This window comes from Enterobacter sp. UPMP701, assembly GCF_053709515.1.
Genome location: NZ_JBSKJN010000015.1, coordinates 1 through 57,671 on the forward strand (window position 1 = coordinate 1; position 57,671 = coordinate 57,671).

General features: G+C 55.2%; 52 protein-coding genes (1 of these 52 running past the window's edge). 16 read left to right on the plus strand and 36 right to left on the minus strand.

Features of this window, described 5'->3' with window-relative positions; all coding sequences use genetic code 11:
* Positions 1–219: 219 nt before the first annotated feature.
* Positions 220–786, minus strand: a complete 567-nt coding sequence (gmhB, locus tag ACWKXT_RS21250) for a D-glycero-beta-D-manno-heptose 1,7-bisphosphate 7-phosphatase (protein WP_028015601.1) — start codon at positions 784–786, stop codon at positions 220–222.
* A 188-nt stretch (positions 787–974) separates the two neighbouring features.
* Between gmhB and metN the strand changes: the two genes are divergently transcribed.
* The 6 genes from metN (at position 975) to proS (ending at position 6,554) form a co-directional block, all read left to right on the plus strand.
* A complete protein-coding gene (gene metN, locus ACWKXT_RS21255) occupies positions 975–2,006 on the plus strand; it encodes a methionine ABC transporter ATP-binding protein MetN (RefSeq protein WP_023334590.1) in 1,032 nt (343 codons plus the stop codon).
* Positions 1,999–2,652, plus strand: a complete 654-nt coding sequence (locus tag ACWKXT_RS21260) for a methionine ABC transporter permease MetI (RefSeq protein WP_003856130.1) — start codon at positions 1,999–2,001, stop codon at positions 2,650–2,652. Before metN ends, ACWKXT_RS21260 begins: the two co-directional genes overlap by 8 nt.
* A gap of 40 nt (positions 2,653–2,692) precedes the next feature.
* On the plus strand, positions 2,693–3,508 hold the full coding sequence (metQ, locus tag ACWKXT_RS21265; protein WP_014168729.1) for a methionine ABC transporter substrate-binding lipoprotein MetQ: 816 nt from the start codon (positions 2,693–2,695) through the stop codon (positions 3,506–3,508).
* Between the two features lie 106 nt (positions 3,509–3,614).
* Positions 3,615–4,019, plus strand: coding sequence for an Rcs stress response system protein RcsF (gene rcsF / locus ACWKXT_RS21270; RefSeq protein ID WP_080328767.1), 405 nt, complete (start codon positions 3,615–3,617; stop codon positions 4,017–4,019).
* Positions 4,016–4,723 (plus strand): tRNA (N6-threonylcarbamoyladenosine(37)-N6)-methyltransferase TrmO, encoded by a 708-nt coding sequence (gene tsaA, locus ACWKXT_RS21275; protein WP_454533352.1) that lies wholly within the window; start codon positions 4,016–4,018, stop codon positions 4,721–4,723. The genes rcsF and tsaA overlap by 4 nt, the downstream gene beginning before the upstream one ends.
* Positions 4,724–4,835: 112 nt before the next feature.
* Positions 4,836–6,554 (plus strand): proline--tRNA ligase, encoded by a 1,719-nt coding sequence (gene proS, locus ACWKXT_RS21280; RefSeq protein WP_080328765.1) that lies wholly within the window; start codon positions 4,836–4,838, stop codon positions 6,552–6,554.
* Positions 6,555–6,603: 49 nt separating this feature from the next.
* On the opposite strand, the gene nlpE is transcribed toward proS, so the two are convergent.
* Genes nlpE through ACWKXT_RS21295 form a run of 3 tightly spaced genes read right to left on the minus strand, consistent with a single transcriptional unit; the run spans position 6,604 to position 8,300 of the window.
* Positions 6,604–7,302 (minus strand): envelope stress response activation lipoprotein NlpE, encoded by a 699-nt coding sequence (nlpE, locus tag ACWKXT_RS21285; protein WP_454533353.1) that lies wholly within the window; start codon positions 7,300–7,302, stop codon positions 6,604–6,606.
* 39 nt (positions 7,303–7,341) lie between these two features.
* A complete protein-coding gene (arfB, locus tag ACWKXT_RS21290) occupies positions 7,342–7,758 on the minus strand; it encodes an alternative ribosome rescue aminoacyl-tRNA hydrolase ArfB (protein WP_080328763.1) in 417 nt (138 codons plus the stop codon).
* The gene (locus tag ACWKXT_RS21295; protein WP_454528289.1) at positions 7,755–8,300 is read right to left on the minus strand and encodes a YaeQ family protein; all 546 of its coding nucleotides are present in this window, start codon (positions 8,298–8,300) and stop codon (positions 7,755–7,757) included. Before ACWKXT_RS21295 ends, arfB begins: the two co-directional genes overlap by 4 nt.
* A gap of 196 nt (positions 8,301–8,496) precedes the next feature.
* Here ACWKXT_RS21295 and ACWKXT_RS21300 point away from each other — a divergent pair, with 196 nt between their 5' ends.
* Entirely contained in the window at positions 8,497–8,697 is a 201-nt protein-coding gene (locus tag ACWKXT_RS21300) for a YaeP family protein (protein ID WP_032667327.1), read from the plus strand.
* Positions 8,684–8,944 carry a Rho-binding antiterminator gene (gene rof / locus ACWKXT_RS21305; RefSeq protein WP_454528290.1) on the plus strand — a complete coding sequence of 87 codons (261 nt, stop codon included), beginning with the start codon at positions 8,684–8,686 and terminating at the stop codon, positions 8,942–8,944. The genes ACWKXT_RS21300 and rof overlap by 14 nt, the downstream gene beginning before the upstream one ends.
* A 28-nt stretch (positions 8,945–8,972) precedes the next feature.
* Here rof and tilS read toward each other — a convergent pair whose 3' ends face one another.
* The 20 genes from tilS to rpsB all read right to left on the minus strand — a co-directional run bounded on the left by tilS (position 8,973) and on the right by rpsB (position 32,455).
* Complete coding sequence (gene tilS / locus ACWKXT_RS21310; RefSeq protein WP_454533354.1) at positions 8,973–10,262, minus strand: tRNA lysidine(34) synthetase TilS; 1,290 nt, start codon at positions 10,260–10,262, stop codon at positions 8,973–8,975.
* A 58-nt stretch (positions 10,263–10,320) separates the two neighbouring features.
* The gene (locus tag ACWKXT_RS21315) at positions 10,321–10,710 is read right to left on the minus strand and encodes a VOC family protein (protein WP_119915983.1); all 390 of its coding nucleotides are present in this window, start codon (positions 10,708–10,710) and stop codon (positions 10,321–10,323) included.
* Positions 10,711–10,776: 66 nt separating this feature from the next.
* Positions 10,777–12,909 carry a lysine decarboxylase LdcC gene (locus ACWKXT_RS21320; RefSeq protein WP_454528292.1) on the minus strand — a complete coding sequence of 711 codons (2,133 nt, stop codon included), beginning with the start codon at positions 12,907–12,909 and terminating at the stop codon, positions 10,777–10,779.
* 100 nt (positions 12,910–13,009) lie between these two features.
* Complete coding sequence (accA, locus tag ACWKXT_RS21325) at positions 13,010–13,969, minus strand: acetyl-CoA carboxylase carboxyl transferase subunit alpha (protein ID WP_454533355.1); 960 nt, start codon at positions 13,967–13,969, stop codon at positions 13,010–13,012.
* A 12-nt stretch (positions 13,970–13,981) separates the two neighbouring features.
* A complete protein-coding gene (gene dnaE / locus ACWKXT_RS21330) occupies positions 13,982–17,464 on the minus strand; it encodes a DNA polymerase III subunit alpha (RefSeq protein ID WP_454528293.1) in 3,483 nt (1,160 codons plus the stop codon).
* A 38-nt stretch (positions 17,465–17,502) separates the two neighbouring features.
* The gene (rnhB, locus tag ACWKXT_RS21335) at positions 17,503–18,099 is read right to left on the minus strand and encodes a ribonuclease HII (RefSeq protein WP_454533356.1); all 597 of its coding nucleotides are present in this window, start codon (positions 18,097–18,099) and stop codon (positions 17,503–17,505) included.
* Positions 18,096–19,244: a lipid-A-disaccharide synthase gene (gene lpxB / locus ACWKXT_RS21340; protein WP_454528295.1), complete on the minus strand. Its 1,149-nt coding sequence runs from the start codon at positions 19,242–19,244 to the stop codon at positions 18,096–18,098. Before lpxB ends, rnhB begins: the two co-directional genes overlap by 4 nt.
* Positions 19,244–20,032: an acyl-ACP--UDP-N-acetylglucosamine O-acyltransferase gene (lpxA, locus tag ACWKXT_RS21345; RefSeq protein ID WP_454533357.1), complete on the minus strand. Its 789-nt coding sequence runs from the start codon at positions 20,030–20,032 to the stop codon at positions 19,244–19,246. Before lpxA ends, lpxB begins: the two co-directional genes overlap by 1 nt.
* Positions 20,033–20,035: 3 nt before the next feature.
* Positions 20,036–20,491: a 3-hydroxyacyl-ACP dehydratase FabZ gene (fabZ, locus tag ACWKXT_RS21350; RefSeq protein WP_010426706.1), complete on the minus strand. Its 456-nt coding sequence runs from the start codon at positions 20,489–20,491 to the stop codon at positions 20,036–20,038.
* A gap of 102 nt (positions 20,492–20,593) precedes the next feature.
* Positions 20,594–21,619, minus strand: a complete 1,026-nt coding sequence (gene lpxD, locus ACWKXT_RS21355) for a UDP-3-O-(3-hydroxymyristoyl)glucosamine N-acyltransferase (RefSeq protein WP_041911190.1) — start codon at positions 21,617–21,619, stop codon at positions 20,594–20,596.
* Between the two features lie 3 nt (positions 21,620–21,622).
* Positions 21,623–22,117 carry a molecular chaperone Skp gene (gene skp / locus ACWKXT_RS21360; RefSeq protein ID WP_014882635.1) on the minus strand — a complete coding sequence of 165 codons (495 nt, stop codon included), beginning with the start codon at positions 22,115–22,117 and terminating at the stop codon, positions 21,623–21,625.
* A 122-nt stretch (positions 22,118–22,239) separates the two neighbouring features.
* Complete coding sequence (bamA, locus tag ACWKXT_RS21365; protein WP_454528298.1) at positions 22,240–24,657, minus strand: outer membrane protein assembly factor BamA; 2,418 nt, start codon at positions 24,655–24,657, stop codon at positions 22,240–22,242.
* Positions 24,658–24,686: 29 nt separating this feature from the next.
* Positions 24,687–26,039: a sigma E protease regulator RseP gene (gene rseP, locus ACWKXT_RS21370; protein ID WP_061099167.1), complete on the minus strand. Its 1,353-nt coding sequence runs from the start codon at positions 26,037–26,039 to the stop codon at positions 24,687–24,689.
* Positions 26,040–26,050: 11 nt separating this feature from the next.
* On the minus strand, positions 26,051–26,908 hold the full coding sequence (cdsA, locus tag ACWKXT_RS21375) for a phosphatidate cytidylyltransferase (protein WP_454528299.1): 858 nt from the start codon (positions 26,906–26,908) through the stop codon (positions 26,051–26,053).
* A 12-nt stretch (positions 26,909–26,920) separates the two neighbouring features.
* The gene (gene ispU / locus ACWKXT_RS21380; RefSeq protein WP_028015581.1) at positions 26,921–27,679 is read right to left on the minus strand and encodes a (2E,6E)-farnesyl-diphosphate-specific ditrans,polycis-undecaprenyl-diphosphate synthase; all 759 of its coding nucleotides are present in this window, start codon (positions 27,677–27,679) and stop codon (positions 26,921–26,923) included.
* Between the two features lie 186 nt (positions 27,680–27,865).
* Positions 27,866–29,065 (minus strand): 1-deoxy-D-xylulose-5-phosphate reductoisomerase, encoded by a 1,200-nt coding sequence (gene ispC, locus ACWKXT_RS21385; RefSeq protein WP_454528300.1) that lies wholly within the window; start codon positions 29,063–29,065, stop codon positions 27,866–27,868.
* 95 nt (positions 29,066–29,160) lie between these two features.
* On the minus strand, positions 29,161–29,718 hold the full coding sequence (frr, locus tag ACWKXT_RS21390) for a ribosome recycling factor (RefSeq protein WP_003856180.1): 558 nt from the start codon (positions 29,716–29,718) through the stop codon (positions 29,161–29,163).
* A gap of 167 nt (positions 29,719–29,885) precedes the next feature.
* Positions 29,886–30,611: a UMP kinase gene (pyrH, locus tag ACWKXT_RS21395; protein WP_008501910.1), complete on the minus strand. Its 726-nt coding sequence runs from the start codon at positions 30,609–30,611 to the stop codon at positions 29,886–29,888.
* A gap of 149 nt (positions 30,612–30,760) precedes the next feature.
* The gene (gene tsf, locus ACWKXT_RS21400; RefSeq protein WP_028015579.1) at positions 30,761–31,612 is read right to left on the minus strand and encodes a translation elongation factor Ts; all 852 of its coding nucleotides are present in this window, start codon (positions 31,610–31,612) and stop codon (positions 30,761–30,763) included.
* A gap of 117 nt (positions 31,613–31,729) precedes the next feature.
* A complete protein-coding gene (gene rpsB, locus ACWKXT_RS21405; protein ID WP_003856207.1) occupies positions 31,730–32,455 on the minus strand; it encodes a 30S ribosomal protein S2 in 726 nt (241 codons plus the stop codon).
* Positions 32,456–32,777: 322 nt separating this feature from the next.
* On the opposite strand from rpsB, the gene map reads away from it, so the two are divergent.
* The 3 genes from map (at position 32,778) to dapD (ending at position 37,167) form a co-directional block, all read left to right on the plus strand.
* Positions 32,778–33,572: a type I methionyl aminopeptidase gene (map, locus tag ACWKXT_RS21410; RefSeq protein WP_028015578.1), complete on the plus strand. Its 795-nt coding sequence runs from the start codon at positions 32,778–32,780 to the stop codon at positions 33,570–33,572.
* A 62-nt stretch (positions 33,573–33,634) separates the two neighbouring features.
* Positions 33,635–36,310 carry a bifunctional uridylyltransferase/uridylyl-removing protein GlnD gene (gene glnD, locus ACWKXT_RS21415; RefSeq protein ID WP_454528301.1) on the plus strand — a complete coding sequence of 892 codons (2,676 nt, stop codon included), beginning with the start codon at positions 33,635–33,637 and terminating at the stop codon, positions 36,308–36,310.
* Between the two features lie 32 nt (positions 36,311–36,342).
* On the plus strand, positions 36,343–37,167 hold the full coding sequence (gene dapD, locus ACWKXT_RS21420) for a 2,3,4,5-tetrahydropyridine-2,6-dicarboxylate N-succinyltransferase (protein ID WP_008501915.1): 825 nt from the start codon (positions 36,343–36,345) through the stop codon (positions 37,165–37,167).
* Here dapD and ACWKXT_RS21425 read toward each other — a convergent pair.
* Positions 37,164–37,796, minus strand: a complete 633-nt coding sequence (locus ACWKXT_RS21425; RefSeq protein ID WP_080328750.1) for an ECs1377 family protein — start codon at positions 37,794–37,796, stop codon at positions 37,164–37,166. The genes dapD and ACWKXT_RS21425 overlap by 4 nt on opposite strands.
* Before the next feature lie 322 nt (positions 37,797–38,118).
* Between ACWKXT_RS21425 and ACWKXT_RS21430 the strand changes: the two genes are divergently transcribed.
* Positions 38,119–38,505 (plus strand): DUF3461 family protein, encoded by a 387-nt coding sequence (locus ACWKXT_RS21430; RefSeq protein ID WP_014168696.1) that lies wholly within the window; start codon positions 38,119–38,121, stop codon positions 38,503–38,505.
* A 92-nt stretch (positions 38,506–38,597) separates the two neighbouring features.
* Here ACWKXT_RS21430 and cdaR read toward each other — a convergent pair whose 3' ends face one another.
* The 3 genes from cdaR to dgt all read right to left on the minus strand — a co-directional run bounded on the left by cdaR (position 38,598) and on the right by dgt (position 42,984).
* A complete protein-coding gene (gene cdaR / locus ACWKXT_RS21435; RefSeq protein ID WP_454533358.1) occupies positions 38,598–39,755 on the minus strand; it encodes a DNA-binding transcriptional regulator CdaR in 1,158 nt (385 codons plus the stop codon).
* 146 nt (positions 39,756–39,901) lie between these two features.
* Positions 39,902–41,338 carry a serine endoprotease DegP gene (degP, locus tag ACWKXT_RS21440; protein WP_454528304.1) on the minus strand — a complete coding sequence of 479 codons (1,437 nt, stop codon included), beginning with the start codon at positions 41,336–41,338 and terminating at the stop codon, positions 39,902–39,904.
* Positions 41,339–41,469: 131 nt separating this feature from the next.
* Positions 41,470–42,984, minus strand: a complete 1,515-nt coding sequence (gene dgt / locus ACWKXT_RS21445) for a dGTPase (RefSeq protein ID WP_454528305.1) — start codon at positions 42,982–42,984, stop codon at positions 41,470–41,472.
* A gap of 82 nt (positions 42,985–43,066) precedes the next feature.
* On the opposite strand from dgt, the gene mtnN reads away from it, so the two are divergent.
* The 3 genes from mtnN to ACWKXT_RS21460 are packed head-to-tail and all read left to right on the plus strand — an operon-like array spanning position 43,067 to position 45,203.
* Positions 43,067–43,765 carry a 5'-methylthioadenosine/S-adenosylhomocysteine nucleosidase gene (mtnN, locus tag ACWKXT_RS21450; RefSeq protein WP_454528306.1) on the plus strand — a complete coding sequence of 233 codons (699 nt, stop codon included), beginning with the start codon at positions 43,067–43,069 and terminating at the stop codon, positions 43,763–43,765.
* Complete coding sequence (btuF, locus tag ACWKXT_RS21455; RefSeq protein ID WP_454533359.1) at positions 43,758–44,558, plus strand: vitamin B12 ABC transporter substrate-binding protein BtuF; 801 nt, start codon at positions 43,758–43,760, stop codon at positions 44,556–44,558. The genes mtnN and btuF overlap by 8 nt, the downstream gene beginning before the upstream one ends.
* Before the next feature lie 21 nt (positions 44,559–44,579).
* On the plus strand, positions 44,580–45,203 hold the full coding sequence (locus ACWKXT_RS21460; RefSeq protein ID WP_080328745.1) for a TRIC cation channel family protein: 624 nt from the start codon (positions 44,580–44,582) through the stop codon (positions 45,201–45,203).
* Positions 45,204–45,274: 71 nt separating this feature from the next.
* Here ACWKXT_RS21460 and erpA read toward each other — a convergent pair whose 3' ends face one another.
* The gene (erpA, locus tag ACWKXT_RS21465) at positions 45,275–45,619 is read right to left on the minus strand and encodes an iron-sulfur cluster insertion protein ErpA (RefSeq protein WP_008501923.1); all 345 of its coding nucleotides are present in this window, start codon (positions 45,617–45,619) and stop codon (positions 45,275–45,277) included.
* Between the two features lie 79 nt (positions 45,620–45,698).
* On the minus strand, positions 45,699–47,099 hold the full coding sequence (clcA, locus tag ACWKXT_RS21470; RefSeq protein WP_454533360.1) for a H(+)/Cl(-) exchange transporter ClcA: 1,401 nt from the start codon (positions 47,097–47,099) through the stop codon (positions 45,699–45,701).
* Between the two features lie 177 nt (positions 47,100–47,276).
* On the opposite strand from clcA, the gene hemL reads away from it, so the two are divergent.
* Complete coding sequence (hemL, locus tag ACWKXT_RS21475) at positions 47,277–48,557, plus strand: glutamate-1-semialdehyde 2,1-aminomutase (protein WP_454528309.1); 1,281 nt, start codon at positions 47,277–47,279, stop codon at positions 48,555–48,557.
* An 81-nt stretch (positions 48,558–48,638) separates the two neighbouring features.
* Here the strand turns inward: hemL and fhuB are convergent, their stop codons facing one another.
* From fhuB to ACWKXT_RS21505, 6 genes are all read right to left on the minus strand, one after another.
* Positions 48,639–50,621: a Fe(3+)-hydroxamate ABC transporter permease FhuB gene (fhuB, locus tag ACWKXT_RS21480; RefSeq protein WP_454528310.1), complete on the minus strand. Its 1,983-nt coding sequence runs from the start codon at positions 50,619–50,621 to the stop codon at positions 48,639–48,641.
* On the minus strand, positions 50,618–51,508 hold the full coding sequence (fhuD, locus tag ACWKXT_RS21485) for a Fe(3+)-hydroxamate ABC transporter substrate-binding protein FhuD (RefSeq protein ID WP_454533361.1): 891 nt from the start codon (positions 51,506–51,508) through the stop codon (positions 50,618–50,620). The genes fhuB and fhuD overlap by 4 nt, the downstream gene beginning before the upstream one ends.
* Positions 51,508–52,305: a Fe3+-hydroxamate ABC transporter ATP-binding protein FhuC gene (gene fhuC / locus ACWKXT_RS21490; protein WP_217479546.1), complete on the minus strand. Its 798-nt coding sequence runs from the start codon at positions 52,303–52,305 to the stop codon at positions 51,508–51,510. Before fhuC ends, fhuD begins: the two co-directional genes overlap by 1 nt.
* 50 nt (positions 52,306–52,355) lie before the next feature.
* Complete coding sequence (gene fhuA, locus ACWKXT_RS21495) at positions 52,356–54,605, minus strand: ferrichrome porin FhuA (RefSeq protein ID WP_454533362.1); 2,250 nt, start codon at positions 54,603–54,605, stop codon at positions 52,356–52,358.
* Between the two features lie 205 nt (positions 54,606–54,810).
* Complete coding sequence (locus ACWKXT_RS21500; RefSeq protein ID WP_454533363.1) at positions 54,811–55,815, minus strand: fimbrial protein; 1,005 nt, start codon at positions 55,813–55,815, stop codon at positions 54,811–54,813.
* A gap of 12 nt (positions 55,816–55,827) precedes the next feature.
* Positions 55,828–57,671: the 3' portion of a fimbria/pilus outer membrane usher protein gene (locus ACWKXT_RS21505; protein WP_454533364.1), read on the minus strand. 634 nt of this gene lie beyond the right edge of the window; 1,844 of the gene's 2,478 nt are visible here — the last part of the coding sequence; the start codon falls outside the window, past its right edge; its stop codon occupies positions 55,828–55,830.

Here is a 57,671-nt window from a genome sequence, read left to right on the forward strand (position 1 = left end):
ACGTGGCTTTCGCTCACCGTTGCGAGGTGGCGTATATTACGCTTTCCTCTTTCAGAGTCAACCCGTTATTTCAGGATTTTTTCTCTTCAACCGACCGGGTTATCTGTGAAGTGATTCACATCCGCCGTGTCGATGGAGGCGCATTATAGGGAGCTGCCGAGGAATGACAAGCGGAAATATGCATTTTTATTTCGACCGCTCACCTTTTCGCCAAAAAGGCTATTTCTGATGCTTTTTTATCTCTTTTGGCAGCTCTGCCAGGCTATTAATCACCCAATCCGCTGCACTTTCTGCTTCTGGCGTTACGGGTTTACCGGTACGCACTAAAATTTTGGTACCCACTCCCGCCGCTGCGGCCGCCTGCATATCTTCCAGCTTATCGCCCACCATATAAGAAGCTGCCATATCAATGTGCAAGAACTCCTGCGCCGAGTTAAACATGCCCGGATGCGGTTTACGACAGTCACAGGTCTGACGATATTCTTCTACCGTTCCCTGCGGGTGGTGCGGGCAATAGTAAATACCATCAAGATCAACCCCGCGATCGGCCAGCGACCAGTCCATCCACTCCGTCAGCGTCTCAAACTGCGCTTCGGTGAACTTACCACGCGCGATACCGGACTGATTCGTTACGACCACCAGCGCATAGCCCATCTCTTTTAGCTGGCGCATTGCCTCTATAACGCCATCGATAAATTCGAACTCATCTATCTCATGCACATAACCGTGATCCACATTAATAGTGCCATCACGGTCGAGAAAAATTGCGGGTACTGATTTTGCCACCGGTTTGCTCCTGAAAAAGGCCTGTTGAGCTAGTATCTCATGAATCGCAGCGCAATAAAGTGCTCATCGTACAGAGTTGGATTGATTTAGACGTCTGGATGCCTTAACATCCGTTTTGTTTACGGTCATCACCCGTATCTGGCAGAAGAAAATGCCACGGCTAACTTACATACGATAAAAATAATCTAATGATTAAACTTTCCAATATCACCAAAGTGTTCCAGCAGGGGAACCGAACCATTCAGGCGCTGAACAACGTCAGCCTGCATGTTCCTGCTGGTCAAATTTATGGCGTCATTGGCGCATCGGGTGCAGGTAAAAGTACGCTGATCCGTTGTGTTAACCTGCTTGAGCGCCCAACCCAGGGCAGCGTAGAAGTTGGCGGCCAGGAACTTACCGCCCTCTCTGAGAAAGAACTCACCAAAGCGCGTCGTCAGATTGGCATGATTTTCCAGCACTTTAACCTGCTGGCCTCCCGCACCGTGTTCGGCAACGTTGCCTTGCCGCTTGAGCTGGATAACACGCCGAAAGAAGAAGTGAAGCGTCGCGTCACCGAGCTGCTTGACCTCGTGGGTCTGGGCGACAAACATGATAGCTACCCGGCAAATCTGTCCGGTGGGCAAAAACAGCGCGTGGCCATCGCCCGTGCGCTGGCAAGCAATCCTAAGGTGCTGCTGTGTGATGAAGCCACCAGCGCACTGGATCCGGCAACCACGCGTTCTATTCTGGAACTGCTGAAAGACATTAACCGTCGCCTGGGCCTGACAATTCTCCTTATTACGCACGAAATGGACGTGGTGAAACGCATCTGCGACTGCGTGGCGGTGATAAGCAACGGCGAGCTGATTGAGCAGGACACGGTAAGTGAAGTGTTCTCGCATCCGAAAACCCCGCTGGCACAGCAGTTCATCCAGTCCACGTTACATCTGGATATTCCGGAAGATTACCTGGAACGTTTGAAAACTGAACCTACGGCAGACAGCGTCCCGATGCTGCGTATGGAGTTTACCGGTCAGTCCGTAGATGCTCCCCTGCTTTCCGAAACGGCACGTCGCTTTAACGTGAACAACAACATTATTAGCGCGCAGATGGATTACGCCGGTGGCGTGAAGTTCGGCATCATGCTGACGGAAATGCACGGCACACAAGAAGAAACCCAGGCAGCAATCGCCTGGCTGCAAGAACATCATGTAAAAGTAGAGGTACTGGGTTATGTCTGAGCCGATGATGTGGCTGCTGGTTCGCGGCGTTTGGGAAACGCTGGCAATGACCTTCGTATCGGGTTTCTTTGGTTTTGTGATTGGTCTTCCGGTCGGCGTGCTGCTGTACGTGACGCGTCCTGGTCAAATCATTGAGAACGCGAAGCTCTACCGCACGCTCTCTGCGCTGGTGAATATCTTCCGCTCTATCCCGTTTATTATTCTGCTGGTGTGGATGATTCCGTTTACCCGCGTGATCGTCGGTACGTCGATTGGCCTACAAGCGGCCATCGTTCCGCTGACCGTAGGCGCTGCGCCGTTTATCGCCCGTATGGTGGAAAACGCCCTGCTGGAGATCCCAACCGGTTTGATTGAAGCTTCTCGTGCAATGGGTGCAACACCTATGCAGATCGTCCGCAAGGTTCTGCTGCCTGAAGCGCTGCCGGGTCTGGTGAATGCGGCAACCATCACGCTCATCACGCTCGTCGGTTATTCCGCAATGGGTGGCGCAGTTGGCGCTGGCGGTTTAGGGCAGATTGGTTACCAGTACGGCTATATTGGATATAACGCTACCGTGATGAATACCGTTCTGGTATTGCTGGTTGTGCTGGTTTACTTAATCCAGTTCTCTGGCGATCGCATCGTCCGGGCTGTTACTCACAAATAACGTTACACACAACACAAACTCGACGAGTTAAGGATAAAACATGGCGTTTAAATTAAAGACCTTTGCTGCAGTAGGCGCGCTGATTGGCTCTCTGGCACTGGTGGGTTGCGGTCAGGACGAAAAAGATCCAAACCATATTAAAGTGGGCGTTATCGTAGGTGCAGAACAGCAGGTTGCTGAAGTTGCTCAGAAAGTGGCGAAAGAAAAATATGGACTGGACGTTGAGCTGGTAACTTTCAACGATTACGTTCTGCCGAACGAAGCGCTGAGCAAAGGCGATATCGACGCCAACGCCTTCCAACATAAGCCATACCTGGATCAGCAGATCAAAGATCGCGGCTATAAGCTGGTTGGTGTGGGTAACACCTTCGTCTACCCAATTGCCGGCTACTCCAAGAAAATTAAATCGCTGGACGAACTACAGCCGGGCTCTCAGGTTGCCGTCCCTAACGACCCAACTAACCTTGGCCGCTCCCTGCTACTGCTGCAGAAAGTGGGCCTAATCAAACTGAAAGACGGTGTTGGCCTGCTGCCGACCGTTCTGGATGTCACCGAGAACCCGAAAAATCTGAAAATTGTAGAACTGGAAGCGCCACAGCTGCCGCGTTCTCTGGACGATGCGCAGATTGCCCTGGCGGTGATCAACACCACCTACGCTAGTCAGATTGGTCTGACGCCAGCGAAAGACGGTATCTTCGTTGAAGATAAAGACTCCCCGTACGTTAACCTGATCGTGACTCGCGAAGACAACAAAGACGCGGAAAACGTGAAGAAATTCGTTCAGGCCTACCAGTCCGACGAAGTTTACCAGGAAGCCAACAAAGTGTTTAACGGCGGCGCGGTTAAAGGCTGGTAATCTCACCTCAGTGTAATATCATCAGGACGGGCTTATGCCCGTCTTGTCATTTGTGCAGTCACCTGATTCAATATCTGACGTTTTGATTATCCATTGAGGAAATATTATGCGTGCTTTACCGATCTGTCTTTTAGCACTCATGCTGAGCGGCTGTTCTATGCTAAGCAGATCTCCTGTTGAACCCGTTCAAAGCACGGCAACCCCGCCAAAAACAGAGCCTGCAAAACCGAAAGTGACACGCCCTGCGCCGGTTCGCATTATCACGAAAGCGGACGAACTCGTTGGAAAACCGTTCCGTGAACTGGGTGAAGTCAGCGGCGAATCCTGTCAGGCAACCAATCAGGACTCTCCACCGAATATCCCGACAGCGCGCAAACGCATGCAGATTAACGCCGCAAAAATGAAAGCTAACGCGGTGCTGCTGCACAGTTGCGAAGTCACCAGCGGCACGCCGGGCTGCTACCGTCAGGCGGTTTGCATCGGTTCTGCGCTGAATATTACGGCGAAATGAGTGCATTTCAGTTTGAGCAGATAGGCGTTATCCACTCTCCGTATAAAGAGAAGTTCGCCGTGCCCCGCCAGCCCGGTCTGGTCACCAGCGGCAGCGGCGAACTTCATCTTATCGCGCCTTACAATCAGGCGGATGCGGTACGCGGACTCGAGTCTTTCAGTCACTTATGGGTGGTATTTGTCTTTCATCAGACAATGGAAGGCGGCTGGCGTCCAACCGTGCGCCCTCCCCGCCTTGGCGGGAATGCACGGATGGGCGTGTTTGCGACTCGCTCAACCTTCCGTCCAAACCCGATCGGGATGTCGCTGGTTGAACTGAAAGGCATACGTTGCCAGAAGGAACAGGTCATACTCGAACTGGGCAGCCTGGATCTGGTCGACGGCACGCCGGTCATCGACATCAAACCCTATTTGCCCTTCGCTGAAGCCCTTCCGGACGCGCGCGCAAGCTACGCTCAGGACGCACCACGGGCGGACATGCCTGTTTCGTTTACGCCTGAGATCGCCTCGCAGCTCATTCAGCTGGAGAAACGCTATCCTCGCTTACGGAATTTCATCACCGAAGTGCTGGCACAGGACCCCCGTCCTGCCTACCGTAAAGAAGAGGAAGCAGGAAAAACGTATGCCGTCTGGCTGCTGGATTTTAACGTTCGCTGGCGCGTCACCGGGGCAGGTTTTGAAGTGTTTGCCCTTGAACCCAGGTAATTTTGTTCTCCTCTCTTTTGGCATCTTTGCCACACTGGTAAACTAAACCACTTTTTTTGTGTCAGGCTGGCGTTTCAGCCTGTTCCAATCGTCGAAATGGAACCGTAACAACATGCGTACTAGCCAATATCTGCTCTCCACTCTGAAGGAGACGCCTGCCGACGCCGAAGTGATCAGCCATCAGCTGATGCTGCGCGCCGGGATGATCCGCAAGCTGGCCTCCGGGTTATATACCTGGCTGCCGACCGGCGTGCGCGTCCTGAAAAAAGTCGAAAACATCGTGCGTGAAGAGATGAACAACGCCGGTGCTATCGAGGTGTCCATGCCTGTGGTTCAGCCCGCTGACCTGTGGCAGGAGAGCGGCCGTTGGGAACAATATGGTCCTGAACTGCTGCGCTTCGTCGATCGCGGCGAGCGTCCGTTCGTTCTCGGCCCAACGCATGAAGAAGTCATTACCGACCTGATTCGTAATGAGCTGAGCTCTTACAAACAGCTGCCGCTGAACTTCTTCCAGATCCAGACCAAGTTCCGCGATGAAGTTCGCCCACGTTTCGGCGTGATGCGTTCCCGCGAATTCCTGATGAAAGATGCTTACTCTTTCCATACGTCACAGGAATCGCTGCAAGAGACCTACGACAAAATGTACGAGGCTTACAGCAAAATCTTCTCCCGCATGGGTCTGGATTTCCGCGCTGTGCAGGCTGATACCGGCTCCATCGGCGGTAGCGCCTCCCATGAGTTCCAGGTACTGGCGCAGAGCGGTGAAGACGATGTGATCTTCTCTGACTCATCAGACTACGCGGCGAACATCGAATTTGCAGAAGCGCTGGCACCAAAAGAACCACGCGGCGCGGCAACGCAAGAGATGACGCTGGTTGATACGCCAAACGCGAAAACCATCGCCGAGCTGGTTGAGCAGTTCAACCTGCCAGTCGAAAAAACCGTGAAAACGCTGCTGGTGAAATCCACCGAAGGTAGCGCTTACCCGCTGGTTGCCCTGCTGGTGCGTGGCGATCACGAGCTGAACGAAGTGAAAGCCGAGAAGCTGCCGCAGGTCGCCAGCCCGCTGACGTTCGCCACGGAAGCGGAAATCCGCGCCGTAGTAAATGCAGGCCCAGGCTCGCTGGGTCCGGTCAATATGCCGGTGCCTGTTGTTATTGACCGCACGGTTGCTGCAATGAGCGACTTCTCTGCGGGCGCTAACATCGACGGTAAACATTACTTCGGCATCAACTGGGATCGCGACGTGGCGACGCCAGAAGTGGCTGACATCCGTAACGTGGTTGCAGGCGATCCAAGCCCGGACGGCCAGGGTACCCTGATGATTAAGCGCGGTATCGAAGTCGGTCACATCTTCCAGCTGGGTGATAAATACTCTCGCGCGCTGAACGCCGCCGTTCAGGGTGAAGATGGCCGTAACCAGATCCTGACCATGGGCTGCTACGGTATCGGGGTGACGCGCGTGGTGGCTGCAGCCATTGAGCAGAACTACGACGAACGCGGTATCGTCTGGCCGGACAACATCGCGCCGTTCCAGGTAGCTATTCTGCCAATGAACATGCACAAGTCTTACCGCGTGCAGGAGCTGGCTGAGAAGCTGTACGCTGAGCTGCGCGCTCAGGGTATCGAAGTGCTAATGGATGACCGTAAAGAGCGTCCGGGCGTGATGTTTGCCGATATGGAACTGATCGGTATTCCACACACCGTCGTCATCGGCGACCGCAACCTCGACAGCGATGAGATTGAATACAAATACCGTCGCAGCGGCGAAAAACAGATGATCAAGACCGGCGACATTCTTGATTACCTGGTGAAAGCCATCAAAGGCTAAAAACAAAAAACCCCGCTCCGGCGGGGTTTTTTAATGGCTCAACGTCAGCTTATTTACTGTTACAGTCTTTACCCGCGACAAACTTCGCGTCTTTGTCTGCCACCAGCGTTTTCATCATCTCGCCGCTATCCGGGTTTGGCTCCAGCGTAAAGTGACCATCAACCGTCAGCAATACCGGCTTGCTGTCATTGCCGCGTGCCACAGCGTAATCGCGCTCAAGCTGCGCATTGTTTGCCACGCTGACCTTTCTGCCGGTGGCGCAATCGGTAAAGATCGCCGCATCCGCCATATAGAAGTACATCCCCCGCATTGCCATCGGCGTTGCAGGCAGGGCCGCTTTCACCGGGGCCAGCGTGTAGTTGAGCTGGGATTGAATTGGGTTACCGTCGCGGTCGAGCATCTCCATGTTCTCGCCTTTAGGGCGGAACCAGGTTTTCTCACCGGTGGTATCCGTCAGGACCAGCTTCTCCGCCGTACGCGCCCATGTCCCGTAAGTCGCAAATGAAGAAGGTTCTTTCCCCCCCAGGTAACGCTGGTTCATCACCCAGGTACCGTCTTTTTGCAGGAACAGAGACGTTTCAATACCTTCGCAGTCCGCGCAAGGCAATACGCCGCGCCAGCTCTGCTGCATTGGCTTTAATTCTTCGTTCTGCGCTGGCTGCATAACCTGCGTTTCAGAACGGTTGTTACACCCGAAAAGCGCAAACAGTGTACTGACTGCCAGCGCTGATAATAATGCTTTTTTCACAATACATTCCTTATGAAAAAGTGTGTCCCTTTCGTCACGCTACGGATGACGGACTTTGCCACGCAGCGCCTTAACGGTGGATTTTTGCGCCTTCGATGACAAACGACGTTCTTTTGATGCTCGCGTCGGACGCGTTGCTCGCCGGCTTTTTTGCACTGCAGTTAATTCTTTTATGACCGCCACCAGCCTGGAAAGTGCCGCTTCCCGGTTTAACTCCTGGCTGCGGTACTCCTGCGCTTTAATCACAATGACGCCATCGCTGGTGATCAGATGATGGCTGGCGGCAAGGAGGCTCTCTTTATAATACTCTGGCAGGCTTGATGCCCGAATGTCAAAACGCAAATGGATAGCGGTGGAGGCTTTATTAACGTGCTGCCCACCTGCCCCCTGAGCACGGATGGCGGTGATCTCCAGCTCGTTATCAGGAATGCTGACGTTTCGGGACAAAACAATCATGATGCGGGCTGCCAGGCCGTAAGATGGATTTCCAGATTATTCTGAGAATCAGAAAGCCAGATCGCACCGTCCTGAATCGTTGCCTGTAGCACCATCGTCCGGCTGGCGAACTCGCTTAGCTGAGCCAGCTGTTCATCATCCAGATACCAGACGGTGAGATTTTTAAACTGTACGCATTTATTCTTGTTTTGCTGCCACCAGATCTCCGCCGCGCGCTGGTTATAGGCGAATAACGCCACTTCAGCGGACTGGGTGCAGGCCTTCTTAATTCTGCGCTCGTCCGGCAGACCGAGTTCGATCCACAAATCGATACCCAGATGATCGTTGCGCAGCCAGGCTTCAGGCTCGTCTTCTGCGCTTAACCCACGGGTAAACTGCAGACGCTCGTCGGCATACTTAATCCACGCCAGCAGGCGCAGCATCATGCGTTCCTGGGTTTCAGAGGGGTGACGTGCCAGCGTAAGCGACGCATCCAGGAACTGGTTGCGATCAAGATCGGCCACATTGACCACTGCTTTATAGATTGTCGCTTTCAGCGCCATGAGAGAACTCCATTCGAATCAGGCGCCCATTGTAGCGAAAACCGCGGCAAAAGGCTGTTACGGGGTGTTAAATACACCGCTATCAAGGCGCTGATATTGCTTAAATGAGTATGGTATAGTCACCTTGCTAAACCGAGTTTATCTTCGTAGGCTTAATGATATCTCACAGTAAGTCAGTGCGCTGGCGGGAGGGGATGTGAATAATTATTGTGAGTTAATTCGCAAACGGTATGCGGAAATCGCCAGCGGAGATCTGGGGTATGTCCCGGACGCGTTGGGCTGTGTATTGAAAGTGCTTAATGAAGTGGCCTCTGATGAGGGCCTTTCAGAGTCGGTCAGGGAAAAAGCAGCATATGCTGCGGCGAATTTACTGGTGAGCGATTATGTCGATGAATGATACTTATCAACCCATCAATTGTGATGACTATGACAACCTCGAACTCGCCTGCCAGCATCACTTAATACTGACGCTGGAGCTAAAAGATGGCGAAGTGTTGAAGGGGAAAGCCAGCGATCTGGTTTCACGTAAGAATGTGGAATATCTGATAGTGGAAGATGCCGGTGCAACGCGTGAGTTGCGTCTGGATAAAATTGCCAGCTTTAGCCACCCGCAAATCGGCACCGTCGTGGTGAGCGAATCCTGATGACACTAACGGGCAGCCTGGCTGCCCGTTACGCTTTCTGCCACTCAAAACAGACACCCTCTTCTGTCCATCCCTCTTCCGTGATGAAAACGCCTGCCGCAGCGATAAGCGTTTCACCGTAGAAAAGCAGTGGCGTGGTGTCGCGCAGCCACGGCGGCACGTTACACTCCTGCCAAATTTTCTTCAGCTTCCGTCCCCCGTTGCGCCCGGCGATATGCAGCATGCCGCCAGCCTTAAAGCGTACGGTAACCGGTTCACCAGGCTCCGGCAATCGCACATGACCAGATGGTGTCAGACAAACACGCCCTGCCTCACCGGGCAAAACCAGCGGCGCCTCGGGAGAAAGCCAGTCGAGCACAGCATCAGTCAGTGAGGGCGTGGATTTTATCCACCACAGTTCGCCTTTATAGCGTCTAACCTCAAAACCATTCAGGTATACACAGGGGGAAGCGTCTGCCCGCGCCTGCGCCACTTCGTCCCAGATACGGCTCAGCATCGCCCGCGACGGCATCGCCGCGTGATGAGAGGCCAGCCAGCGTCGTAACAGCGCAGCGCGACGTACCGGGCTCATCGCCTCCAGCGGCGCGATCGCCAGCGCCCCGTCTTCAGAAATCAGTTCAGCCAGCTCTTCACTGAGCAACTCATCCAGCAAAGTTTCCTGTTCAGCACACAACATGGCGCTTCTTGCTGTCGCATCGGCAAAATGCGGCCAGCGCTCGCTCAACAGCGGGAGGACGCGCAGACGCAGGAAGTTACGGTCGTAGCTGTCATCCTGGTTGCTCTCATCTTCGATCCAGCTCAGCTGATGTTCTCGCGCCCAGGCTTCCAGTGAGACACGCGTCTCGCCAAGTAGAGGACGCAGTAGCGTTGTGCCGGCAAACTCAGAACGCTCAGCCATAGCGGAAAGCCCCGCAGGCCCGCTGCCCCGCTTAAGGGCGAGCAAAAATGTTTCGCATTGATCGTCAAGATGCTGCGCCGTGACCAGCGCTTCCCCAGGCCGTAGTGCAGCGGTAAAAGCAGCATAGCGGGCTTTACGCGCCTGCGCCTCGATGCCCAGCCCTTCCTCCGCAAGCGTCACGCGTTCAACGATGAGCGGGATAGCCAACGCCGCACATAAGGCTTCGCAATGCGCTACCCACTCCTCTGCGTGAGGGCTTAATCCATGGTGAATATGCATAGCCCGAAGCTGGACGTCAGGGTCCTGGTCGCGCCAGAGTTTTAGACGATGGAGCAGAACGGTGGAATCCAGGCCACCGCTAAACCCCACCAGCAGCTGGCGGTACGGTGAAACGGCTTGTGCGATAGCGGGTAAGGTCATAGGAAATTACACATAAAAAATGCCCGAACTGAGCGGGCATTATCACACAGGACAAACATTACTGCTGGTAAAGCTCCAGCGGCAGGCCGTCCGGGTCGTTGAAAAAGGTAAAACGCTTGTCAGTGAACGGGTCGATACGAATGGGTTCGCACGTCACGCCGTGAGTTTCCAGATGTTTTACTGCGCTGTCCAGGTCATCAACGCTGAAGGCAAGGTGGCGCAGTCCGCAGGCTTCCGGGCGTGACGGGCGCGCAGGCGGGAAGGGAAAGGAGAACAGTTCAATTACATATTGTCCGTTTAGCGCAAGGTCACCTTTCCAGGAGTCGCGCTCCTCGCGGTAGGCCTCGCTCAAGAGCGTGAAGCCAAGGATGTCGCAGTAGAAGGCCTTACTTTTCGCGTAATCGGTGGCAATGATCGCAATATGATGAACAGCTTTTAAACCCAGCATAGCTTCTCCTTTTTATGATGCCTGAAACGTTACAACCGAAAACCCGCACCTGGCAAGCGGTCACCTTTATTTTAGGACTCGCACCCAGTACACGCCGTTTTCATCTCGCTTCGCACCGTGGATATCCGTTTCAAAGCCAGGATAGTGACGTCCTACCGAACAGAGCATCAGCAGGAAATCGAGCACCGCCCGACTCTCCTCGGTGATCATCTCCCCCGGCATCAGCAGCGGCACGCCTGGCGGATACGGCAGGATCATGTTGGCCGATACGCGTCCGACCAGATTTTCCAGTTCAACGGTTTCAACGTCACCTTTCACCTGCCGCTGCCAGGCCTTGTGCGGCGTCAGCTTCATTTCAGGCAGAACATCAAACGCCTGAAGCATCAGGCGCGGCAGATCGTGCTGGCGGATCAGCCTGTGGATCCCCTGCGCCAGATCCTGAATACGCATGTTGCGATAGAAGTCAGGATCTTCCGCGTAGAGATCCGGCAGCATGTTCTTCACCCGCAGGTTCAGATCGTAGGCACGCTTAAACTCCATCAGCCCGCGCAGCAGCCCCATTGCCCGGGTTTTGTCGATCCCGATACTGAACAGGAACAGCAAATTATAAGGGCCGGTCTTCTCCACCACCACGCCGCGTTCGTCCAGGAACTTCGCTACCAGCGCGGCGGGGATCCCTTCCTCACCCATCACGCCCTGCTCGTCCATGCCCGGCGTCAGGATCGTCACCTTAACCGGATCGAGGAACATGTGGTCCGCATCGGCATCCCGAAAACCGTGCCAGCTCTCCCCCGGCGCGACAGGCCAGCATTCTGCTTCATCAATCTCTTCCGGCTGCCAGATATCAAAGAACCAGCCGTCTGCCTCATCCTTCAGGCGCTGGACTTCTTTACGAAAATGCAGCGCGCGTTCCACCGAGCGGTTGATCAGGCGTTTACCCGGATTGCCACGGAGCATCGCCGCCGCCGTCTCGATGGAGGCCACCAGCGGATAGCTCGGGGAGGTGGTGGTATGCATCATAAAGGCTTCATTAAACGTATCCTCGTCGTACTCGCCTTTAATATGGATTAACGAAGCCTGCGAAAACGCAGCCAGCATTTTGTGCGTCGACTGCGTTTCGAAGAACACTTTGCCCGGCACGCGCTCGCCGCTCATCCCACTTTTTCCCGAATAAATCGGGTGGAAGTTGGTATAAGGCACCCAAGCGGAATCGAAGTGAATCGACGGTACGTCCAGCGTCTGCTTGATCCAGTTCGTGTTATACAGCAGACCGTCATAGGTGGAGTTGGTGATCACCGCGTGAACAGGCCAGCTTGCATCGGGGATCGCCGCAACCTTACTTTCAATGGCCTGATGCGTGAACTCCCGGCGCGGAATGCCGCCGAGGATACCGAGCGCGTTACGCGTGGGTGATAGCCAAATCGGGACGACGTCGCTCATCATCAGCAGGTGCGCCAGCGATTTATGACAGTTACGGTCGATCAGCAATGTGCTTCCGGCAGGTGTGGCATACATCCCGACGATTTTGTTCGACGTCGAAGTGCCGTTGGTCACCATATAGCTCTGCTCGGCACCAAAGGTGCGGGCGATGTACTCTTCAGCCTCCAGATGCGGGCCGGTGTGGTCGAGCAGAGAACCTAACTCAGTGACCGAAATCGAGACGTCCGCCTTCAGCGTGTTGCCGCCGAAGAAATCATAGAACAGGCAGCCCACCGGGCTTTTTTGATAGGCCGTCCCGGCCATATGCCCGGGCGTACAGAAGGTGTATTTTCCCTCTTTCACATAGGTGAACAGCGCGCGGGTGAAGGGCGGCGTGATGTTATCCAGATATTCGCGCGTGTACTGCTGGATCCGGGTCGCAATATCTTCCGCCACGCCAAGAGAGTACTCAAAGAACCACAGCGCCATACGCATATCATGGGCGCTGACGTCCATGGTCGAGTGGGTATTGATAAACGCGTACAGCGGGAGATATTCATTCAGCTTGTTGATGTCGCTGCACAGTTCGAGATCATACTCGTCCCAGTCGAAGATCACGCCGCAGATACGCGGGTTGTGCTCGATAAACTTCAGCAGGTCGGCACTGTTGTGCGGCCAGATCAGCTGATATCCGCGCGACTGCAGGGCTTGCTCCAGCTCCTTAATCGGCTCATCTTTATAAAAGACGCCGTGTGGCCCCATAATGGCAATGATATTCATGGGCTTCCTCCTTAAAAAACATTAGCTAAGCATAGCCAGGCTAAACCGCAGGTATAAAAAAAGCCGCAACAGTGTGCGGCTTTTCAGATAATTGTGAAGCTTATGCGTAACCGTAGGTCATCAGACGCTGGTAACGACGGTTGAGCAGGTCTTCTTTGCTCAGGACGTCCAGGTCCGCCAGGTCTGCCAGCAGCTGCGCCTTCAGGGACACGGCCATCACTTCCGGTTTACGATGCGCGCCACCCAGAGGTTCCGGGATCACGGTGTCGATCAGCTTCAGCTCTTTCAGACGCGGGGCAATGATGCCCATCGCTTCTGCAGCGAGCGGCGCTTTGTCGGCGCTTTTCCACAGAATGGAGGCACAGCCTTCCGGAGAGATAACGGAATAGGTGCTGTACTGTAGCATATTCACTTTATCGCCCACGCCAATTGCCAGCGCACCGCCGGATCCACCTTCACCAATAACGGTACAGATGACCGGCACTTTCAGACGAGACATCTCACGCAGGTTGCGCGCGATGGCTTCAGACTGACCGCGCTCTTCCGCGCCCACGCCAGGGTAAGCACCCGGGGTGTCAATGAAGGTGATGATTGGCATGTTGAAACGCTCAGCCATCTCCATCAGACGCAGGGCTTTACGGTAGCCTTCTGGGGCTGGCATACCAAAGTTACGACGGATCTTCTCTTTGGTTTCACGGCCTTTCTGATGACCAATGATCATCACCGGGCGTCCGTCCAGACGCGCGATGCCGCCAACGATAGCTTTGTCGTCAGCGTATGCGCGATCGCCTGCCAGTTCGTCGAATTCATCAAACGCCAGGCGGACATAATCCAGGGTGTACGGACGCTGTGGATGACGCGCCAGCTGGGCGATCTGCCATGCGCCGAGATCGGCAAAGATTTTGCGCGTCAGCTCTACGCTTTTTTCGCGCAGACGATGCACTTCTTCGTCGATGTTAATATCCAGTTTTTCATCCTGACGGCTTACCGCTGTCAGAGAATCGATTTTCGCTTCCAGCTCAGCAATCGGCTGTTCGAAATCAAGGAAATTCAGACTCATAGTATTCCTGTATTAGTCAAACTCCAGTTCCACCTGCTCCGAACCAATGAGGCCACGGAGATCGTTCAGTAAACGATCGCTCGGAGAGACACGCCACGTTGCACCAAAGCGCAACCGCGCACGTGCATCCGCCCTCTGATAGTAGAGATGTACTGGAATGGTCCCCGAGCGGTGGGGTTCCAGAGACTGACGGAGTCGGTTTAAAAGCTGGTCATCAATTTGCCTGTCCGTCAGCGAGATAGCAAGCCCGCGAGCATATTTTTCCCGGGCTTCGTCAATGTCCATCACTTCGCGGGCGGTCATTTTAAGCCCCCCGCTGAAGTCATCAAAGCTGACCTGTCCGCTGACGATAAGTATGCGGTCTTTTTCCAGCAATTGCTGGTATTTATCCAGCGCGTCGGTGAACAACATCACCTCCAGACGCCCGGAACGGTCATCCAGGGTACAGATGCCGATACGATTGCCGCGCTTGGTGACCATAACCCTTGCAGCAATCACGAGCCCCGCAGCCGTGGTGATTTTACCACGATCTGTCGGATGCATGTCTTTTAGCCTGTTGCCTCCGACATAGCGCTCAATTTCTTTGATGTACTGGTTGATCGGGTGACCCGTCAGGTACAAGCCTAACGTCTCACGTTCACCATCCAGCACCACCTGTTCTGGCCACGGCTGGCAGTTGGAATAAGACTGCTCGATCTGCTCTGGCTCTTCTGCCAGCACCCCGAACATATCCGCCTGACCAATGGCTTCCGCTTTCGCGTGCTGATCGGCCGCTTTTAGCGCGTCGCCGAGGGAATTCATCAGCGCGGCGCGGTGCGGCCCCAGCCGGTCAAACGCGCCGGACATGATCAGTTTTTCCAGCACGCGGCGGTTGAGTTTTTTGGTATCGGTGCGGGCGCACAGATCGAACAGCTCGCGGAAATAGCCGCCGTTGTTACGCGCTTCGATGATCGCTTCGATCGGACCTTCACCTACGCCTTTGATCGCGCCGATCCCGTAAACGATCTCTCCGTCGTCGTTAACGTGGAAATGGTAGAGACCTGAGTTAATATCCGGCGGCAGGATCTTCAGCCCCATACGCCAGCACTCGTCCACCAGGCCAACCACCTTCTCGGTGTTGTCCATATCGGCGGTCATAACCGCCGCCATAAACTCAGCGGGATAGTGCGCTTTCAGCCACAGCGTTTGATACGACACCAAAGCATAGGCGGCGGAGTGGGATTTGTTAAATCCGTACCCGGCGAATTTCTCCACCAGGTCGAAGATTTTCATCGCCAGCTCGCCGTCTACGCCGTTTTTCTTCGCCCCGTCTTCAAAAATGGAGCGCTGCTTGGCCATCTCTTCCGGCTTTTTCTTACCCATCGCACGACGCAGCATGTCCGCGCCGCCAAGGGTGTAACCCGAAAGCACCTGGGCGATCTGCATGACCTGTTCCTGATACAGGATGATGCCGTAGGTTGGCTCCAGTACCGGTTTCAGGCTTTCATGCTGCCATTGCACGTCCGGATAGGAAATCTCTTCGCGCCCGTGCTTACGGTCGATAAAGTTATCTACCATCCCTGACTGCAGCGGCCCCGGACGGAACAGGGCCACCAGCGCGATCATATCTTCGAAGCAGTCGGGTTGCAGACGCTTAATCAAATCTTTCATGCCGCGGGATTCAAGCTGGAAGACGGCTGTCGTCTCCGAGCGTTGCAGCATGTCAAAACTTTTCTTGTCATCCAGAGGGATAGCGGCAATGTCCAGCGGCGGCTCGCCGTTCTTCTCACGGCGGGCGTTGATCATCTCCAGCGCCCAGTTGATGATGGTCAGCGTACGCAGGCCGAGGAAGTCGAACTTCACCAACCCGGCGTATTCCACGTCGTTCTTGTCAAACTGTGTAACCGGGTGCTGGCCCGCTTCGTCGCAGTACAGCGGTGCAAAGTCGGTGATTTTGGTCGGGGCGATAACCACGCCCCCCGCATGCTTACCGGCGTTACGCGTGACGCCTTCCAGCTTGCGCGCCATGTCGATCAGCGCTTTCACCTCTTCGTCGGCTTCGTAGATTTCCGGCAGCTGAGGTTCGGCTTCAAACGCTTTTGCCAGGGTCATGCCCGGATCGGGCGGCACCAGCTTAGAGATTCGATCGACGAAACCGTACGGGTGGCCCAGTACGCGCCCTACGTCGCGGATAACCGCTTTCGCCGCCATCGTACCGAAGGTAATGATCTGCGAAACCGCATCACGACCGTACATATCGGCCACGTGCTCGATCACCTGGTCGCGTTTCTCCATGCAGAAGTCGACGTCAAAGTCGGGCATGGAAACACGTTCCGGGTTAAGGAAACGTTCGAACAGCAGGTCAAATTCCAGCGGATCGAGGTCAGTGATTTTCAGCGCATAGGCCACCAGCGAACCGGCACCGGAGCCGCGCCCCGGTCCGACCGGTACGCCGTTATCCTTCGACCACTGGATAAACTCCATTACGATCAGGAAGTAGCCCGGGAAACCCATCTGGTTGATCACCTGGAGTTCAATATCCAGGCGCTCGTCATACTCAGGACGCTTCTCTTTGCGGACCGCTTCATCCGGGAAGAGGAATTCCAGACGCTCTTCCAGACCCTCTTTCGATTTCATGACCAGGAAATCTTCCGTGGTCATGTCGCCCGTCGGGAACTGCGGCAGGAAGTATTCGCCCAGGCGCACGGTCACGTTACAGCGCTTGGCAATCTCTACGCTATTTTCCAGCGCTTCCGGGATGTCCGAGAAAAGCTCACACATCTCCTCTTCGCTGCGCATGTACTGCTGCGATGAATAGTTGCGCGGACGTTTCGGATCGTCGAGGGTGAAGCCGTCGTGGATAGCGACGCGAATTTCATGGGCGTCAAAATCGCCCGCCTCAAGGAAGCGCACATCGTTGGTGGCCACCACGGGCAAGCCGCGCTCTTCTGCCAGCGCGACAGCGGCGTGCAGATAACTCTCTTCATCCTGACGGCCGGTGCGAATCAGCTCCAGATAGTAACGATTGGGGAAGTACTCTTCATAGAACGAGACGCACTGATCCACCAGCGCGCTGTTACCGCGCAGCAGTGATTTGCCGACATCGCCCATGCGGCCACCGGAGATCAGCAGCAATCCTTCGTTAAGCTCAGCCAGCCAGTCCCGGTCAATCCACGGGCCCAGCGCACCGTAACCGCGCTGATAGGCTTTCGAGATAAGCAGGGTAAGGTTTTGATAACCCGTGTTGTTCATGGCTAACACGGAGATTTGCGTCAGTTCATCGCCGATGAGGTCGCTCTGCACGTGAAAATCCGCGCCGACGATAGGCTTCATTCCCGCGCCATGCGCCGTTCCGTAGAACTTCACCAGGCCACACAGGTTGGTAAAATCGGTGATCGCCAGTGCAGGCATACCAAGCGCGGCCGCCTTTTTTACCAGCGGTCCGGTCTTCGCCAGCCCATCGATCATGGAGTAGTCGCTATGCACCCGCAGGTGTACGAAACGTGGTTCAGCCATCTTCAGATTCCGCGTTACTTAATTGCTTGCGTATTGATTCAGGACACCAGTCCCAGCGCGCGTTTCACCGGGCCAAAGCTGCGTCGGTGATGTTCAGTTGCGCCATGTTCAGCCAGCTTTTCCAGATGGAAAGCCGTTGGATACCCTTTATGCTGGGCGAAACCATACTGAGGGTAAGTGAGGTCCAGCGCGGCCATTTCGGCATCGCGTGTCACTTTGGCAATAATAGAAGCTGCACTGATCTCTGCGACCCGGCTATCACCTTTGACAACCGCCGTTGAAGGCATAGGCAACGCCGGACAGCGGTTGCCGTCAATCAGCACATATTCCGGGGCAATTTTCAGGCCCGCTACCGCACGCTGCATCGCCAGCATCGTGGCATGCAAAATATTCAGTTCGTCTATTTCATGCGGTTCAGCACGCCCCAGGCTCCAGGCCAGCGCCTTTTCCTGAATCTCACTGAACAGCGCCAGCCGGCGCTTTTCGGACAATTTTTTAGAGTCGTTCAGCCCGACGATCGGACGAGCCGGATCGAGGATCACCGCGGCAGTCACTACTGCCCCCACTAACGGGCCACGACCCACTTCATCCACCCCCGCCACAAGGCGAGTGTGAGGATAAACAAATTCCATCATTTTGCTAACTCCAGCACTGCATCAGCCGCCTGCTCATCAGCATTACAGCGGATCAGTTGATGCAGTTCACGGAAGGTATCGTGCATCTGGTGGCTGGTTTTGCCGTTGGCGAGCAGCGGCAGCAGGGCATCCGCCAGTGCCTGCGGCTGGCACTCATCCTGCAAAAGCTCTTTTACCAGCTCGCGCCCGGCAAGCAGGTTTGGCAGGGAGACATAATCCGTTTTCACCAGACGCTTTGCCAGCCAGAAGGTAAACGGCTTCATGCGATAACCGACCACCATTGGGCATTTCGCCAGCATACATTCCAGCGCAGCCGTGCCGGAAGCCAGCAGTGCGGCATCGCTCGCATACATGGCTTCCCGCCCTTTCCCGTCCAGAAGACGGACATGAAGATCCGGGGCAACGTCGGCTTTGATGCGCTCAAACTGCTCGCGTCGTTTGGCATTCACCAGCGGCACAACCACTTCAAGATCGGGCCAGGTCTGGCGAAGGATCTGCGCGGTTTTCAGGAAATCGGCACTGAGCATTTCAACTTCTGCGCCACGGCTGCCCGGCAGCAATGCCAGACAGTGCACATCATGCGGGATGCCCAACACGTCGCGTGCCGCATTTTTATCCGGATCCAGAGGCATGGCATCCGCCATGGTGTGACCGATAAAACGGCACGGAACATTAAATCTGTCGTAAAACGCCTTTTCGAAAGGCAGAAAAGCCAGCACCAGGTTGGTGGACCGTCCAATTTTGAAAACGCGTTTCTGTCGCCACGCCCAGACGGACGGACTGACGTAATGAATGGTTTTGATGCCCTGCTTTTTCAGATTACCTTCGAGGGTAATGTTGAAATCAGGTGCGTCGATACCGACAAACACATCGGGTTTAAGCTCGGTAAAGCGGCGGGTGAGATCGGCACGAATATGCAGCAAACGGCGCAGGCGCCCCAGCACCTCGACAATGCCCATCACGGCCAGCTCTTCCATTTCATACCAGGCTTCACAGCCTTCGGCCTGCATCAGCGGGCCAGCAACGCCCACAAAGCGAGCATTGGGTACGCGCGCCTTAAGCGCCCGGATGAGACCTGCTCCAAGAATATCGCCGGAGGTTTCTCCGGCGACCAGGGCTATCGTAAGCGGACGACTGTCGACCATTAACGAATCAGACCCCTCGTGGAACGGTCAAAGAACTCCATGAACGCGTTCACTTCAGGATGCTTATTCACCAGCTCGGCAATTTCCGGCTTCGCCTCTTCCAGCGTTTTACCGCTACGGTACAGCAGTTTGTACGCGTTGCGGATAGCAGTAATCGCTTCGCGGCTAAACCCACGACGCTTGAGGCCTTCGATGTTCACGCCAAACGGCGTGGCATGGTTGCCCTGCGCAATCACATACGGTGGGACGTCCTGCGCCACACCGGAGCATCCGCCGACCATCACGTGTGCACCAATGATGCAGAACTGATGGACTGCGGTCATGCCGCCAATAATTGCGAAGTCATCAACCGATACGTGTCCTGCCAGCGTTGCGTTGTTGGCAAGAATGCAGCGATCGCCCACGGTACAGTCGTGCGCAATGTGCGCATTCACCATAAACAGGTTGTCGCTGCCCACCTTCGTCAATCCACCACCCTGTACTGTACCACGATGAATGGTGACGCTTTCGCGAATACGGTTACGATCGCCAATTTCCAGACGGGTCGTCTCACCAGCATATTTCAGATCCTGGTTAACTTCACCGATGGAAGCGAACTGATAGATCTCGTTATTGCAGCCAATGGTCGTATGACCATTCACGACAACGTGAGATTTCAGTACTGTACCCTCACCAATTTCGACATGGGGTCCAACAATACAGAACGGGCCAATGTGGACGTTAGCACCAATAATGGCACCGGTTTCCACAATAGCGGTAGGATGAATAAAGGCGGATTTATCAATCACGTATCAGGACTCCCGGCTACGAGCACACATCATCGTCGCTTCGCAAACAACTTTGCCGTCAACCAGCGCTACGCCTTTGAAGCGAGTCAGGCCACGACGCGTTTTTTCAAAAGTGACTTCCATGATCATCTGATCACCAGGCACGACAGGACGCTTAAAGCGCGCTTCATCAATACCTGCGAAGTAATACAGCTCACCTGGCTCCAGTTTACCAACGCTTTTAAACGCCAGAATACCGGTAGCCTGAGCCATCGCTTCCAGAATCAACACACCCGGGAAGATAGGTTTTCCCGGGAAGTGCCCCTGGAAGAACGGCTCGTTCACGGAAACATTTTTCACTGCGCGCAGAAAACGACCTTCTTCAAAATCCAGCACACGGTCTACCAGCAAAAACGGGTAGCGGTGCGGCAGAAGTTCTAAAATCTCTTCAATATGCAGAGTATGAGTGTCAGTAGTCAAAATACTCTTCCTGTCAAAATGTACTGATAACAATAATAACACGGCCTGCCGGTTTATTAGAAAGCCGACAGGCCGGGAAAGATAGCGTTAAACGGGTGACGTTTAGTCTTGTTGATCGATCTTACGCTCAAGAGACTTGAGTCGCTTGCTCATATCATCAATGTTCATCACCAGAGCTGCTGTTTTACGCCATACCTTGTTGGGTTGCAGCGGAATGCCGGAGGAATAGACGCCGGGTTCAGTGATAGGACGCATTACCATGCCCATGCCCGTCACCGTCACCTTGTCGCATATTTCCATGTGGCCATTAATCACGCTCGCGCCGCCAATCATGCAGTAACGACCAATTTTCAGGCTGCCCGCCATGATGACGCCCCCCGCAACTGCGGTATTGTCGCCAATCACAACGTTATGCGCAATCTGGCACTGGTTATCGATGATAACACCATTGCCAATGATCGTGTCGTCAAGTGCCCCACGGTCAATGGTGGTACAGGCGCCAATCTCCACGCGATCGCCAATAATAACGCGACCAAGCTGCGGGATCTTAACCCAATTACCACGATCGTTCGCGTAACCAAAGCCATCAGAACCAATGACGGTACTGGACTGGACGAGGCAATTTTCGCCGATTTCAACTTCATGATAAACGGACACATTGGCCCATAAACGGGTTCCAGCGCCGATTTTCGTATTTTTCCCAACGAAGCATCCCGGGCCAATTACGACGTTATCACCCAGCTCAACGCCAGATTCGATAACCGCATTTGCGCCAACGGCCACGTTGTTACCCAGCTTAGCCGTCGGATCAATCGCTGCACTGGCAGCAATGTTCTGCGCCGGCTGCGGCGTGGTATCAAGAATTTGAGCCATGCGTGCATACGTCAGGTAGGGATTCTTCACTACCAGCGCGCTTCCAGTGGCAAAGGGAAGATCGTCCTGCGTCAGAACAACAGCTGACGCCTGGCATTGAGCCAGTTGTTCACGGTACTTAGGGCTTACCATGAAGGTAATCGTGCCAGCTTTAGCAGATTGCATGGACGCAACAGCGGTGATGACGATATCGCCATCACCGTGTAATTCTGCATCCAACTGCTGAGCTAAATCAGCCAGTCGAATTGAAGGCATTACTTATTTAACCTGTTTCAGAACATCAGCGGTGATGTCTTTAACATCGCTGCTGTTGAAAGCAACGGCGTTCGCATCAACAACCAGATCGATGCTCTGATCGGCAGCAACTGCTTTAACAGCAGTCTGAATGCGAGTCACCAGCTTGCCACGCTCTTCGTTAGAACGACGCTGACGATCCTGCTCGAAAGCCTGTGCTTTCTGGGAGAAGGTCTGGCGCTGAGCCATAACGTCTTTTTCCAGTTTGCTGCGATCGCTTGCTTTCATGGTAGAACCATCACGCTGCAGACGCTGCATTTTGGACTGAAGATCGCCTTCCATACGCTGCAGTTCGCTCGCACGGCCTTTGAATTCGTTTTCCAGCGTCGCAGAAACACCGGTTTTCTGAGCGACTTGCTGGAACAAATTACCCATGTTGACGATTGCGATTTTGTCTGCTGCCTGAGCAGAAGTTGCCATCGCTAAACCGAGACCTGCAGCTAATAACCACTTTTTCACAATTAACTCCTTACCATCCCATTGGCACCAGAAGGTACCGTTCTTTGCGTGGCAAGGCGACCGTTTGACCGATCGCCGCTTGTCAGCGCTACACTGCCAACGCATTCCATTGCAGCGGATTATTACCAGGTTTTACCAATGTTAAACTGGAATTGCTCCGCTTTGTCTCCATCGTATTTCTTAAACGGCTGGGCGTAGGAGAAGACCAACGGCCCCAGCGGTGACATCCATTGTAATGCGATACCGGCAGACATGCGAATATTGCTCGGATCGCTGTAGTCTGGTACGCCAGCAGCACGCATCTGATCGGTGTTCTGCCAGTTCGTGTCCCACACCGTACCCGCATCCCAGAAGAAGGACGTTCGGACCGAGTTCGCGTATTTATCACTGATAAATGGCGTTGGGGTGATGAACTCCAGGCTGGCCACGGCCATAGCGTTACCGCCCACCGCATCATCAGAGCTACATACTTGTTTTGGATCACGGCTTGCGCAGTTATCTTCGTCATTGCCGCCGTAATAAACCGCTTTCGGACCAATGTTGTTGGACTGGAAGCCACGCACGGTGCTTGAACCACCGGCATAGAAGTTTTCATAGAACGGCATCTCTTTGCCGCCTAAGCCATCGCCATAGCCCCAACGGGTACGACCCAGAACCACCCACTTATGGTCGTCATCGATCGGGAAGTAGGATGCGGTATCCAACGTGAGCTTATAAAACTCGTTATCGGAGCCCGGTACGGTGACTTTACCGTTCAGGTTGACGCGAGAACCTTCCGTTGGGAAGTAACCACGGTCAAGACGGTTGTAAGTCCAGCCGTAGTTGAAGGTGAAGTCATCTGCCGCAAAGCCGTTGTCATCGCTGGATGTGCTTGCAGACTGGCCGATAGAGTCCAGATAACGCCACATCGCCACCTGCGGTTGCATGTTGGACAGGTCGTTATGCACATAACCTAAGCCCGCACGCAGGGTGTTGTATTCGTTCACCGGGAAGCCAAGCGTTCCGTCCACACCGTAACTTTTGTTGGTGTAGGAAGACAGATCCGCGTCATCCGCTTTAAAGTCGTTATAGAAGATACGACCGCCCAGGCTCACACCGTCAACGGTGAAGTATGGGTTGGTAACGGAGAACTCAGAGTAGGTCTGGTAGTCGTTTTTGGTACCGTTAATACCCACAGAGTAACCCGTACCCAGCCAGTTATCCTGCTGGACACCCACCTGGAAGCTGACGCCGCTTTCAGTGCCGTAGCCCACACCGAAGTTAAAGCTACCGGTGTTACGCTCTTTCACTTTATAAACGACATCAACCTGATCCGGGCTGCCCGGGATACGCTGGGTTTCAGTGTCCACGGTTTCAAAATAGCCCAGACGGTTCAGACGCTCTTTACCCTGGTCAACGAGGTCGCTACCCAACCATGCCCCTTCCATCTGACGCATTTCGCGACGCAGAACGGAGTCTTTAGAGGTGTCGTTACCGACGAAGCGGATCTTACGCACGTAGAAACGGTTGCCCGCATCAACGTTAACGTGCAGCTTAACGGTTTTATCCGTGTCGTTGATTTCCGGCTGAGTCTGTACGCGCGGGTAGGCATAACCATAGCGGCCGAGCAGCTTCTTAATGCTGTCTTCCATCTTGGTTACCTTAGAGCCGCTATACAGATCGCCCGGCTGAATTTTGGTCAGCGATTCGATCTCAGCAGAATGCCCCGCCAGGTTACCACTCACTTCTACACCTGAAAGCTTGTACTGATCGCCTTCAGTGATGTTAACCGTAATGTAGATACCTTTCTTGTCCGGCGTCAGACTGACCTGAGTCGAGTCGATGTTGAAACGGGCATAACCGCGATCCAGATAATAGCTGCGCAGGGTTTCAAGATCGCCCGCCAGTTTCTGTTTCTGGTATTTACGATCGCCAACCACGTTCCACCACGGCACTTCATCGCGCAGCTGGAAGGTCGAGATCAGTTCGTCGGTACTGAACGCGTGGTTACCCACGATGTTGATCTGCTGGATCTTCGCAGAAACACCTTCCTGGAAGACCAGCTTCAGGTCAACACGGTTACGCGGGAGCGGAGTGACAACCGCTTTCACGCTGGCGCTGTATTTACCGACGCTGTAGTAGAAGTCTTCCAGACCTTTTTCAATGTCTGAAAGGGTTGTGCGGTCCAGAGACTCGCCCACACGGACACCGGATGCTTCAAGATTTTGCTTGAGCATGTCATCTTTCACCGACTTGTTGCCGGAGAAAGTGATACTGGCGATCGTTGGACGTTCTTTTACCTGTACCAGCAGCGTATCACCATCGCGCAGGACGCGGACATCCTCGAAGTTGCCGGTGGCAAACAGAGCACGGATGGTGTTACTGATATCATCATCATTAACCGTATCGCCGGGGCGCACAGGCATACTGAGGAGGGCCGCACCAACGGCGACACGCTGGAGGCCTTCGAAATGAATGTCTTTCACTACGAACCCGTCAGCACCGTATACGGTGGCGCTGCTAAACAGCAGCGACGCTATGAGCAACTTTTTCATCGCCATCGTTATTATGCGTTCTTCCTAACACTCTCTTACAACCGAGAGAAATCATTGAAAAGTGCAAGCCCCATTAACAGCACCAGCAAAATCGAGCCAATGCGATAACTAAAGTCTTGAACTCGCTCGGATACCGGTCCGCCTTTTAGTTTTTCAATCGCTAAAAACAGCAGATGACCCCCGTCTAAAACGGGAAGCGGGAACAGGTTGATTATCCCAAGGTTCACGCTAATGAGCGCGAGGAACATGAGATAGTAAATCACCCCGAACTCCGCTGACATCCCAGCCCCCTGAGCAATCGAAATTGGCCCACTGAGGTTGTTCAGTTTCACATCACCGGTTATCAATTTCCCCAACATGTTGACCGTCAGCTTCATCAGTTGCCATGTTTTATCCGTGGCTTCAAGAATGGCGCTGAACGGCCCATACTGGCGTATTGTCTTGTACTCATCTGGCAGCGGGATCACTTTTGGCACAACGCCTGCGAACCCTTCTGCCTTTTTGCCGACCGACTTCGTATCCGGGATCAGCGTCAGCGAAAGCGGACTGCCTTGCCTTTCAACTTCCAGCGCGAGGGACGTCCCCGGATTATCGCGCACCAGAGTAACAAAGGTCATCCACTCTGTTAATGGTTGACCATCGACTTTAACGATCCTATCACCAGCTTGCAAACCCGCTTTGCTCGCCGCCGAATTTGCCTGTACTTCGGCTAATACCGGCTCAATCTGCGCGCCGCGGGGACGAATGCCCAGCGCAGCAACGGGATCCTCTTTGTCTGGCTCGAAACGCCAGTGGCGTAAATCCAGTACTTTGTCCTGACGCGCGTCTGATCCAAACGGCGATACGCTGATGGTGGTCTGCGGATCGCCTATTTTGGCTACCAGCTGCAGTCGCACAGCATCCCAATCAGGGGTTTCGATGCCATCAATCGCTTTAAGTTCCATCCCGGAGGTAATTTGCGCACTCGCCGCGATGGAGTCAGGGGCAATTTCCCCTACAACCGGACGCACGCCTGGGACGCCGATGATAAACACCAGCCAGTAAGCGAAAATCGCGAAGATAAAGTTGGCTACCGGTCCGGCAGCGATGATGGCGGCGCGTTGTCCAACGGTTTTGTTATTGAACGCGCTGTGTCGTAGCTCGGGGGCGACAGGCTCAACGCGTTCGTCGAGCATTTTGACGTAGCCGCCAAGCGGGATAAGGGCGATGACAAATTCCGTGCCGTGACGGTCGGTGCGCGTCCAGAGTGATTTGCCAAAACCAATGGAGAATCGCTCTACCCGCACACCACAACGGCGAGCAACCCAGAAATGGCCAAATTCATGCACGGTAATCAGTACACCCAGTGCAACAATGAACGCCGCCAGATTCCAGAGAATGCTCAGCATAAAACCTTCCGTTAAATCGTCCCGAATACCAGTAAAAGCAGGCAAGCAAATACTGGAACAGCCGCTGTCAGGCTGTCAATGCGATCCAGTATACCGCCATGCCCTGGAATAAGATGTCCGCTGTCCTTAATCCCTGCTTCACGCTTAAACATACTTTCGGTTAAATCACCGAGCACTGAGGCAAGTGCCGCAAAAATCGAGCACACCAGCAGTATTGACGGCGCCACTGCCAGATCTGCCCAGACGCCATAGCCCCAGGAGATGATCGCTGCCGTAAACAAGCCGCCGATGAAGCCTTGCCAGGTTTTGCCCGGAGAAACCTTCGGTGCCAGCTTATGTTTGCCAAACAGTTTACCAAACATATACGCCCCGGAGTCAGCCCCCCAGACCAGAATCATCACATAAAGCAGCCAGATCGCACCGCTGTAGTGGTTTTCGTCGTAGTGCCAGGCGCGCAGCGCGACCATTCCCCAGAAAAAGGGAACAATGGTGAGCAAACCAAAAATCAGTCGCAGCACTTTAGAATTACGCCAGATTGCGGCTGAGCCTGGATAAAAAAGCACCAACAACAGCGCAGCAACCCACCAGGCCAACGACACCCACAAGGAGCCGGCAACCAGCGGTTGATGAATATCATGATGATATTCAGGCAACGTAAACAGCATTATGGCCAGGATTAAGCCACAAAGTACCGCAAGCCATACTCGCTGACTGCGCGAGGTAAAGCCGCTAAACTGTCCCCATTCCCACGCGGCGAGCATGCACACCACCAGCGTAACAATGGCGAATCCCACCGGGGGCAGTAAAAACAGCGCCGCAATGACAATGGGTATTAAAACAAAAGCGGAAATCAGGCGATACTTCAGCAAAAGCTACCCCCATCAGGCTTTGTCGCCACCTGGCTCGGTGCCGCCGAAACGACGCTCTCGATTGGCAAAGGCATGCAGCGCACCTTCAAAGTCTTGTTCATCAAAATCGGGCCAAAGAACATCCGTAAAGTAAAGTTCAGCATAGGCAATTTGCCATATCAAAAAGTTACTTATGCGATGTTCCCCCCCTGTCCTAATTACCAAATCCACAGGTGCCAGTTCATTCATGCAGATTTGCTTGCTCAGCGCCTCTTCATCAATCTGGTCGGGTCTCAACAGCCCTTCCTGAACCTGTTCGGCCAGATGCCGAACGCCCTGGATAATATCCCAGCGTCCACCGTAATTCGCCGCAACGTTGAGCGTCAGACCAGTATTATTTTCCGTCAGCGCTTCTGCTTTACGAATCCGTTCCTGCAAACGTGAGTTAAAACGACTGGTATCGCCAATGATGCGCAGGCGTACGTTGTGGCGGTGCAGGCTTTTTACTTCGCTGTCTAGCGCCCACACAAACAATTCCATCAACGCGGTCACTTCCTGCGGAGGTCGATTCCAGTTTTCACTGCTAAAAGCATAGAGCGTTAACGCATCAATGCCGTTATTGGCGGCAAAAGAGACGGCGCGGCGAACAGATTTCGCCCCTGCTTTATGCCCAAAGGCTCGTATTTTCCCTTGTCTTTTCGCCCAGCGCCCATTGCCATCCATAATAATTGCTACATGACGGCAGCCATGAGCTGGCAAGTTTTCGCTTATTGGTTGATTCGCAGACAACATAACGCGTTTTTTGTCCCTGAAAAGGATTTAACGGTACTCAGGAATACTTAAGCCTGTACATAAAAAAGCCGTGTCAAACCACGGCTTACCTGACCACATAAAGTCAAATTCCTGCGATCAGGTGGCGCAGACTATATCACTGAAGCCCAACGCTAACAAATAGCACGACCACTAGTGCTTGCTTTATCACCAGCTTGCGAGACGTGTCACCTGTTTACGTGCAATATCACGAGCAGCTGTATCCACCGCCAGCACCTCTTCCACGCTTTGTGGCTCGCGCAAATCCATCATTTCCAGTACCGATAAATTTAAGGTCGCAATATCGGTAAAACGGATCTGCTGATTCAGAAATGCGTCAACGGTGATTTCATTGGCTGCATTCAGTGCCGTGGTCGCCGCCTGTCCCTGGTCAAAAGCATTCATTGCAAGCTTCAGACAAGGATAACGATCGTAGTCTGGTTCACTGAACGTCAGAGAACTGAGCTTACAGAAATCAAGCGGCTTCACGCCGGATTTCACCCGGTTTGGCCACGCCATTGAATGGGCAATCGGCGTACGCATATCCGGCTCGCCCAGCTGTGCCAGCACGCTACCATCCTGATAGCGCACCATCGAGTGAATCACCGACTGCGGGTGGATCAGTACTTCCATCTGTTTCGCCGACGCATTAAACAGCCAGCGAGCTTCAATGTATTCCAGACCTTTGTTCATCATGGTGGCAGAATCCACGGAGATTTTACGCCCCATTGACCAGTTCGGATGACGGCACGCCTGATCCGGCGTCATTGCGCGCAGTTCAGACAGTGGCGTTTCACGGAACGGGCCACCAGACCCGGTAAGCAGAATCGACACCACGCCATTCTGCTCCAGGTCAGCGTACCCCAGGTTCTGTTGAAAAGGTTGCGGTAAACTCTGAAAAATGGCGTTGTGCTCGCTGTCGACCGGTAAAAGTCGCGCCCCGCGCTGTTTTACCGCGTCCATAAACAGGCGGCCGCAGGTGACAAGAGACTCTTTATTGGCGAGCAAAACATCTTTACCCGCATCGATCGCGGCAAGTGTCGGCAGCAGCCCGGCTGCCCCGACGATGGCCGCCATAACCTGATCAACCTCATCCAGCGCCGCCATCTCGCAGGCCGCCTGCTGGCCACTTAGCACCTCGGTTCGGCTGCCCTTCTCACGCAGCTGTGCTTTCAGCAGACGCGCGCTCTCTTCGTCATCCATCACCGCATAGCGGGGCGCAAACTCCAGACACTGCTCGACCATACGCTGCACATTCTTACCAGCCACCAGCGCTGTCACGGTGTAAAGTTCAGGATTATGGCGGACGACGTCGAGAGTACTGCAACCGATGGAGCCGGTTGAGCCGAGGAGTGTTAAATGCTTCATGAGATGCCCGAAAAAAGTTAGACCAGATAAAAGCAAAACGCCGCCAGCAAGACCCGAAGTCCCTCTGAACGGCGTTTATCAGTGTACGACAGAAATCAGAACTGCATCAGTTCCGCTTCTTTTTCTGCCAGCGCCGCATCAATTTTCTTGATGGCCGCGTCGGTCATTTTCTGAATGTCGTCCTGAGAACGACGATCGTCATCTTCGCTGATCTCTTTTTCTTTCAGCAGTGCTTTCACTTTATCGTTCGCGTCACGACGTACGTTACGCACGGAAACACGACCCTGCTCAGCTTCACCGCGAACCACTTTGATCAGGTCTTTACGACGTTCTTCCGTCAGTGGAGGCAGCGGAACGCGGATATCAGCGCCCGCAGAGCTTGGGTTCAGACCCAGGTCAGACGCCATGATCGCTTTCTCAACGGCCGGGCTCATAGAGCGATCGAAGACGTTGATTTTCAGCGTACGGGTATCTTCAACCGTTACGCTCGCCAACTGACGCAGAGGGGTTGGCGTACCGTAGTATTCTACGATGATGCCATCCAGCAGGCTTGGGGAAGCACGGCCAGTACGGATTTTGCTGATTTGGTTTTTGAACGCTTCTACGCATTTGTCCATGCGTACTTCAGCATCTTTTCTGATGTCGTTAATCACGTTACGAATCCTTGAAAACTTGTCTCAGGCAGACTATCCGCCAGCACAGCGCTACAGGTGTGCTAAGTATAGTCGCGTTTAATTCATGACAACGCCAAAGGCGCGTCCAGGTAAGATATCACTACAAAGTAATGCGGAATCTTACCTGTATTTATCGTCGACGGAAATTATTCCGTGATCAAAGTGCCTTCTTTTTCGCCCATGACCACGCGACGCAGTGCGCCAGGCTTGTTCATGTTGAAGACACGGATCGGCAGTTTGTGGTCGCGAGCCAGCGTAAAGGCGGCAAGATCCATCACTTTCAGCTCTTTATCCAGCACTTCGCTGTAGCTCAGCTGATCGTACATGGTCGCTGAAGGATCTTTTGCCGGATCGGCAGTAAACACGCCGTCTACTTTGGTCGCTTTCAGTACCACGTCGGCTTCGATTTCGATACCGCGCAGGCAGGCAGCGGAATCGGTGGTGAAGAACGGGTTACCCGTACCGGCGGAGAGGATCACCACGCGGTTGTTGCGCAGCAGGCTGATGGCCTCTGCCCAGCTGTAATTATCGCATACGCCATTCAGGGGAATCGCGGACATCAGGCGGGCATTCACGTAGGCGCGATGGAGCGCATCACGCATTGCCAGACCATTCATCACGGTTGCCAGCATACCCATGTGGTCGCCCACAACGCGGTTCATCCCCGCTTTCGCCAGACCAGCACCACGGAAAAGGTTGCCACCGCCAATGACCACGCCAACCTGGATACCCAGTTCGACCAGTTCTTTGATTTCCTGTGCCATGCGATCAAGGATGCTTGCGTCAATACCGAAGCCTTCCGATCCCTGCAGCGCTTCGCCACTCAGCTTAAGCAGAATGCGTTTGTACACGGGTTTTGCATTGGTAGCCATGTTTCTTTCCTGAGACTGTCAACGATTAAGATGGGGTTAATTCTGGCGACATGATATGCCGCAAATCAGCACAGCGATACTGGAGCCTGTCTGATTTCCTGTGAAGGGTGACAAAAAGAAGCCGCCCTCAGGCGGCTCCTTTTCAATCATTAAGACTGCTTGGACATTGCAGCAACTTCTGCTGCGAAGTCAGTCTCAACTTTCTCGATGCCTTCGCCCACTTCGAAGCGGATGAAGCCAGTTACGTCAGCGTTGTGCTCTTTCAGCAGCTGAGCAACAGACTTGCTTGGATCCATAACGAAAGGCTGGCCAGTCAGAGAAACTTCGCCGGTGAATTTCTTCATGCGGCCTTCAACCATTTTCTCTGCGATTTCTTTTGGCTTACCAGACTGCATCGCGATGTCCAGCTGTACCTGGTACTCTTTCTCTACCACTTCAGCAGACACGTCTTCTGGCTTAACGAATTCTGGTTTGCTTGCAGCGATGTGCATTGCCAGCTGTTTAACCAGCTCTTCGTCAGCGCCTTTAGCCGCAACCAGAACACCGATACGTGCGCCGTGCTGGTAAGAACCCAGTACTTCGCCTTCCAGGGAAGATACGCGACGGATGTTGATGTTCTCACCGATTTTAGCAACCAGCGCAACACGTTCTTCTTCGAACTGTGCTTTCAGAACTTCAACGTCAGTGATTTTGCCAGCAACAGCTGCGTCCAGTACTTTGTTCGCAAATGCCTGGAAACCGCCATCTTTAGCAACGAAGTCAGTCTGGCAGTTAACTTCCAGAATGATGCCGTAGGTGCCGTCGATTTTAGTGATGATCACGCCGTCAGCAGCAACGTTGCCTGCTTTCTTAGCTGCTTTGATCGCACCGGATTTACGCATGTTTTCGATTGCCAGCTCGATGTCGCCGTTCGCTTCAGTCAGCGCTTTTTTGCAATCCATCATGCCTGCGCCAGTACGCTCGCGCAGCTCTTTTACCAGGGATGCGGTAATTTCAGCCATTCTTAAATCCTCGGGAGATGTGAACTGCCCGGCCGGAGGCCAAACAGTGTAAATTGAAAAAAGGGGCCGGTAATGGGCCCCTATTCATACACGGTACTAATAAGGGGTAAAACCTTATTATTCAGCTTCTACGAAGCTTTCTTCCGCCTGAGAAGCCAGATCCTGGGAACGGCCTTCACGAACGGTAGCAGCTACAGCGCTCAGGTACAGGCTAACAGCACGGATTGCGTCGTCGTTACCCGGGATAACGAAGTCAACACCGTCCGGATCGGAGTTGGTATCAACGATAGCGAATACCGGGATACCCAGGTTGTTAGCTTCTTTGATAGCGATGTGCTCGTGGTCTGCATCGATTACGAACAGCGCGTCTGGCAGGCCGCCCATATCTTTGATACCGCCCAGGCTGTTTTCCAGCTTGTCCAGTTCACGAGTGCGCATCAGCGCTTCTTTCTTAGTCAGCTTGTCGAAAGTACCGTCCTGAGACTGGGTTTCCAGATCTTTCAGGCGCTTGATGGACTGACGAACAGTTTTCCAGTTGGTCAGCATGCCGCCCAACCAGCGATGGTTCACGAAGAACTGGTCGCAGCTGTTAGCAGCATCTTTCACAGCTTCGCTTGCAGCGCGCTTAGTACCAACGAACAGAATCTTACCTTTACGGGAAGAGATCTTGTTCAGCTCAGCCAGGGCTTCGTTGAACATTGGTACAGTTTTCTCAAGGTTGATGATGTGAACTTTGTTACGCGCGCCGAAGATGAAAGGCTTCATTTTCGGGTTCCAGTAACGGGTCTGGTGACCGAAGTGAACACCAGCCTTGAGCATGTCGCGCATGGAAACAGTTGCCATGTTTTAAAACCTCTATATTGAAAGTTGGGGTTATGCCTCCACGTATCCCATATTACCGACCCCGAAGGGCACCCCGGAATATGTGCCGATACGTGTGTGTTGTTACACAAAGTGAGATTTGTCGCTTCCGTCCAGCCTGTGTATCTGAGATGGATCGGAAGTCCGGCGCGCTTTATACCACAAAACACGACCAGAAACCAACAGTTGTTGGCGGAGTGTGCTGTTAATGATTCTCAATTTGGCACGGGGTGTGCCTGACTGATACCATTGACGACACTTAGACTAGTATTGTCGAAAAAATCGACACCGATGGACAGATTACATGGCTATCTCTATTAAGACACCTGAAGAAATTGAAAAGATGCGCGTCGCCGGTCGTCTGGCCGCGGAAGTGCTGGAAATGATCGAGCCGTTCGTGAAGCCGGGCGTCAGCACCGGTGAGCTGGACCGTATCTGTAACGACTATATCGTGAACGAGCAGCATGCGGTTTCCGCCTGCCTCGGCTACCACGGTTTCCCGAAATCCGTCTGCATCTCTATTAATGAAGTAGTGTGCCACGGCATTCCGGACGATGAAAAATTGCTGAAAGATGGCGATATCGTCAACATCGACGTCACCGTCATTAAAGACGAGTACCACGGCGACACCTCAAAAATGTTCATCGTTGGCAAACCAACGATTCTGGGCGAGCGTCTGTGCAAAGTGACGCAAGAGAGCCTGTATCTGGCGCTGAAAATGGTTAAGCCGGGTATTCGCCTGCGCACCCTCGGTGCCGCAATTCAGAAATTCGTGGAAGCAGAAGGTTTCTCCGTGGTGCGCGAATACTGCGGTCACGGCATTGGCCGCGTCTTCCATGAAGAACCGCAGGTTCTGCATTATGATGCCGATGACGGCGGCGTGGTGCTGCAAAAAGGCATGACCTTCACCATCGAACCGATGGTCAACGCCGGTGACTACCGCATCCGCACCATGAAAGATGGCTGGACGGTGAAAACCAAAGACAGAAGCTTGTCTGCCCAGTACGAGCATACTATTGTGGTAACAGACAACGGCTGCGAAATTATGACGTTGCGCAAGGATGACACCATCCCGGCGATACTGACGAACATTGAGTGATAAGAAGCCGGCGAATGCCGGCTTTTTTAATGGCGATAGCTTTTTCTTATGGGTGGCGCACGATGAGTAATCTATTACCCGAACAGTATGCTAACACAGCACTTCCCACCCTCCCCGACCAGCCCGATAACCCGGGCGTCTGGCCGCCGCAAGAGCTAACCTGCGCGCATATCAAAGCCCATATGGATGTTTTCCACCGCTGGCTTGGCAGCGCGTTCGACGCGGGCGTCTCTGCCGAGCAGCTCATTGAAGCCCGCACTGAATTTATCGACCAGCTCCTGCAGCGTCTGTGGATCGACTACGGTTTCGGGCAGGTGAGCGACGTCGCGCTGGTTGCCGTCGGGGGCTATGGCCGGGGGGAGCTGCATCCGCTTTCCGATATCGACCTGCTGATCTTAAGCCGCAAAAAGCTGCCGGACGAGCAGGCGCAGAAAATCGGCGAGCTGCTGACCCTGCTCTGGGACGTCAAGCTGGAAGTGGGCCATAGCGTGCGCACCCTGGAAGAGTGTCTGCTGGAAGGATTATCCGACCTGACCGTCGCCACCAACCTGATTGAAACCCGCCTGCTGATTGGCGACGTCGCGCTGTTCCTGGAGCTGCAAAAGCACATCTTCAGCGACGGCTTCTGGCCCTCAGAAAAATTCTTCGCCGCAAAAGTTGAGGAACAAAACCAGCGCCACCAGCGCTATCACGGCACCAGCTATAACCTCGAACCCGATATCAAGAGTAGCCCCGGTGGCCTGCGCGATATCCACACCCTGCAGTGGGTCGCCCGTCGCCATTTTGGCGCCACCTCGATGGACGAGATGGTCGGCTTCGGCTTCCTGACCGAGGCCGAGCGTAACGAACTGAACGAGTGTCTGCACCTGTTGTGGCGCATCCGGTTTGCCCTGCACCTGGAAGTCACCCGCTACGATAACCGCCTGCTGTTTGACCGTCAGCTCAGCGTGGCGCAGCGTCTGAACTACCAGGGCGAAGGCAACGAGCCGGTTGAGCAGATGATGAAGGATTTCTTCCGCGTCACCCGCCGGGTCACCGAGCTGAACCAGATGCTCTTACAGCTGTTTGATGAAGCGATCCTTGCCCTGACGGCGGACGAAAAGCCGCGCCCGATTGACGATGAATTCCAGCTGCGTGGTACGCTTATCGATCTGCGCGACGAAACGTTGTTCATTCGCGAGCCGGAAGCGATCCTGCGGATGTTTTACACCATGGTGCGCAACAGCACGATCACCGGGATCTACTCCACCACCCTGCGTCATCTGCGTCATGCGCGCCGCCATCTGACGCAGCCTTTGTGTTACATCCCGGAAGCGCGCTCGTTGTTCCTGAGCATGCTCCGCCATCCGGGTGCCGTCAGCCGCGGGCTGCTGCCGATGCACCGCCACAGCGTGCTGTGGGCCTATATGCCGCAGTGGTCACACATCGTTGGGCAGATGCAGTTCGATCTGTTCCATGCCTATACGGTGGATGAACACACCATCCGCGTAATGCTCAAGCTGGAAAGCTTTGCCAAAGAAGAGACGCGCTCCCGCCACCCGCTGTGCGTGGAACTGTGGCCGCGTCTGACTCACCCGGAACTGATCCTGATTGCTGCCCTGTTCCATGACATCGCCAAAGGTCGCGGCGGCGATCATTCAGTGCTGGGCGCACAGGACGTCCTGAAATTTGCCGAGCTGCACGGCCTGAACTCGCGCGAAACGCAGCTGGTGGCCTGGCTGGTGCGCCATCACCTGCTGATGTCGGTTACCGCCCAGCGTCGCGACATTCAGGATCCGGAGGTTATTAAGCAGTTCGCCGAAGAGGTGCAAACGGAAAACCGTCTGCGCTATCTGGTCTGCCTGACGGTGGCGGATATCTGCGCCACCAACGAAACGCTGTGGAACAGCTGGAAGCAGAGCCTGCTGCGCGAGCTCTACTTCGCCACCGAAAAACAGCTGCGACGCGGGATGCAAAACACCCCGGACATGCGCGAACGCGTGCGCCATCACCAGCTGCAGGCGCTGGCGCTACTGCGGATGGATAATATTGATGAAGAGGCGCTGCATCAGATTTGGGCGCGCTGTCGTGCCAACTACTTTGTCCGCCACAGCCCAAATCAGCTTGCCTGGCACGCGCGGCACCTGCTGAAGCACGATCTGTCACAGCCGATGATCCTGCTCAGTCCGCAGGCCACGCGCGGCGGAACGGAAATCTTCATCTGGAGCCCGGACCGGCCTTATCTGTTTGCAGCCGTCTGCGCCGAGTTGGACAGGCGTAACCTGAGCGTTCACGACGCGCAGATTTTTACCACCCGCGACGGCATGGCGATGGATACCTTTATTGTGCTGGAGCCGGACGGCAGTCCGCTCTCGTCGGACAGGCATGAAGGGATACGCTTCGGTCTGGAGCAGGCGATTACCCAGCGCAGCTGGCAGCCACCGCAGCCGCGTCGCCAGCCGGCGAAGCTGCGTCATTTTACCGTCGATACCGAGGTCAATTTCCTGCCGACCCATACCGATCGTAAATCGTTTCTGGAGCTGATCGCGCTCGACCAGCCAGGGCTGCTTGCCCGCGTCGGCCAGGTTTTTGCCGATCTGGGAATTTCGCTTCATGGCGCCCGAATTACAACCATTGGAGAGCGAGTAGAAGATTTATTTATAATCGCGACGGCCGACCGGCGTGCCCTTAATAATGACCTGCAGCTTGAAGTGCAACAACGGTTGACAGCAGCCCTCAATCCAAACGATAAAGGGTGACGTGTTTTTTAGTGAAATGGAAAGAGTAAACAATGCAGCAGTTACAGAACGTTATTGAGTCCGCTTTTGAGCGTCGCGCCGAGATCACCCCGGCAAATGTGGATACCGTGACCCGTGAAGCGGTAAACCAGGTTATTTCCCTGCTGGATTCCGGCGCCCTGCGCGTGGCAGAAAAAATCGACGGTCAGTGGGTCACTCATCAATGGCTGAAGAAGGCCGTGCTGCTCTCTTTCCGTATCAACGATAACCAGGTTATCGACGGAGCAGAAAGCCGCTACTTCGATAAAGTACCAATGAAATTCGCGGATTACGACGAAGCGCGTTTTCAGAAAGAAGGCTTCCGCGTGGTGCCACCGGCGGCAGTCCGTCAGGGCGCGTTCATCGCACGCAACACCGTGCTGATGCCTTCCTATGTGAACATCGGTGCCTACGTGGATGAAGGTACAATGGTTGATACCTGGGCAACCGTCGGCTCCTGTGCGCAGATCGGTAAAAACGTTCATCTGTCCGGCGGCGTCGGCATCGGTGGTGTTCTGGAGCCACTGCAGGCTAACCCAACCATCATCGAAGACAACTGCTTCATCGGCGCGCGTTCTGAAGTGGTGGAAGGCGTGATCGTGGAAGAAGGTTCCGTGATCTCCATGGGCGTTTATATCGGTCAGAGCACCCGTATTTACGATCGCGAAACCGGCGAAGTGCACTACGGTCGCGTACCTGCGGGCTCCGTGGTGGTTTCCGGCAACCTGCCGTCTAAAGATGGCAAATACAGCCTGTACTGTGCGGTTATCGTGAAGAAAGTGGATGCGAAAACCCGCGGTAAAGTAGGCATCAACGAACTGCTGCGCACCATCGACTAATCCCCGACGCGTTGATAAACCGGGACCCGCCTGTGCGTCCCGGTATAATCATCAAAGACGTCCGTTTCCGCTGTCGCGATCGCCATTCCCTTTTTTCGCAACCCTGCGATATCCGCTGCCATACGCTGGCTACCCAGCCAGAACAGCCCGTCCAGCGCGGTCACCGCCAGCCCCGACTCCAGCGCCAGCTTCAGTCGCTCACGCGGCGCTTTTACCTCTTTGGCAATCTGCCGGAAAGGCTCTGCAGTAAGCCCGGTGGGATCGATCCGTCGAATGCGGGTGCTCATACGGTACTGAAAAGCCTCGGGAATCGCATTGAGATCGGCTTTCAGGCTGTACACGCAGCCAAAGCGCTTGCCGTTAAAAATAACGTTCTTCTGGTTCAGCTGAAACTCATCGCGCAGCCCGGCGATAAGCTGCGGTGCCCGGGTTAGCACCAGTCGGAACGGCAGCTCGAAGCTGGTGACATAATCCACGTTCAGCAAGGCAATGCGTAAACGCTCTTCCGCTCCGGCCTTCAGCTGGCGGCATTCTGCGGCAACTTCTGCCCACTGGTGCGTGAGCCTTGGGCTCTCCTCTGCGGCGCCAAAGCTGTATTTTTCAATCTGATAATCAATGCGTCCTGACATGTCATTATCCCCGCGGGCTACGCTTCAGTGCGATAACTTTGCCTCATTTCCCCGCTTTTGAATACCCGTCTCGCTCGCCTTTTCTCGCAGCTATCGCGATGCCGCGTTAGTGTTGTGAGGGGAGATTCATGTATTCCATTGATTTCCACTTGACGTAGTCGTTAAAAACAACAATAAACGAGTGGGGGCAATGCACCTTCCCTGCCCGGTAATTTCAGTGAAATGTAATCAGGATCGACCCCGCTTTTTTTACATCAGAGGGTGGCAAAAAGGAATTTTTTCGTTAATTATTCAAAGGTTATGTTGAGATAAGGGTACCGCTATGTACGATAATCTGAAAAGTCTGGGCATTACCAATCCTGATGAAATCGATCGTTACAGCCTTCGCCAGGAAGCCAACAACGACATTTTAAAAATCTATTTTCACAAGGATAAAGGAGAGTTTTTCGCCAAGAGCGTGAAGTTTAAATATCCACGCCAGCGTAAGACCGTCGTCGCTGACGGCGTAGGACAAGGGTACAAAGAAGTGCAGGAAATCAGCCCTAACCTGCGCTACGTGATCGATGAACTCGATCAGATTTGCCAGCGCGATCGCACTGAAGTCGATCTCAAACGTAAGATCCTCGATGATTTGCGTCACCTTGAAAGTGTTGTCACCAACAAGATCAGCGAGATTGAAGCGGATCTTGAGAAATTAACGCGGAAATAAAAGCAAAACGGCATTCCCTGATTGCAGTTTTTAGTGTTTGCGCCCTCTCCCTCAGGGAGAGGGATGGGGTGAGGGCACCAGACCGCACTCAGTCATCTCTGCTCGTCCAGCTGCAGCGCCACATACAGTAGCAACCTGTCGTCAAAGTTCCCCAAATCCAGCCCCGTCAGCTCTGAGATCCGGTTTAGCCGGTACTCAAGCGTATTGCGGTGAATAAACAGCGCTTTTGAGGTCGCCAGCGGTTGCACGTTATGGCGAAACCACGCCTGCAGCGTCCGGCGCAGCAGGCCATTGTTGTCCATCGCTTTCAGGCGCGCTAACGGCCGCGCCAGTTCATTGGCCTGCCAGCCGCCACGCAGGCTGTCGAGCAGCACCGGCAGCATCAGATCCTGATAGAAATAACTGCGGCTCTCCGGCATCCGCTGCTTGCCCACCATCATGGTGGTGCGCGCGGTACGCCAGGAGCGGGCGATGCTGCCCGGGCCGGTAAAGTAATTGCCCAGCGCAACGCGAAAACGCAGCTGACCATTCTCCTTCATCCGGGAGATCAGCTGCTCCACGCGGCGGCGATGATCCTCCGCATCCCAGCGGCCAAACGCATTGAGCGCCGGTTTGAGTACCACCATTTCCGTCAGCGAGACGATCGCCACCAGGTTGTCGCGCTCCGGCGTCGCCAGGGCATTTTGTAGCTGCTGCAGCTCAGCCATCGCGCTGTCTACGCCAAGCTGCCCGCTGTCGACCTCAATCACCGCCACCACGCGCGGCTGGTTGAGGTCGATCCCCAGACGCTGCGCCCATTCGCTGAGTGCAGGCGTATGCTCTTCCGCCTGTATCAGGTTCATTACGAGCTCTTCGCGTAAACGGCTGTCCTGGGCGAGCAGGTGCATCAGGCGCGACTGCTCAAGCATCATTTCCGCCGTCATACAGACCAGTTCGCCGTATTTCCGCAGGGAATCCGGTTCACCCGTCAGGCCGATAACGCCGACAATTTCCCCTTCCAGACGCAGCGGCAGGTTGATCCCCTGGCGTACGCCGTGCAGGTGTTTCGCTACCGCATCGTCGATATCGACCACGCGCCCCTGAGAGAGCACCAGCAACGCACCTTCGTGCAATTCACCAATACGCTCACGATCGCCGCTGCCAATGATGCGCCCACGAGCATCCATCACGTTGATGTTGGTATCAATGATGCGCATGGTACGCGCCACAATATCCTGCGCCATTTTGGTATCGAGATGCCAGCCAGCCATGTAACCCTCCTGTGAGCAGAGCTCAAGCATAAGGAAGTTCAGCGACGGCTGCATTGTGCATATGCACAAAGCGGGAGGGGGAAGTATGGAGTTGTGGTAAGTGTCACAGAAACGAGAAAGCCCCTGCGTACAGGGGCTTAAGAGGATTACTGCATCAGCAGGTAAATGGAAGTGTCACCACGCTGGATATTCAGCGCCAGCACGGACGGCTTGCTGTCGAGAATTTTGCGCAGTTCAGCGATGTTTTTCACCGGCTGCTGGTTAGCCCCCATGATCACATCACCTTTTTTCAGGCCGATACGGGCAGCCGGGCTGTTCGCCTTCACGTTGTTAACCACAACGCCTTTGTCCTGGCCCTTGTTGCTCATCTCAGCCCCTTCAATACCGCTGAAGATAGTGCTGGAATCCACCTGATTCTGGCTGCTCTGCTGCAGCTCAAGGCTCACGTTAACCGGTTTACCGTCACGCAGCAGGCCGAGGGTCACTTTGCTACCAATCGGCATAGAGCCCACTTCCGCGCGCAGGGCAGCAAAGCTGCTGATCGGCTTACCGTTCAGGGAGGTGATCACATCCCCCGCTTTAATACCCGCTTTCGCCGCTGAGGAGTTAGGCATAACCTGGCTGACGAATGCACCGCGCTGCGCATCCACCTTCATCGCTTTTGCGAGCTCGGAGTTCAGCTCGGTACCCATAATACCCAGCTCACCGCGTTTCACCTGGCCGTACTGCACCATCTGTGCAGTCAGGTTTTTCACCATGTTGCTCGGGATAGCAAAGCCGATCCCGATGTTACCGCCGTCCGGTGCCAGGATTGCGGTGTTGATACCGATCAGCTCACCGTTCAGGTTCACCAGCGCACCGCCGGAGTTACCGCGGTTAATCGCCGCATCCGTCTGGATGAAGTTCTCATAGTTCTCCGCATTCAGGCCGCTACGGCCCAGCGCAGAGACGATGCCGGAGGTCACGGTTTCACCCAGACCGAACGGGTTACCGATAGCGACGGTGTAGTCACCCACGCGCAGCGCATCGGAGTCGGCAATTTTAATCGCCGTCAGGTTTTTCGGATCCTGAATCTGGATCAGCGCGATGTCGGAGCGCGGGTCTTTGCCGACCACTTTGGCGTCGAACTTACGGCCATCGCTCAACTGAACCTTAATGCTGTTAGCGTTATCAACAACGTGGTTATTGGTCACGACGTAGCCTTTCGCCGCATCAATAATTACCCCTGAACCAAGCGCCATGAATTTCTGTTGCTGGCCGCCGCCCTGGCCGTCATCCCCTGCGCCACCGCCCTGACAGAACGGAGAACTCTGGAATGGCGAACCGTCCTGGCAGAACGGTGAATTGTCACCGAAGAACTGCTGGAAGTTACGCGGCATACGCGGCGTATTGACGGTTGTGCTACCTTCAACGTTAATACTCACCACCGATGGCATCACTTTTTCGAGCATCGGTGCCAGGCTTGGCATCTGCTGCGCGGTTGCTGCCGACGACGCGGTCTCGGCTGCAGTAGCAGTCAGAGGAGACAGTGCTAAACCTAAACTCAGAGCCAGTGCACTCATTGCTAATGTGGTTTTTTTCATGTTTCTCAATCTCGATTTACAGGTAACGCAAAATTGCTGTGTAACTCAGATTCATTTTATACCGCTTAGTTCCGGCCATAAGTTTATGGAAAAGGTAAAAATTTATTGGCCGTCTTTACAAAACTCCGGAATTATTCCACGGCCATGAGCTTGCGGTATTCGTCCCAGGCATACAAATCGGTCATGCCGCTGATATAGTCCTGGATAAGACGGCAGCGATAATAATATTCCATTACCGGCCACTGGAATGATTGCCGATCCAGTTTGCCAATCGCTTCGACATACGCCAGCCGATGACGGGTAGAAAGTTTCTGGTAAAGCCGGGATTCGATAGGAATTCGCCGCACGCGCTCTTTTTCCACCAGCTCACTGAACTCGTCCGTCGTCAGGTTGAGCAAGGGAGAATAAATCTCCAGTAACCCACTGATTACCCGGTATCCCTGCAGTTCCAGCTGTTCAACGTCAGGATGGCTGAACACATGCCGCATCGCCACATGCTTATAAAGTTCAAGAAGCTGACTGAAGCTGCTGTCGTCTTCCAGCAGCGCATGATTGAATTCCCCGCTGAAGATCAACGGTAAATTATCAATAAAGCGCGAGGCGGCATACGGCACCAGTTTATTTAATGTATTGACCCGCAAATACATAAAGAACTGATCTTCCGTACTGCGGCTTAACGTATTTGAGCGCGATTTTTCCCAGGCATTTTCGACAACCTGCGCGAACAGCGATCCTTTTTCATGGGTTCCCCATGCTGCATAAAGATGCTGATAAAGCTCCTCGACGCTGAATATCCTTTTCTCAACGGCATCTTCCAGGTCGGCCACGCAATAGGAAATATCGTCAGCGGCTTCCATAATCCACGTCAATGGAAAGCGGCCGTTTGGCGTCAGGGAAAGTTCTTTACGTAGCCGTTCTATATAGGCCTCTTCGGAAAGGTAATAGCCCGGCTTTTTCATTAAATAACTGTGGGACGCGGGCGTCTCCCCCATCCACCACGCGGGACGCGTATATTTCAGTATGCAGCCGACCTGCGCCCAGGTCAGGTTCATGCGCATCAGGGAATGGACCAGCCGGATCCCCTGCGCGTTGCCCTCGAAGTGACACAAATCCTGGCGCACTTTGCGGCGCAGATCGTTTAGCCCTTCTTCGCCCTCACGCAGGCGTAAATCGCGCACGATGCAGCGGTCATCACTGAGAGGCTGGCTTACCGCATCCGTCGGGTAAAGCCGCTGTTTAAACCAGTCATTGATAGCCGCCTCGCCGAAGTGGCCAAAAGGCGGGTTGCCGATGTCATGCATCAGGCAGGCCATCTCAACGATGCTCTCGAAAGGCCCCGTCAGCTCATCCAGGCCGTAGGTTTCCAGTAAACGTTGCTCTTTAAGGCGGCTTAAAATCTCTTTGGCGATATAACGCCCGACCTGCTGGACTTCCATGGAGTGGGTTAAGCGCGTGCGTACCGCGGCGTTACGCTCCAGCGGGAACACCTGAGTCTTTTGCTGCAAGCGCCGGATGGCGGGCGAGTTAATGATCCTGCCGCGATCGCTTTCGAAGATACGCAGGATCTCATGTTCGCTCTTTTCGCCCTGCGGCGAACGGAAACGTCGGTGCCAGTTAATTTTGGTACGAAAATCGATTGGTGACATGTGCTCCCCCGCGTGAGAATGCGTTTCCCCTTAACCGCATGATAGACTATGCATCTTAACAAGGCACATCGCGAGTAAATCTATGAAAATCGGCATTATTGGTGCAATGGAAGAAGAAGTTACGCTGCTGCGTGACAAAATTGAGAACCGTCAGACCCTCACTCTGGGGGGTTGTGAGATCTACACCGGCCAGCTGAACGGTGTTGACGTGGCTCTGCTGAAATCAGGCATCGGTAAAGTGGCTGCTGCGCTGGGTGCGACCCTGCTGCTTGAGCGCTGCAAGCCGGACGTGATCATTAATACCGGCTCTGCGGGCGGCCTGGCGCCGACGCTGAAAGTGGGCGATATCGTTGTCTCAGACGAAGCGCGCTACCACGACGCCGACGTCACCGCGTTCGGTTACGAGTACGGTCAGCTTCCGGGCTGCCCGGCAGGGTTCAAAGCTGACGATAAACTGATTGCCGCGGCTGAAACTTGTATTGCTGAGCTCAACCTCAACGCGGTACGCGGCCTGATTGTCAGCGGCGATGCGTTCATCAATGGTTCCGTCGGACTGGCGAAAATCCGTCATAACTTCCCGCAGGCCGTCGCCGTTGAGATGGAAGCCACCGCAATTGCGCACGTTTGCCATAACTTCAGCGTACCGTTCGTGGTGGTGCGCGCCATCTCGGACGTGGCAGATCAGCAGTCCCACATCAGCTTTGACGAATTCCTGGCCGTTGCGGCAAAACAGTCCACCGTGATGGTGGAACGCCTGGTACAGAACCTGGCACGTGGCTAAACCGTCTCTCAGGGCGCTGGTCGCCCTGCTCCTCCTCGCACCGGCGTGGCTGTTCGCCGCGCCGCGTGTGATTACCCTCTCTCCCGCCAACACCGAGCTGGCGTTTGCCGCCGGGATCACGCCCGTTGGCGTGAGCAGCTTTTCGGATTACCCCCCACAGGCGGCCGGCATTGAACAAGTAGCAACCTGGCAAGGGATGAACCTTGAGCGCATTGTGGCGCTTAAACCGGATCTCGTGCTGGCCTGGCGCGGCGGTAACGCCGAGCGGCAGGTCAACCAGCTTATCTCGCTTGGCATCAAGGTCATGTGGGTTGACGCCGTCAGCATTGAGCAGGTCGCTCAGGCGCTGCGCGCCCTGGCACCTTACAGCCCCACGCCGAAAAAGGCCGAGGCTGCGGCGAAGCAGATGCTCAGTGACTACGCCGCGCTGAAAGCCCGATACGATACCCCTGTTAAAAAGCGCATCTTCCTGCAGTTCGGCAGCCAGCCGCTGTTCACCACCGGAAAAGGCTCGATTCAGAACCAGGTGCTGGAAGTGTGCGGCGGGGAAAATATCTTTGCTGCCAGCCGTGTGCCGTGGCCTCAGGTGAGCCGTGAGCAGGTTCTGGCGCGCCAGCCACAGGCCATCGTCGTGGTCGGAAATGCGAGCGAGATTCCTAAAATTAAACAATTCTGGCAGAGTCAGCTAAAAATTCCGGTGATCCCGCTCAACGGCGACTGGTTTGAACGCGCCAGCCCGCGTATTATCCTCGCCGCAAAACAGCTCTGTGCCGCCCTGGCAGAGGGTCATTAACATACGTTCGAGGATTTAACGATGCTCGTTTATTGGCTGGATATTCTTGGCACAGCCGTTTTTGCTATCTCCGGCGTCCTGCTCGCCGGAAAACTACGCATGGATCCGTTTGGCGTGCTGGTGCTGGGCGTGGTGACCGCCGTTGGCGGCGGGACAATTCGCGATATGGCGCTGGCAAATGGCCCGGTATTTTGGGTGAAAGATCCCACCGATCTGGTGGTGGCGATGGTGACCTGTCTGTTGACCATCGTGCTGGTGCGCCAGCCTCGCAGACTGCCAAAATGGATATTGCCGGTGCTGGATGCCGTCGGTCTCGCCGTGTTTGTCGGTATTGGCGTCAATAAAGCGTTTAATGCGGGTACCGGCCCGATGGTGGCAATCTGCATGGGCGTATTGACCGGCGTTGGCGGCGGGATCATTCGCGATATCCTGGCGCGTGAAGTGCCGATGATCCTGCGGACTGAAATCTATGCCACTGCCTGCATAATTGGCGGGATCGTTCACGCTACGGCGTATTACACCTTTGCGGTTCCGCTGGAAAATGCGGCCATGCTGGGTATGGTCGTGACGCTGGTGATACGTTTAGCGGCGATACGCTGGCACCTGAAGCTGCCGACGTTTGCGCTGGATGAGAATGGCAGGTAAATGCAAAACGGTAACCACCAGGTTACCGTTTTTAGCGTTTTGTCGGGGTGAGGGCATCAGCCCGCCCCCTCTTAAATACTGAACGAAGAACCACACCCGCAGGTGCTTGTTGCGTTCGGGTTGGTCACCACAAAGCGCGAACCTTCCAGACCTTCGGTGTAATCCACCGAACCGCCCACCAGATATTGCAGGCTCATCGGGTCTACCACCAGCGCGACGCCCTGCTTCTCGATGGTCATATCGCCGTCGTTCACCTGATCGTCAAAGGTAAAACCGTACTGGAAGCCACTGCAGCCGCCACCGGTAATATAGACACGCAGTTTCAGATCCGGATTGTCTTCGTCGGCAATCAGGGTTTTCACTTTGTTGGCTGCTGCTTCGGTAAACTCCAGCGGCACAGCTACGTCATCACTCATCTTATGCTCCCATGAATACTGCTATTGGGTAAAATTCACCCAATTCTTTTCGTCATTATCTAATACCCTGGTAATTCATTCAAGTATTCTGCGCGGCGGCCCGCTCCGCCTCTTGTTTTGCCAGGGTACGCGCGAGGATGGTGGAGTATAGCGGTTTTCCACCCAGGAATTGGGCTAATAGTGTCGCCCCGAGACAGGTAATGATCATTGGCAAAATGAGCTGGTAATTATCCGTCATCTCCAGCACCAGCACGATGCCGGTCAACGGGGCGCGCAGGGATGCGGCCAGCAGCGCCCCCATTCCGGCCACCGCAAAGGTGCCGGCGTCCAGATGGTAAGCGGGGAAACCCGCCTCAGCCGCCATACCAAACGCGGTGCCGAGCAGCGTGCCCAGCGCCAGCATTGGGGCAAAAATCCCGCCGGGCGCACCGGAGGAGAAGCACAATACGGTGGTAATCACCCGGGAGATAAACATAAACAGCAGCAAACCCACGCTGAAATTTCCGGCTGCAGCAATGGGGATCAGCCCGAAGCCACCACCAGCAGCATTCGGTTCGATAAAGCCGAGCACGCCGCACATCCCGCCCAGCAGGCCGCCCATTAGCACCCATTTCGTGGTGTTCCCGCAGTGAATACGCTGGAACATATCCTGAGCTCGCAGGATAAAGGTGTTAAACAACGGCCCCACTATGCCAAAAATCATGCCGAGGATCAGGTAAAGCCACAGGGTGTTGACCGGCGCGTTGGTCAGTTTACCCACTTCAATCACCGCCCCTTCGCCATTAAAGATGCGAAACACGATGCTCGACATAATCACGCCGGTAAACACCGCTTTAATGGAGATCAGGTTGTAGCGGAACTGCGCGCGCATCTCTTCGATGATGAACAAAATACCGGCCAGCGGCGCGTTAAACGCCGCAGAAAGCCCCGCTGCGGCACCGGTGGCCAGCAGCGTATGGCGCGCTTCAGCGCTGCGCATGCGGAACAGATCGCCCACCATGCGGCCGACGTTCCCCCCCAGCTGTACGGTTGGCCCTTCCCGGCCGAGCACCATTCCCGCGCCAAGCGTCCCCATGCCGCCAATGAATTTCACCGGGATCACCCGCCACCAGCGCACCGGGCGTAGCTCCTCCAGCGCACCTTCAATTTCCGGGATGCCTGACCCGCCCGCCTCCGGCGCAAACTTACGCACCAGAAAATACCCCACCATGGCAAACAGCGCAGACAGTCCGAATGCCGCTACCCAGACCAACCATTCGCGCTCGGCGAAACCGGCTACGGTACCCACTCGCCAGTTGAGTACGGCATTAACCGCTTTTTCAAACGCCACGCCAACCAGGCCTGCAAGGGTACCGACCACGGCAGCGGCCAGCAGGATCGCCAGCGGGGTTTTATCGCGATTGAGTAGCCGCCGAATGCTGACTCGGTGCCGGGCGCGCGTAAACTGTTGTTCTTCAAAAGACGGAGAATCTGATTTCATGTCCTGTTCTTATTCGTCATACAAAAAGCCGCGAGGATTTTACCAGAGACTGCCCTACCGTCTCCTGAAAATTACTTAACAAATCTTAAAGCATTACCCGGCTAAAAATTTCATAACCTTTTGCGGATCACTTAGAATAGTGGGCTTAATCATTTTATACGAACCAGGAACGACGCCATGAGCAAGTCTGAAAACCTCTACAGTGCAGCCCGCGAGCTTATTCCAGGTGGCGTGAACTCGCCCGTACGCGCCTTTACCGGCGTGGGCGGCACGCCGCTGTTTATTGAACGTGCTGACGGCGCGTATCTGTATGATGTCGATGGCAAAGCCTATATCGATTACGTCGGCTCCTGGGGGCCGATGGTACTGGGTCACAACCACCCGGCCATTCGTAACGCGGTCATCGAAGCCGCTCAGCGCGGCCTGAGCTTCGGCGCACCAACCGAAATGGAAGTCAAAATGGCGGAGCTGGTTACTGAACTGGTGCCAACGATGGACATGGTGCGTATGGTGAACTCCGGTACCGAAGCCACCATGAGCGCCATCCGCCTGGCGCGCGGTTTTACCGGTCGCGACAAAATCATCAAGTTCGAAGGCTGTTACCACGGTCACGCAGACTGTCTGCTGGTGAAGGCCGGTTCCGGCGCGCTGACGCTCGGCCAGCCGAATTCGCCGGGTGTACCGGCTGATTTCGCTAAACATACCCTGACCTGCACCTATAACGATCTGAACACCGTTCGCGCGGCGTTCGAGCAGTATCCGCAGGAGATCGCCTGCATCATCGTTGAACCGGTTGCGGGTAACATGAACTGCATCCCGCCGCAGCCAGACTTCCTGCCGGGCCTGCGCGCCCTGTGCGATGAGTTCGGCGCGCTGCTGATCATCGACGAAGTGATGACCGGCTTCCGCGTGGCGCTGGCGGGTGCCCAGTCTTACTACGGCGTTGAGCCGGACCTGACCTGCCTCGGCAAAATCATCGGCGGCGGCATGCCGGTCGGCGCATTTGGTGGTCGTAAGGATGTGATGGAAGCCCTGGCGCCAACCGGCCCGGTTTATCAGGCGGGCACGCTCTCCGGCAACCCTATCGCGATGGCTGCGGGCTTCGCCTGTCTGACCGAAGTGGCGCAGCCGGGTATTCACGAAACCCTGACCGACCGCACCACACAGCTGGCAAACGGTCTGCTGGAAGCGGCAGAGGAAGCCGGTATTCCGCTGGTGGTGAACCACGTGGGCGGCATGTTCGGGATTTTCTTCACCGATGCGAAAACCGTGACCTGCTATCAGGACGTGGTGAAGTGCGACGTTGAACGCTTCAAGCGCTTCTTCCACCTGATGCTGGAAGAAGGCGTGTATCTGGCGCCGTCTGCGTTCGAAGCAGGCTTTATGTCCGTGGCGCACAGCGAAGAAGATATCAACAACACCATCGACGCGGCGCGTAAGGTGTTTGCGAAGTTGTAAGATGTGCGGCTTGATGCCCTCTCCCACAGGGAGAGGGAGCAAACACTAAAACGGCAATCTAAGGATTGCCGTTTACTTTTATTACCTACTCTGCTTTCGCAACAGATAGATAAAGTACGGTGCACCGATAAAGGTCGACAGCAGGCCCGCCGGGATCTGATACGGGAACAGCACCATCCTTCCACACCAGTCGGCAAACACCAGAATGACCCCGCCCGTCAGGGCCGACATCACAATATGTGGCATCGTCCGGCGGAACCCCATCATTCTGGCGATATGCGGCGCCATCAATCCCACAAAGCTCAGCGGACCGATGGTCATGGTTGCCGTTGCCGTCAGACACGCCGCCAGCAGCAGAAGCACAACGCGCGTTGGCGTCAGCGCTAAGCCAACCGCACGCGCGGTTTCGCCTCCCAGCGGTAAAATGGTCATCCAGCGACGGCACAGGGGGACAATCGCCAGCAGTACCATCATCACTATCCCGGAATGCACAACCTGGCTGGCGGTGGCGTTGTAGGTTGAGCCGGAAATCCAGGTCAGGATCTTCGCCATACGCGGATCGCCGCTCGCCTGCAGCATCATCAGCAGCATGGTGAAAGCGGTGCTGAGCGCCATACCGGCCAGCAGCATGCGGTGGGGAGAAAATCCGCCGCGGCCAGAGGCAATCAGGATAATCAGCAGCGTCACCGCCGCACCAATGCTCCCGGCAGGCATCAGCCAGCCAAACGCGTTGCCCGGCACCATGAACAGCATCAGCACCACGCCAAAGGCCGCGCCGGAACTGATCCCCAGCACTTCCGGGCTTGCCATTGGGTTGCCGGTCAGACGCTGAATAATGCATCCCGCCACCGCCAGCATCACCCCGGCAATCAGCGCAGAGAGAATCCGCGGCCAGCGCCACTGTAATAGTTCGTTGAGTAAATCACCCGTTGCCCAGTGCCAGCCTGCGGCATCGCGTCCGAAGGAGAGTGCCGCGAACGAGGCGATAATCAGCACCGCCAGACCGGCCAGGCTGAAGCCGATGACCGACTGACGTTCAGCGTAGACCTTATCGCCCGTGTCCATCGCCGGTGCGCTAATGCTGCGCAGACGCGGGAGCAGCCACAGCAGCAGCGGCGCACCTATAAGCGCCGTTGCCGACCCGGTAGACACTTCCATCCAGACGCGCGCCAGCCAGAGAATGACCTGATCGGAAAGCCAGAGGATCAGCGCCCCGATCAGCGGCGCCAGCAGCAGACGTGCCAGAAGGCGACGCGCCCCGAGCATTTTCGCCAGCAGCGGCGCAAAGAGACCGATAAACCCGATGATGCCGACGGCGTTAACCAGTAACGCACTCAGCACAATCGCCAGCGTGAGGGCCGCCAGACGCGCCAGCGACAGCGCCAGCCCCAGATTGCGCGCCACGCCATCATCCAGCCCCATCAGCGTCAGAGGACGCAGGAGCAGCAGCGTCAGCACCACACCGCCCGCGAGCTGCGGCCACAGGCGCTGCACAACGCTCCAGTCGGTCTGGGTGAGCGTCCCGGTACTCCACAGGAACATACTTTGCAGCTGATCGTGATGGAACAACACCAGCAGCTGGTTAATCGCGCCACAGTAGAGGCTGACGACCAGCCCGGCCAGGATAAGCGTTACCGGAGAAAGGCGCTTGCCCCAGGCCACGCCAAAGACCAGCGCCCCCACCACACACGCCCCCGCGAGTGCCGCAAACTGCGAGGTTAACGCTCCCGGCAGCGCCCACAGCGTGGTGATAGTGATCCCAAGCTGTGCGCCGGTCGCGACGCCGAGTGTGGTTGGTTCCGCCAGCGGGTTACGTAACACCTGCTGGAACAGCACGCCCACCAGCCCTAAACCGGCACCGACTAAAAGGGAGATTGCCAGACGCGGCAGCAGGCTGTAGTGGAACAGCATCTGCTGAATATTGTCGATGTCCGGCGAGGCCAGCGCGGCGCCCCACTGCGCGCGCGGTAACGCCGTCGAGAGATTGAGCCCGGTTAATGCCAGCGCGACCAGAAAAAGCAGGGACAGCAGCAGCACCGGGAAACGGGCAATACGCGTGTTCATGCTTTGCCTCCCAGCACGTTATCCAGCACGCGGGCAAAATGCATGGCCGACAGCGTTGCGCCGTAGAACCATACCGCGGGTGCGCGCAGGAAGCGCTTCTCACGCACAAACGGCATCGCCTGCCAGAGCGGCGTCGCCATCAGGGTTTGCATTTCACGCTCGTTGCCGTGGTCGAAGCACAGCACATCGACATCGCGAAACGCCGCCAGACGATCGATACCCACGGCGGTACTGCCCCAGAAGGTCATCTCCCCTTCCCAGGCGTTGCGAATGCCGAAGCTGTCCAGCACCTCCTGAAACAGGCAGTTTTTACCGAAGACCAGCATGTGGCGGGCATCCAGCAGTGTCACCATCAGCAGCGGACGATCTCCCCGGTTGGCAAAGCGCGGCTTCAGGGCGTCGATCAGGGCATCAAATTCGTCGAGATGCTTTTTGGCCTCCGCCTCGCGATTGAGGAAATGCGCCATCTCGTTAATGGAGTTTTTCGCCACGGTCAGCGGTTCTTTACCGTCGCTGAAGGAAAAACCGCGCCCGGGCGCAATGCGCGCCATGGTCTCTTCTGACGGACCGTAGCCCGCAGACCAGAACAGGAATGACGGTTTCATCTGGGTCAGCAGTTCGAGGTTTGGCTCCGTGCGCAGGCCGATGTCGATGACGGAATCAGGCAGCTTCGGCTCGTTCACCCAGAGGTTATAGTTAGGGATGTCAGCCACCCCATACGGCGTAACGCCCAGCGCCATCATCAGCTCGACCGGCAGCCACTCCAGCGCCACAATGCGGTGGGGATCGATTGCGGCAGCGCGCGCCGTCGTCATTTTAAACAGCAGCGGTGAGAGCGCCATTGCCGCCAGCAGGCGACGGCGGCTAATAAAGGTGTTGTCCAGCATCAGTACACGAAGCTCACCGGTGCAGCCCCGGCCGGGTGAGGCAAAATACCCATCGGAATACCGTAAATGTGTTCCAGCGTTTCGCTGCGCATCAGCTCAGGCGGTGTCCCCTGCGCAATCATTTCGCCACCGCGCAGCGCGACAAGATAGTCGCAGTAGCGCGCCGCCATGTTGATGTCGTGCAGGACCGCAATGACCGTCAGACCACGCTGCTGGCTTAAGCGATGCACCAGCGCCAGCACGTCCACCTGATGGGCGATATCCAGCGCAGAGGTGGGTTCATCCAGCAGCAGACAGCGGCTGTCCTGCGCCACCAGCATCGCAATCCACGCACGCTGACGCTCGCCGCCGGACAGGCTATCCACCAGACGGTGCGCCAGCGGCTTTAACCCTACCAGCGCAATCGCCTCTTCCACTTTCTCCCGGTCGGCGACGCCGAAGCGCCCAAGCGCCCCGTGCCACGGATAACGGCCAATCGCCACCAGCTCACGCACCGTCATCCCTTCCGCCTGCGGCAGCTGCTGCGGCAGATAGGCTACTTTCCGCGCGAAAGCTTTACTGCTCCAGCTCTCCAGCGGCTGATCGTCCAGCAGAATATCCCCTTCAGAAGGCGGCTGGTGACGTCCCAGCATCTTGAGCAGCGTGGATTTACCGGAGCCGTTGTGACCAATCAGGCCCGTCACTTTACCGGCCGGAAACGTCAGCGAGAGCGGATGCAGCAGGGTGCGTCCGGGTACGCGAAAGGAGAGATGGTTAAGCGTAAAGGTGGTGTCGGATTGCGTTTGATTATCCTGCATATCAGCCAACTTAAATAAAAAGGGCACGGCGAACCGTGCCCGAAGAGAGATTAGAAGCGGAAGGTCGCGGTGGCAACAACCTGACGTTCAGCACCCCAGAAGCAACCGTAGGTGTTAAAGCAGCTGGCAACGTACTCACGATCGAACAGGTTGTTCACGTGAAGCGCCACGTTAGAGCCAGCCATACCCACACGCGCCAGGTCGTATCTGACCAGGGCGTCTACTACGGTGTAGCTGCCCACCGTGAAGGAGTTTGCCGGATCGCCTTTGCTGGAGCCGGTGTAACGAACGCCGGTACCCAGCGTCAGACCAGACAGCGCACCATCATACAGGGTGTAATCGCCCCACAGGGATGCCATGTGTTTTGGCACCTGCGCGGGCGTGTTGCCTTTGTAGTTGGTGTCCGTGGTGTATTCCGCATCGGTATAGGTATAAGAGCCGACAACGTTCACGCTGGCAGACAGGGCCGCTTTCGCTTCCACTTCGACGCCACGTGCGCGGATCTCGCCGCCTTCAACGGAGAAGAATGAGCCTGCAGGATCGGCCATCAGGTTGTTGGTTTTGGTCAGCTGGTACAGCGCACCGGTGACAACAATCGGACGATCGTTCGGCACGTATTTCACGCCCGCTTCGTACTGCTTGCCTTTAGACGGTGCGAACAGTTTGCCCTGTGCATCGGTCTGCGAAGCTGGCTCAAACGATTCGCTGTAGCTGAAGTACGGGGTTACGCCGTTATCAAAGAGATAGTTAACGCCACCGCGCCAGGTGAACTGGGTGTCATCACGTTTGGAGGTGGTATTTAACACGCGGTTATACGATTCCTGATCGGCCCAGTCATAACGACCGCCCAGCGTCACCAGGACTTTGTCCCACTGCGCCTGATCCTGCACGTAGAGCCCCGTCTGTTTCTGACGGTTGAGGATCTGATAGGGGCCCGAAGTAGCAGGATCTTTTGAACCAAAATCAAAGTCGCTGTTCACCGGGTTGTAGAGATCCAGCAGCGGAACAGAATCGTCGTAGCCGAACCAGGAGTTGATGTCGTTACGCATGCGCATAAAGTCAACGCCAGTCAGCAGGATGTGGTCCACCTCACCGGTAGAGAATTTGCTCTGCAGTTGGGTATCAACGGTGAAGTTCTGCAGTTTTTCGTTATCGACAACGTATTTACGCGCCAGATAATGGCCTTTGTCTGCAGGGGCTAAAGCTGCGCACTGTTTGTTGCCGCTGTTTGCCGGATCGGTGCAAACACCGTAACCGTATACGCTGTTTTGCGAGGTTTTGTTCTCGGCAAAGCGCAGATTCTGACGCACGGTGAAGGTATCGTTGAATTCGTGGTCGAAGCTGTATCCCACCATTTTCTGGTTACGGGAATAGGTGTTGTTCTTCGCGCCTTCGTTGAAGTCAGTCGGCAGACGATCGCCGTTTGGCAGCGGATCAACCGTCCCCTCTTTTGGCAGCCAGCCGTAGTAGCCCGTTTCAGGCTCATTCTGGAAGTAGGAGAGGAATGTGAAGGTGGTTTTATCATCCGGACGCCAGGAGAACGATGGCGCGATGGCGTAACGCTGTTCGCCCTTACCCTCCTGCTGGGAATTGTTCGAACGCGCAACGCCCGTCAGACGGTATGAGTAAACGCCGTCATCATCGATCGCATCGCTAAAGTCAAAGCCGGTCTGGAACAGGCTGTCCGTGCCCGCTTTGAACTGGATCTCTTTCAACGGCTCGGTCGTTGGGCGCTTACTGACCATGTTCAGCAAACCGCCTGGGCTGCTTTTTCCGTACAGAACGGAAACCGGGCCACGCATGATTTCGGCGCGCTCAAGCATGTACGGGTCAATTACCGCGTCGTTGTAGAAGTTCCCCTGCATTTTCATGCCATCGAGGTAGTTATTTTGCGTCTGACCATCGGCCGCAAATCCACGAATAACCAGATAATCATAGGTGTTGGACGCACCGCGCGTGCCTACCGCAACGCCCGGCGTGTAGCTCAGGGCTTCTTTCACCGAACGCGGCTGGTGCAGCGCCATCTCTTCGGCCGTCACCACAGAAATAGACTGTGGAACCTTCTGGATTGGCGTGTCTGTTTTCGTGCCGGTGGCGGACTGTCTCGCAGCGATCGTCGCAGCAGGACCCCAGGCACTTTCCTGGGCAGCGGGTGCTGCGGTGACCGTAATGGTGTCTTCTTTTTTCGGGGTTTCGGCCGCGTGAGCATAAGCAGACATGCCGGCAACCGCTGTGGCTACGACGACCGCGACTTTACGCAGCGACGTGTTAATTGGCTGAGCAGTATTGAAAAGCGCCATGTTGTATCTCTGATGGAAAGGTTAATGATAACGTAAACGAGAATTATTATTATGAGCGCCAGAATAATATGCGAAACGCTGGTTGCATAGCAAGCAGTAAGCGGCCCTACAAGATTTAAGGGTTTAAGAATTAACCAGATGAAAACAGGGGGTTAATGAGGTTAGCGAAATGATCGTTAAAGCCCGCCAGAGCGGGCAGGCTGGATTAGCGGTAAAAGACCTCGAACGTCGCGACAGAATCGACCTTCCCGGCTTTAAGCTCCCCCGTTTTGATGTAGCGGGCCTTGAGCGGAATTTCGACAGGAACCTTGTCCTCCGTGCTGGTTATCGCCGTGTAGTTCTGATCAAACTGCAGCACGGTATTATTCTGGTCGAGGATCTGAATCCCGACGCCATCGGCAGCAGAGTCTCCGGACGCGATGCCCAAAATAGTGCCGTTCGTGACCCCCGTCGAACCCGCGCTGGTGAACTGATAATCGACCTTTGTTCCCGCCGCGCAGTCTTTGATTTCAATTTTAAAGCTGTCGTCGGTAAGAATATCCGAGTATTGCCCGGTAAAGTCCTGCGTATTGACCGTTTTCAGCGGCACATAAATGTTTCGGTCGACCAGATTACAGGTGTTGTTCGTAATGTGAACACTGGTGGGGGAAAACCGCATTTCACCGATCACCGCGTTGCCCAGGATATCCATTGAAGTTAATCGCGAGGTATCAAGATAGCCCTCCTGGATATCACCTGTGACAACCAGCTGTGCGGCGGCGCGAAATACAGACGTACTTTGCGAAGAGCCGTGGGTCGATCCCAGGTAGTGCATAGGCCGGACAAGATCCTCTTCATGGTAACCGGGGAAACGTTCGCTCGACGAAGCCGCGCGAATGCCAATACCCGGCACGTTGGTTTGATAAACTCCCGGCATAACATCTTCGCGCGCATCGGTATCCGTCAGATAAAGGTATCCGCGCCGAATTCGCGCATCACCGCTGCAATCCACCTTTACCTCTTTACTCTCGACGTTACCATCATAAATCACGGTGCCGACGGGTGTATCTGGCTCAACAATAATCACCGGCGGAAGTTGAAACGTCACCACGGCATCCACGTCAGAACTGCCGTTAAAAGTACAGTCGGCATGGGCTGTATGGGAAAAAGCCCCCGCCAGCACGAGCAGCATTGGTGAAAGAAATGTTTTAACCTTACGGCATGGTTTCATGAAATACCTCTGTTAATGACAGGTGACCGTTGCTTTGACGATCCCTTCCGGGCTCTGCGCGGGAATGTCCAGCGTCCCCTGACACTGCCGCTCGCGCGCTTCTCCCCACTGGACGCTAAATGTTGTTTTGCCGGACAACCCCGTCAGGTAAACCTCGCCGTCATCGCCAACGATGGCCGTGGTGTTATCCAGCGCCACCACGGCGCCAAACGGCACGGGCTTACCCGCGTAGAGCAACGTCACCAGTGCGCGTCGTCCAACGCGCGCATTGAAACTGGCATGCAGCGCGGCGCCTTTCGTCGGCACGAGATCCATTGTTGCCGCGTCGATATCAATATCTTCCCGATCCTGGGTATTGACCGTAATGACGTTGTGCCGGTAGGCGGTCAGGGAGGGAACAATCGCGTTACCAAAACGGTCGGTGGAAATGCCGCGCCCGTTTTGTACTTTGACGTTATCGCCATCTTTAATGTGCACGATGGCAAATGCGTCGCGTACGGGTTGCCCCAGCGTCACGCCATGCTCGTGTGCGACGATTGACCCCTGCGCGCTATAGTTCCACTGCCGATTATCGCCACCGTAGCTGTAGCCCATCCCCACCTCACCGGAAGATCCACGATAACGGCCCGACAGGCTGCCGCCGTAGCCCGTATCCTGGTTGGCATAGTTCTGCTGAAGGTTATAGCTCAGCTTGTTGTCTTCGAGAGCGGTACCGCCCAGCCCAACCTGATGCGAGACAAACCCGCCGCTGGCGGTATTAACGCTGTAGGTTGCCCATGAATCCGGCAGCCACTTTGATAACGGAATGTTGACCGTTAACGCCATTTGCCTGTCGGTATCGGCATCTGGCGTACGGGTCAGGTTGTAACTTATCGACCAGGTGATGTCGCGCCAGCTGGAGCTAAACCCCGCGCTGACGCTACGCTCATGGCCGTCCATATCCCAGTAGTCCTGCTGATAGCCGTTGAGATAGGCCGAGCCCCAGTCAGAAACTCGCTGGGACAGGTTGAGCTGCATGCGGCTACGGCGGTTGTTGGTTCTGCGGTAGGTATAAATGCCGTCATCGATCTCGCTGTCACGCTGATCGATCGCTTCCTGAAAGGTATAAAACCCCGATGTGGAGTAGCGATAGCTGGCAAGCGTGACGGTGGTATCCGTGTCGGGAATATCTTTTGAATACTGCGCCCGCCAGGATAAACCACTGGCATCGTCACGCCCGTCATCAAACGCGGTACGCGCGGCCGTGAGATCAACTGAGGCAGAGCCGAAATGCCCCAGATCGGCACCGAGCCCCAGCAGCAGTGCGTGATACAGTGATGCACCCAGCGCGCCGGTATACGCCGTGACTCCGTAAGGCAGGCCATAGATAGCCGTGCCTTGCGCAAAGGTCGGTTCGTCTTCACCTTCATTACCGCGATAGCGCCCTGCGGCCAGCGAATACTTAAAGCCGCCTTCCCGCTGTAGCACCGGCACCGATGCGCTGGCCTGTATAAAGCTGTGCTCGCTACCATCCGCCTCTTCGACGGTGACTTCCAGATCCGCGCCGGAGGTCACCTGGCTTAAATCACGGATCTCAAAAGGCCCCGGCGAGACGTTAGTTTGATAGATGATGTAGCCATTTTGCTTGATGGTAACTTTGGCATCGCTATTGGCGATCCCACGCACCACAGGCGCAAAACCTTGCTGGCTGACGGGCAGCATAGAAGTATCCGTTTCCAGCTTCACACCGGTCATCTGGACGCTGTCAAAAAGCTCACCATTGGTATACGTCTGGCCCATCTCCAGCTGGCTTTTCAATGATTTGATGTCACGTTGCAACGTGCTGGCGATGGCTTCCCAGCCGGAAGCGTCGCTCC

What these genes read in the sequence shown, in the direction of transcription:
- metN (WP_023334590.1), top strand. Translation starts at nt 975, where the DNA reads ATGATTAAACTTTCCAATATCACCAAAGTGTTCCAGCAGGGGAACCGA.
- ACWKXT_RS21260 (WP_003856130.1), top strand. Translation starts at nt 1,999, where the DNA reads ATGTCTGAGCCGATGATGTGGCTGCTGGTTCGCGGCGTTTGGGAAACG.
- metQ (WP_014168729.1), top strand. Translation starts at nt 2,693, where the DNA reads ATGGCGTTTAAATTAAAGACCTTTGCTGCAGTAGGCGCGCTGATTGGC.
- rcsF (WP_080328767.1), top strand. Translation starts at nt 3,615, where the DNA reads ATGCGTGCTTTACCGATCTGTCTTTTAGCACTCATGCTGAGCGGCTGT.
- tsaA (WP_454533352.1), top strand. Translation starts at nt 4,016, where the DNA reads ATGAGTGCATTTCAGTTTGAGCAGATAGGCGTTATCCACTCTCCGTAT.
- proS (WP_080328765.1), top strand. Translation starts at nt 4,836, where the DNA reads ATGCGTACTAGCCAATATCTGCTCTCCACTCTGAAGGAGACGCCTGCC.
- arfB (WP_080328763.1), bottom strand. Translation starts at nt 7,758, where the DNA reads ATGATTGTTTTGTCCCGAAACGTCAGCATTCCTGATAACGAGCTGGAG.
- ACWKXT_RS21295 (WP_454528289.1), bottom strand. Translation starts at nt 8,300, where the DNA reads ATGGCGCTGAAAGCGACAATCTATAAAGCAGTGGTCAATGTGGCCGAT.
- rof (WP_454528290.1), top strand. Translation starts at nt 8,684, where the DNA reads ATGTCGATGAATGATACTTATCAACCCATCAATTGTGATGACTATGAC.
- tilS (WP_454533354.1), bottom strand. Translation starts at nt 10,262, where the DNA reads ATGACCTTACCCGCTATCGCACAAGCCGTTTCACCGTACCGCCAGCTG.
- ACWKXT_RS21315 (WP_119915983.1), bottom strand. Translation starts at nt 10,710, where the DNA reads ATGCTGGGTTTAAAAGCTGTTCATCATATTGCGATCATTGCCACCGAT.
- ACWKXT_RS21320 (WP_454528292.1), bottom strand. Translation starts at nt 12,909, where the DNA reads ATGAATATCATTGCCATTATGGGGCCACACGGCGTCTTTTATAAAGAT.
- accA (WP_454533355.1), bottom strand. Translation starts at nt 13,969, where the DNA reads ATGAGTCTGAATTTCCTTGATTTCGAACAGCCGATTGCTGAGCTGGAA.
- dnaE (WP_454528293.1), bottom strand. Translation starts at nt 17,464, where the DNA reads ATGGCTGAACCACGTTTCGTACACCTGCGGGTGCATAGCGACTACTCC.
- rnhB (WP_454533356.1), bottom strand. Translation starts at nt 18,099, where the DNA reads ATGATGGAATTTGTTTATCCTCACACTCGCCTTGTGGCGGGGGTGGAT.
- lpxB (WP_454528295.1), bottom strand. Translation starts at nt 19,244, where the DNA reads ATGGTCGACAGTCGTCCGCTTACGATAGCCCTGGTCGCCGGAGAAACC.
- lpxD (WP_041911190.1), bottom strand. Translation starts at nt 21,619, where the DNA reads ATGCCTTCAATTCGACTGGCTGATTTAGCTCAGCAGTTGGATGCAGAA.
- bamA (WP_454528298.1), bottom strand. Translation starts at nt 24,657, where the DNA reads ATGGCGATGAAAAAGTTGCTCATAGCGTCGCTGCTGTTTAGCAGCGCC.
- rseP (WP_061099167.1), bottom strand. Translation starts at nt 26,039, where the DNA reads ATGCTGAGCATTCTCTGGAATCTGGCGGCGTTCATTGTTGCACTGGGT.
- ispU (WP_028015581.1), bottom strand. Translation starts at nt 27,679, where the DNA reads ATGTTGTCTGCGAATCAACCAATAAGCGAAAACTTGCCAGCTCATGGC.
- ispC (WP_454528300.1), bottom strand. Translation starts at nt 29,065, where the DNA reads ATGAAGCATTTAACACTCCTCGGCTCAACCGGCTCCATCGGTTGCAGT.
- pyrH (WP_008501910.1), bottom strand. Translation starts at nt 30,611, where the DNA reads ATGGCTACCAATGCAAAACCCGTGTACAAACGCATTCTGCTTAAGCTG.
- tsf (WP_028015579.1), bottom strand. Translation starts at nt 31,612, where the DNA reads ATGGCTGAAATTACCGCATCCCTGGTAAAAGAGCTGCGCGAGCGTACT.
- rpsB (WP_003856207.1), bottom strand. Translation starts at nt 32,455, where the DNA reads ATGGCAACTGTTTCCATGCGCGACATGCTCAAGGCTGGTGTTCACTTC.
- map (WP_028015578.1), top strand. Translation starts at nt 32,778, where the DNA reads ATGGCTATCTCTATTAAGACACCTGAAGAAATTGAAAAGATGCGCGTC.
- glnD (WP_454528301.1), top strand. Translation starts at nt 33,635, where the DNA reads ATGAGTAATCTATTACCCGAACAGTATGCTAACACAGCACTTCCCACC.
- dapD (WP_008501915.1), top strand. Translation starts at nt 36,343, where the DNA reads ATGCAGCAGTTACAGAACGTTATTGAGTCCGCTTTTGAGCGTCGCGCC.
- ACWKXT_RS21425 (WP_080328750.1), bottom strand. Translation starts at nt 37,796, where the DNA reads ATGTCAGGACGCATTGATTATCAGATTGAAAAATACAGCTTTGGCGCC.
- ACWKXT_RS21430 (WP_014168696.1), top strand. Translation starts at nt 38,119, where the DNA reads ATGTACGATAATCTGAAAAGTCTGGGCATTACCAATCCTGATGAAATC.
- cdaR (WP_454533358.1), bottom strand. Translation starts at nt 39,755, where the DNA reads ATGGCTGGCTGGCATCTCGATACCAAAATGGCGCAGGATATTGTGGCG.
- degP (WP_454528304.1), bottom strand. Translation starts at nt 41,338, where the DNA reads ATGAAAAAAACCACATTAGCAATGAGTGCACTGGCTCTGAGTTTAGGT.
- dgt (WP_454528305.1), bottom strand. Translation starts at nt 42,984, where the DNA reads ATGTCACCAATCGATTTTCGTACCAAAATTAACTGGCACCGACGTTTC.
- mtnN (WP_454528306.1), top strand. Translation starts at nt 43,067, where the DNA reads ATGAAAATCGGCATTATTGGTGCAATGGAAGAAGAAGTTACGCTGCTG.
- ACWKXT_RS21460 (WP_080328745.1), top strand. Translation starts at nt 44,580, where the DNA reads ATGCTCGTTTATTGGCTGGATATTCTTGGCACAGCCGTTTTTGCTATC.
- erpA (WP_008501923.1), bottom strand. Translation starts at nt 45,619, where the DNA reads ATGAGTGATGACGTAGCTGTGCCGCTGGAGTTTACCGAAGCAGCAGCC.
- clcA (WP_454533360.1), bottom strand. Translation starts at nt 47,099, where the DNA reads ATGAAATCAGATTCTCCGTCTTTTGAAGAACAACAGTTTACGCGCGCC.
- hemL (WP_454528309.1), top strand. Translation starts at nt 47,277, where the DNA reads ATGAGCAAGTCTGAAAACCTCTACAGTGCAGCCCGCGAGCTTATTCCA.
- fhuB (WP_454528310.1), bottom strand. Translation starts at nt 50,621, where the DNA reads ATGAACACGCGTATTGCCCGTTTCCCGGTGCTGCTGCTGTCCCTGCTT.
- fhuD (WP_454533361.1), bottom strand. Translation starts at nt 51,508, where the DNA reads ATGCTGGACAACACCTTTATTAGCCGCCGTCGCCTGCTGGCGGCAATG.
- fhuC (WP_217479546.1), bottom strand. Translation starts at nt 52,305, where the DNA reads ATGCAGGATAATCAAACGCAATCCGACACCACCTTTACGCTTAACCAT.
- fhuA (WP_454533362.1), bottom strand. Translation starts at nt 54,605, where the DNA reads ATGGCGCTTTTCAATACTGCTCAGCCAATTAACACGTCGCTGCGTAAA.
- ACWKXT_RS21500 (WP_454533363.1), bottom strand. Translation starts at nt 55,815, where the DNA reads ATGAAACCATGCCGTAAGGTTAAAACATTTCTTTCACCAATGCTGCTC.